A 57,671-nucleotide genomic window follows, 5' to 3' on the forward strand; every position below is an offset into this window, starting at 1 on the left:
TTTGCATCATAAGGAAAAGCCGGATAAACCACTTTTAAACCTGGTGTATGTGTAAACCAAGCTTCGTTGGTCTGACTGTGAAAAGGACCAGCTCCTACACCTGCTCCACAAGGCATTCTTACCACAACATCTGCATTCTGATTCCAGCGATAATGAGATTTTGCCAAGTAATTAACAATAGGATTAAAACCTGAAGTTGCAAAATCACTAAACTGCATTTCCATAATTGCCTTAAAACCAGAAATAGAAAGTCCCATAGCTGCTGAAACAATAGCCGACTCACAAATAGGAGTATTTCGCACTCGCTCTTTCCCAAAGGCATCTAGAAACCCCTCTGTAATTTTAAAAACACCGCCGTACTCGGCGATATCTTGTCCCATAATCACGGTATTATCATGACGCTCCATCGCTTGTTTTAATCCTTGAGAAATGGCATCGATTAATCGTAGATTTTCTGTTTCCTTATTTGGTTTAACTTCTTGATATATATGATTTTGAAATACATCATATAATTCAGTAGTTAAATCTGCTTTAATTACTTCTTCATTAAAAGCAAGATCTAAATTACCATCAATTTCAGCTTTAATTTCAACTTTTAAATCTTCAATAAAATCATCATTGATAATATTTTCTGAAATGAGATAATTTTCAAAATTTATGAGGGGATCCTTTGCTTCCCACTCATCCATTAAATCTTGTGGCACATATTTAGTACCACTCGCCTCTTCGTGCCCACGCATTCTAAAGGTTTGAAATTCCAACAATACAGGTCTTGGATTAACACGCATATCATCAACAAGCGATTTCACCTTTGTGTAAACTTCAAGAATGTTATTTCCTTCAATAATATGAGATTCCATGCCATATCCCTTTCCGCGGTCAGCGAGATGTTCACAATTATATTGCTCGCTCGTAGGTGTAGAAAGTCCGTAGCCGTTATTTTCAATACAAAACAAAACGGGCAATTGCCAAACACTTGCTACGTTCAACGCTTCGTGAATATCGCCTTCACTGGTACCACCTTCCCCTGTAAATACAGCACATACTTGGTTATTACCTTTTAATTTATTAGCTAAACCGATACCGGCAGCAACTCCAAATTGTGGTCCTAAATGGCTAATCATCCCAACAATATTAAATTCCTGAGTTCCGAAGTGAAAACTACGGTCACGACCTTTTGTGAAACCATTCGCTTTTCCTTGCCATTGAGAAAACAAGCGATACAATGGGATTTCGCGCGATGTAAAAACTCCCAAGTTGCGATGCATGGGTAAAATGTATTCTTCTTTGTCTAAAATGGAAGTAATACCAACAGAAATTGCTTCCTGTCCAATACCGCTAAACCATTTTGAAATCTTTCCCTGTCTTAGTAAAATCAACATCTTCTCCTCAATCATTCGAGGTTTTAGCATTGATTTGTAAAGGTGTATTAATGTTTCTTCTTGAATATTACCACGTTGATAATCAAAGTGGATTTTTTTTGTAGTTTCTGTAGTCATTTGGAAGCTATATAAGATGCCAAATTTAGGAAAAATAGGGTACTGAATGCTAAATTATCTCCTTTTTTTCAATGCTGAAATAAGAGCCTATTTTGGTATCTTTGTATCCTAAAAAATAAAACTATGAATAATATCCCGAGTGTAGATTTAGCCGATTTTCTCAGTGATGACCCCAAACGAAAGCAAAAATTTGTGGATGCCATTGGTAGTGCTTACGAAGAAATTGGTTTTGTTTCATTAAAAAATCATTTTTTAGATGACAGTTTGGTTTCAGAATTATACAAAGAAATCAAAGCATTTTTTGCGATGGATGTTGAGGATAAAAAGAAATATGAAATTGAAGGGCTTGGCGGGCAACGTGGTTATGTAAGTTTTGGAAAGGAACACGCAAAAGGAAAAAAAGAAGGAGATTTAAAAGAGTTTTGGCATTTTGGGCAAGAACCCACTGAAGACGCAAATCTTTCAGAAGAATATCCTAAAAATGTAATCGTCGAGGAACTTCCAGATTTCAATAAAACTGGAATGGAAGCATACAGAATGCTAGAAAAAACTGGGATTTATGTATTGAGAGCCTTGGCTTTATACATAGGTGTTGATGAGTATTATTTTGACCATTGGGCAGCAAATGGGAATAGTATTCTACGCCCAATCCACTACCCTCCTATTACAGAAGAACCCAAAGGAGCGGTGCGCGCAGGAGCACATGGCGATATTAATTTAATTACTTTATTGATGGGTGCATCTACAGGCGGATTGCAGGTGTTGCGCAAGGATGGTGAGTGGATTGATGCCATTCCGCAGGAGGATGAATTGGTAATCAACGTAGGTGATATGCTGGAAAGACATACCAATAACAAATTGCGTTCAACGATTCACAGAGTGGTAAATCCTCCAAAAGAAGAATGGGGAAATCCTAGATATTCCATTCCGTTTTTTATGCATCCGCGTGGTAATATGAAGTTGAATTGTATGCCAGAATGTGTAGACAAAGACCACCCAAAAGCTTTTGAAGATATCACGGCAGGCGAGTTCTTGCACCAAAGATTGGTTGAAATAGGATTGATTAAAAAGTAATTATTGTTGATTTTCTTCGGAAATGTGCTACAACTGGAATAATTGTTTTATTTAAAGCATTAAGCACTTTACATTTTACAGCCAAAATCCTACATCTTAAATAAATTATATGGACCTAAAAGACCAACTCAAAAACTTATTTCCCGACCACGAAGAAAAAGAACTTCCCAAAGAGGAAGAAAGCACAGTTTGGTTACAAGACGAGCCTCTTCTATGTAAATATGAAAAACGAAAAGGAAAACCTATTACCATTATTGCTGGATATAACGGAGCGCAAAGTGACTTTAAACAACTCGCAAAAGAGATAAAACAATTATTGAGCGTTGGAGGAAGTTTTAAAAACGAAGAGATTGTCATCCAAGGAGACTACCGAGACAGAATAATGCAATTCCTTCAAGAAAAAGGTTTTAAAACAAAACGCGTTGGTGGTTAATAAATAGATTGAAACAATGTAATGTCTAACATCCCAAATTTATCAAATAGCGAACTAATCCTAAATCCGGATGGAAGCATTTATCACCTTAATCTTAAACCAGGTGAGATTGCAAGCACTATAATTACGGTGGGTGACCCTGACCGTGTAGAGCACGTTACAAAATATTTTGACACCATTGAAGTTAGCATGCACCGCAGAGAGTTTAAAACTCAAACTGGTACTTACAAAGGCAAAAGACTCACGGTTATTTCAACAGGAATAGGGACTGACAACATTGACATCGTTTTCAATGAGCTTGACGCTTTAGCTAATATCGATTTCACAACGAGAGTTGTAAAGTCTCAATTTCAGCAATTAGATTTTATCAGGATTGGAACCAGCGGAGCAATCCAACCAGAAATTAAAATAGATAGTTTTTTAGCTTCGGAAATTGCTATTGGGTTTGATAATTTGCTTCATTTTTATGGAAACGTAGATTTTTTAGACAGTCAATTTTCCGAAGCTTTTATGGAGTTTTCAAATTGGAATCCCCATAAATCCACACCGTATGTTGTTAAAGCTGATGAAGATTTATTAAAAAAATTCATTTCCGAAGAAAAAATTATCCCAGGAATTACGGCTACTAACGTGGGGTTTTATGGTCCGCAGGGACGCATTCTAAGGCTGCAAACTCAAGATGCTATGTTGAATGACAAACTGCAATCGTTCGAATTAAATCATAGAAAAATTACCAATCTCGAGATGGAAACTTCTGGCATTTATGGACTTTCAAAATTGCTGGGACATCGTGCGGTTTCACTAAATGCAATTTTAGCAAACCGAGCTACCGGAGATTTTAGTAAAAATCCTGACACGACTGTGGATAAATTAATAAAAAAGACCCTAGATTTGTTATTACAATGAAGCAATTTAAAATTGGCGGTGTGCCAGAACATTTCAATTTACCTTGGTATTTAACGCTACGCGACAAGGAATACCATGAGTTTGATATCAACTTACGTTGGAAAGATTATTACGGTGGAACCGGTCAAATGTGCAATGCGTTGCGAGATGGAGAAATTGACATGGCAGTCATTCTAACCGAAGGTATTATTAGAGATATCATCAATGGAAATGACAGCAAAATCGTGCAAGTATTTGTCAAATCTCCATTAATCTGGGGGATTCATGTTGCAAAAAATAGCGATTACGAGGAAGTTTCAGATTTAAAAGGAACCAAAGTTGCGATTAGCAGATATGGTTCTGGTTCGCATTTGATGGCGTATGTCAATGCCGAAAATCAAGGCTGGGATACCGAAAAGGATTTGAAATTTGAAGTCATAAAAGACCTTGATGGAGCCTTAAATGGACTTCCCGAAGGCATTGGCGACTATTTTATGTGGGAAAAATTTACCACAAAACCTTATGTAGATGATGGTCCTTTTGACATTGTGGGCGAATGCCCTACTCCGTGGCCTTGTTTTGTTATTGCTGTAAGAAATGAGGTTTTGGAAAATGACGCTGAGGCCATTAAAAACATACTACAAGTTATAAATAGGACAACACGAGAGTTCAAGGAAATACCCGCTATCGATACCATGATTGCTAAGCGCTATGGACAAAAAGTTGAAGATGTAAAAGAATGGTTGTCGCTAACCGAGTGGAGCCAAGAAAATCTTACCGAAAAGCAGGTTGAAAAAGTACAAGAAAAATTAATGCAGTTGGAATTAATTGATAAAACTGTGGATGCTTCGGAAATAATAGCTTCATTATAAATTATTTTTAAAATATCAAAATTCTGAAATTGAGCATATTAACTAAATAATTAAGATAAGATTGAGAAATAATTAACTTTTTTGCCAACTTTTACGCAACCCGTAAAACAATTTTGCATCTTAGTTATATAATCTCATAATTATGACTACATTTTTAATAATACTCGGTTCACTTTTAGTTACTAACTTTCTTTTATTGCAGTTTAGCTGTAACGACGCAACCGAGCCGAACATCCCTGAAGACGAGTAATTTTTTTTATATTTTAATTTAAGTTTAGAAAGTCACCATGCTATTGGTGACTTTTTTTGTGCCTTTAAAAAATCGTTTGTTTGACTGAAATGCTTATTCCCAAACCAATACCCCCTATTCGCACTCAATGGAGAGGGATGCCCACTGGTTAAAACAAGGTGTTTTGAAGTATCAATCTTAGCTCCTTTTTTCTTTGCATATCCACCCCAAAGTAAAAATACAACTCCTTCTCTTTTTTCTGAAATTTCACGAATCACTGCGTCTGTAAATTCTTCCCATCCCTTTTTTTGATGACTTCCCGCTTGGTGTGCTCTTACTGTTAATGTTGCATTCAGTAACAAAACACCTTGAGAAGCCCATCTTTCTAAGTTTCCAGAAATAGGAGTTTCAATGTTCAAATCGCTATAGATTTCTTTATACATATTTTGCAATGATGGCGGTATCGCAACCACATCTGCCACGGAAAAGCAAAGTCCATTGGCTTGTCCTGGCCCGTGATACGGATCTTGACCAATAATAACTACTTTAACATCATTAAATGGTGTATGGTCAAATGTGGCAAAAATGGATTTACCAGGTGGAAAACAGGTGTATTTTTTGTATTCAGATTTTACAAACTCGATGAGATTTTTAAAATACTCTTTTTCAAATTCTGCTTCTAAAACTCGCTTCCAACTTGGTTCAATTTTTATATCCATTATGCGTATTTTTGTAGTGCAAAATTAGACTTTGAGGTTTGGTTTTACAATGAAAATGAAAAATTATGTAATCTGAAATGAATAACAAAAGATTACTTTGAATAAGATTCCCAGCACGTTGGGACGCCCATGATAAAAATTGACAAAAAGACATTAGAAGATTTAGAATTTCACGCTGTTTTAGAACAGGTGTCACAATATAGTATTACCGCCCCGGGAAAGCAACGTGTTATTGAAACACAACCTTTTAGCGACCAAAGTGATATTGAACCAGAATTGCATAGAGTAAAAGAGTTTACGGCATCTTTTGGCAGTGACTCCCCTATTCCCAATCACGGTTTTGAACCAATTTTTAAAGAACTCCAATTACTGGATATTGAAAATAGCATTTTAGAAACTTCGGGATTTCGGAAGATTTTGACAATCACCGAAACTACTAGAATTCTTTTAAAGTTTTTTTCAAAATTTAATGAGTTTTATGTATACCTCAATAGTCATGCATCGCTCATAGATTACGTTTCTAATATTTCCGAAGAAATTCAAAGTATTTTTGATAAATATGGCGAGGTTAAAGATGATGCATCGCAAGAGTTGGCTATTATCCGCAGGCGATTAAATGTTGTCAAAGGGCAAATTAATTCTTCTTTTAGCAAGGCTTTGAGTCGTTATTCTGGAGCGGATTATCTTGATGAAATTAAAGAGTCTGTAGTGGATAATCGTCGCGTACTAGCCGTAAAAGCAATGCACCGTCGTAAAGTAAAAGGTACTGTTCACGGTACTTCAAAGACGGGAAGCATTGTTTATATAGAACCTTTAGAAACCTACGAATTTACTACTGAGCTTAGCAATTTATACTATGAAGAGCGCGAAGAAATAAAGCGAATTCTCAAAATGCTCACCGAATATGTACGCCCTTACAAAGAACTTTTAGTGTCGTATCAAAACTACTTGATTGACATTGATTGCATGTTTTCAAAAGCGAGATATGCAAATGATATCAACGGTGTTTTACCCATAATTTCAAAAGAGCGGTCGCTTTCATTACTGAATGCGTATCACCCATTATTATTGGTTGCAAACAAAAAGCGTAAGGAAAAAACATTTCCACAGAGTATTTCATTGAAACACGAAGAGCGCATTATAGTAATTTCGGGACCCAATGCCGGAGGGAAAAGTATCACGTTGAAAACCGTGGGATTATTGCAATTAATGTTTCAGAGCGGTATGTTGATTCCCGTGGAACCGCAAAGCGAAATGTGCTATTTTGATAGGGTTTTGACAGATATTGGAGACAATCAATCTATTGAAAATCATTTGAGTACGTACAGTTACAGATTGAAAAAGATGAATCATTTTCTTCGGAAATGTAACAACAAAACACTATTTTTAATTGATGAATTTGGAACCGGAAGTGACCCAGAACTAGGAGGAGCACTTGCTGAAACCTTTCTCGAAGTTTTCTACGAACGAGAAGCCTTTGGAATCATTACGACGCATTACGCCAATTTAAAGTTATTAGCAAACGAATTACCCCATGCCATCAATGCCAATATGCTTTTTGATAGCAAGACGCTTGAGCCATTGTACAAATTGTTTTTAGGTGAAGCTGGAAGTTCATTTACGTTTGAAGTAGCTCAAAAAAATGGGATTCCGTATAGCTTAATCAATAAGTCAAAAAAGAAAGTGGAACGTGGTAAGATTAGGTTTGATAAGTCCATTGCAAATCTTCAAAAGGAACGGTCTAAATTGCGCAAGACCTCAGAATCGTTGGAAACTTCAGCAGAAAAGGCACGTAAAGAAGAACGGGATTTAAAAGCTATCAATGCAAAAGTTCAGGAAAAATTAGAAAATTATCAAGAGCTGTACGATGCCAATCAAAAATTGATAAGTATTGGAAAAAAATTCGACTCATTGGCAGAGCGATTCCATAATAATAAAAAAAAGAAAATACTTTTTGATGAACTTTTTAAAATGGTGCTCGTTGAAAATACAAAACGAAAAAAGATAGCTCCAAGAAAGAAAAAAGAAGTAAAAGCAAAAGAACGAATTACGTTAGAAGAAGTTGAAAAAAAAGTAGAGGTAATCAGGGAACGTAAAAAACAAGAAAAAGCTGAGGCTAAAAAAGCACCACCACCGAAGCCAAAAATAACATTAAAAGAAGGTGATAGAGTACGAATGATAGATGGAAAAGCGATAGGCACTATTGATAAAATTGAAAAGAAAAAAGCAACAGTAAATTACGGGATATTCACGACAAATGTGAGTGTAGAGGAATTGGAAAAGGTTTGAAAAATATGAATAAAGAACAACATCTTATTATCTTATTTGACGGCGTTTGCAATCTTTGCAATAGCTCAATTAATTTTGTTATTAAAAGAGATAAGAATGATGTTTTCCGTTTTGGTGCATTGCAAGAAGAACCTGGGAAATCTATTTTGGAAAAATACAGTATTGACACTAAGGAGACAGACTCAATTGTGCTCATAAAAAATGGTAAGGCTTTTACAAAATCATCAGCGGCCTTATATGCTGCAAGGCACTTATCTGGTGGCTGGCCTTTATTATATGCTTTTATAATTGTGCCCAAGTTTATCAGAAATGCGGTTTACGACTACATAGCTAAAAACCGCTATAAATGGTATGGTAAAAAAGATAGTTGTATGATTCCAACGCCTGATTTGAGGGCTAAATTTCTGTAGAAATATTAAATAATTACTACTTCAAATTCTTCAAAATAAAATCTAGCTTTTGATTTTTATTTTCATTGCTTTCAAAAGCAAAATTGCAAAACTGATTTTCCTCAGCAAGACCCTGTTCTTGCCATTTAGTAACCATTCCTTGATACTCTAACGAAACTTTTCCTGACATTAACGAATCTAATTTTGAACCACCGTTATAAGCATCATATACCTTTTTAAGTCCCGTGAGGTACATATAATCTTTTGTAAATCCTCCACCCCGATGCGCTCGTAAAGAAATGTTATAAGCTTCTTCCCTATTTAATTTGTATTGATTGTGTAATACATCAAACGTATCACAAAAATCAAATCCACGGCGAAGTCCATCTGCAGCAATGACGCGGTACGACAATTCTTTTAATCGATGTAGTGTTAAACATCCACTCATGTATTCACTAAAAACAGCAAGGCCTTCTTGAGTTTCCACATTTTTCGGAAATCCATTATAGAAAATTTTTAATGGCTGGTTGATACCGTTAAATGTGGTTACCAAGTGAACTCCTATTTCATGATTTGCAAGTACTTTGAGTTGGTTGGGGCTATACCTATGATTCTTTTTAAGAATTAATGTTTTGGTATTGTTCTGAACCATGGCTGCCGCCGAAATTTTATTCGAAAATTTAATATTCAAATCAAAATCGTACTGCTTAACAAATTCCTTAAAATATTCTGCCGCTTCATGGGCATAGAAAACGGGAATCATTTCAGTATCATATTCTTCATCGATAAAATGAAGGATAAATTTTGCATTTTCAACGTCTTTATCTGTGGGAGTTCCAAAGCCCTTCAAGGCATTGTAGTAAAACTTACTTCCTTGCCCAATGGTTTCAATACACTGAATTAAACTAGAATAATCATAAATGACATCTCTAAAAAAAGCTTGAGATTGTTCATCTTTAATGCTATCAATATCCTGAGAGAACAACTGTTGCTGCAATTTGTAAGCGTCAAAATCTATCCTGCGGTATTTGAAATTTGGAGTAACATTATATTTTGAGCTGAAAAAATTTCTCTTCTCCTGCTCAATATTAATTGGATTGATATAGTTGAGCAACTCAATCTTTTGAACAAGTAAATGAAGATTATTGTCAATTTTGGTAAGATTGGGATGTATTGTTTTTTGAGAAGTTATCATTATCGATTTCATTGATGGCAAAAATAGCAATTATTAGAGCCCTATTTGTGTGCTTTGACAAATTCTTCGGCGTGTTCTTTGATTTTAGATTGTAATTGTTGTTCAATTGCGTGGACGACTTCGGGGAATATGATTTGTTCCAATTCATCACAATATATTTTTTTGAATTCGGTTGCGAGGACTAATGTGTTAGTAAAGTTTGACGTAATATATTTCAGAAAATATCCATTCCCCTGAAACGTGTCATTTATTTTTGATGTTGATTCAATTGCGTGTGGTAATTTTAAGTTTGATAGTGATTCCCTCCATGTTTCGACAAAATGACCAAAACGCTGATTATCAATATTTGATGTGCCTAAATTAATCACCGGCACTTCCCTATCCCAGCGTTTCCAATTATAACTGTGCATGTCGTAAACTATTACATGCTCAAATTTTTCTTCCAATTTTTTTATCAATGCGTGGACCACAGTGTAGAATGCATCATGCTTGCTCAAACTTTTCCGCTTATTTTTTTCATCCAACGGAGTTTTCCAAAGTTTTTTCCCCCAAGCATCCTCATAAATAGCGTTTGATGGGTCGCGATTTAAATCATACTCAAAACGACTATCACAACCAGCGATTACAATGGGATGTGTTTTTACAAACTCCTTTGTGCAAGGGTCTTCTTCAAACCATCTATCGTATTCAGTATGCAAACAATTGTTCCAAAGTTCTCTTCGGAATTGATGCCCATGGTGCACAGCACCACAGGCATACGGAACATATTTATCAATTTTTATAGTGAAGGAATAATCTTCGGAAACGGCTTCAAAAATTATTTCCTTTTTAATATTTTTTATGATTTCTGAAATGGGTAATCTTGTCATTAATGCTGTTGTTTTAAAATTTCAGAAGTAAATATACTATGCATCTTTTACGTGCTTTCTCAATTTGGTTCGACGTTCAAAAGCCGTAACGCGTTCTTCGACCTTATCTTCTACAAAATCGATTATTTTTTCTTGTAGTCTTGTTTTATAGACCTTATTAATGTAAGTAATTCCACCCGGTGACATAACATTCACCTCTACGAGCATGCCTCCGATAACGTCGATACCACAAAAATAAAGACCGTCTTTGACGAGTTTGGGACCAATGCGACGGCACAATTCTTTTTCCTGTTTTGTAAGACTATGTTTTTGAACACTACCACCTGCACTTACGTTACTGCGATGATCTTCTTCGCCCGGAACTCGTCGCATGGCACCTATGGGCTGCCCATTTAACAATAAGACTCTTACGTCTCCTTGGTCCGCTCCTTCTATGTAATTCTGTAATATTACATAGTTTGAAGTACCATCTTTGTTATCGATGTAGAAATCCAACAAAGAATTAATACTCTTCATGGCTCGTTTTTCTATCAAAATAACCCCAGAACCTCCAAACCCATTTAATGGTTTTAATATCATCTTATCTGGTCCTTCTTTAATGATTTTCTTTAGGTATTCCTTGTTTTTTGTGACATGTGTTCTAGGGATAAAATCGTTTTTATCGTCCTCAAAAACAGCTGTGTACAATTTATTGTTAGCGCGTCTTATTCCGTCGAGGTCATTCATGATAAATACATCATCTTTCACACTATCGAGGAAGTTGAGCATGATCATATCTAGTGGTGGATTGCTGCGAAGGATAATTACGTCAAAGCCTGCAAGAGGAAGCATTTCATCATAAAACTCAGCTTTTGAATGAAATGATTTTAGATTGTTTGAAATTTTATCTGCACGTTTTAAACACCGCGAAAAGGCAAAAGCAACACTATCTCTAATCGTTAAATTTGCTGGGGTTGTATTTGCCACACCGTGACCACGTTTTGCAAACTCATTGATCATTGCGAGTGTAGAATCATTTTCGGGGTCCATTTCGTCCCATGGATACATTATAAAGCAAACATTCATACTAGTTGGTTTTTTTCTGAAATTTTAAAATTTACTAATTATCATATACTTCTTACTCCATACTTTATAAAAAGCCTTTTATATTATAAATCATAGATGCATTTTTAAGAGTCCTTATAAAGAGAACTGGCATCTAAAATAAATACTTTATTTCTTATAATTATCATCCCAATCCTTAACATGTGGCTCTCCTAATTTTCCTTGAGATTTTGCAACAAGCATAGAAACAGTAGCGTCACCAGTTACATTGATTACTGTACGGCACATATCAAGGGGTCTATCTATAGCAAAAATTAAAGCCAAACCAGCCTCTGGAATTCCAGCTTGAGCAAGCACAATGACTAACATTACCATTCCTGCGCCAGGCACTGCAGCTGATCCAATAGATGCCAATGTAGCAGTAACTATAATACCTAGTTGCGTACTAAAATCTAAATCCATCCCAAAAGCCTGCGCAATAAAAACTGCTGCAACGGCTTGGTACAAACTGGTACCATCCATATTGATGGTTGCGCCAATGGGTAAAACAAAACTAGTCACCTCTTTTTTAACACCAAGATGTTCTTCAACACGCTCCATAGTCACTGGCAATGTTGCCGCACTACTACTGGTTGAAAAGGCAAGTAATTGTGCAGGAGCAATTCCGTTTAAGAAAAATGAGGGAGATTTTTTAGTGAACACCCAAACCATTAAAACATAAACACCAACCATAAGCGCCAAACCGCCAACAACACAAAGCGCATACATGCCAAGTGCCGCGAACAAGTCTGCACTTGGTGCTTCGACCACTAAAGCTGCCAATAAAGCAAACACTCCATAAGGCGCGGCGAGCATAATCAAATCAATCATTTTTAAGATAACTTCATTAAAACCATCAAAGAATTTTTTAACCGGTTTTGAATCTTTCTCTGGTATTAAAATCAACCCAATAGCAAAGAAAATCGCAAAGAAAATAACCTGTAACATATTACCATTGTTAGATGCAGCACCAACAATATTATCGGGAACTAAATCTACTAAGGCTTGCAATGGCCCAGCTTCTTTTTGGTTTTTTGCAGCATCCTGTCTCAGTTGTGCTTCGCCGCCGTAAGCTTCTACGAGTTCGCTTCTGGTATCTTCTGAAATTGTTTTTCCTGGACCTACTAGATTTACAACTGCAAGTCCAATTGACACAGCAATTACCGTTGTAATCACATAAGTAATGATAGTTCTAAGTCCCATTTTTGAGAGACTCGAAATATCTTTTAAATCTGAAACTCCTTTTACCAAAGAAGCAAAAATTAAAGGAACTGCAATCAATTTTAATGAATTGATAAAGATGGTTCCAAAAGGTTTTATCCAGTCTGAAATTAAATCATTCCCCCAAGCAAAATTGCTCAATAACAATGCGAAAACAACTCCCAGAGCCATTCCTAATAATATTTGCCAGTGTAATGCTAGTTTTTTCATACGTTATTTTCTTGCCTTTAAATCTATATTATTTTTAAGTTTCGGTCAAAATCAAAAACTACTTTTCTTCGTTTCAATTACTTCGGAAATATTAAACAAATAAAACATTTTTAGTCTCTTTAAAATTTTCGCGTAAGCTTACAATTTAGACATTTTATTCAGTAACCAAAAATCGGCCAGAACAAGTGCTGCCATCGCCTCCACAATGGGAACAGCTCGAGGAACTACGCAGGGATCATGCCTTCCTTTTCCTTGCATTTCGGTCATTTCGCCTTTGCTATTAATCGTTTCTTGTTTTTGCATAATGGTTGCAACGGGTTTAAAAGCGACTCTAAAGTAGATGTCCATTCCATTGCTAATTCCACCTTGAATTCCACCAGAAAGATTGCTCCTGGTAGTGCCATCTTCGTTAAATAAATCATTGTGTTCGCTTCCTTTCATCCTAGCACCACAGAAGCCGCTACCAAACTCAAATCCCTTTACCGCATTGATGGACAACATTGCTTTGCCCAGTTGCGCATGCAGCTTATCAAATACCGGCTCACCAAGCCCAACGGGCACATTTTGCAAAACACAGGTAATTGTTCCACCAACTGTGTCTCCCTGTTTTTTGATTTTATTGATACGGGTAATCATTTTTTTTGCAGTTGCCTCATCCGGGCATCGTATGTCGTTGCTTTCAATTTTACTGAAATCCAATTCTTGATACGGTTTGTCAATAAAAATATCCCCAACCGATGACACAAAAGCATTGATTTTAATATTCGAAAGCAGCTGCTTCGCAATAGCTCCAGCCGCTACCCTACTTGCCGTTTCGCGCGCTGAAGACCTTCCACCTCCGCGATAATCACGAACTCCATATTTTTTGTCATAGGTATAATCTGCATGACTCGGGCGATAGGTATCCTTAATATGTGAGTAGTCTTTAGATTTTTGATTGGTATTTTCAATCACAAATCCAATAGGAGTTCCCGTTGTTTTGCCTTCAAAGATTCCGCTTAAAAATTTTACGGCGTCTGGCTCTTTTCGTTGTGTTACTATTTTTGATTGGCCGGGTTTTCTTCGTTGCATTTCGGTTTCAATGGCATCAAAATCGAGGTCAAGTCCTGCGGGACATCCATCAATGATTCCGCCAAGTGCCTCACCGTGAGATTCGCCAAACGTGGTCACTTTAAATAGAGAACCAAATGTATTTCCAGCCATAAAAGGTGTTTTCAACAAATGTAAATTATAGCCTGCACTTTTAAAAATAATAGTTGCGTTGATTGCTAAGTTGTATGCTGATTTTAAAACTTCGTAACACCTCCAATTTCATTTTGCTATATTTGGCAAAATTTTATAATACTAATCAAACAAACTCCCTTTTAAATGGGAAATACATATGAAAAAAATATATCTTTTCCTTTTCGCCACGGCTTTAATTAGTTGTAATAGTGACGATGATAGTTCCACAGAAAATTCAAATATGTCGGACTATTTTCCTTTGACCGCTGGTTCTTCTTGGAATTATAGCAACGAAAGTGAAATGGGCACAACTCAAGATACTTTATTCGAAATGGGAACGCAACAAGCCAATGGTCAAACTTACACAAACTTAGATGCGACACAGCCTAGTAACGGGTTGATGGTTTCTGTACTTGCTGATAACTTGGTTAGAAAGTCCAATGGACAACTTATCATAAATGGTTCTCTAGGAACTCCTGTTGAAGGTTTTCCTGAAATTTCAATACCGTTAAACGACGTTATTTTATTTGACGCTAATGCAACAAATCCAGAATTAAGTATTCTGTCTGATACTTTAAATGAAGATATCATGCTCGATACTGGAGAAACATTGCCCCTAATCATTAATTATACTTCAACGACATTTCAAGATGCCATTTTAGCGAGTTACACCGTTGGTTCTCAAACATTCAATGACGTGATTGAGTCTAGAATTGTTTTAAATTTAGAAATACTTGCTGAAATCAATATTGCTGGGACTATTATAGAATTGCCATTATTAGCACCACAAAATGCTTTAGTTATTAAGAATTATTATGCCGCAAACACAGGACTCATTCTTTCTGAAGTGACTGTTGATTATCGATTATCAGATTTAGGGATGGCAGGAATTGAATTGCCAATACCCTCGCAAAGCACACAAGTAACTACAAGTTCTATCACTTCTTTTACTGTTAATTAAAAAAATATCGGATTTTAAAGTCTAAAATCTAAACAAGCGCTTGCTTTAAAACACTAATGGGATGTAACGCTTGGCGTTGCGTCCCATCTTTTATTTGATGCCTACAGCTCGTTCCGTTCGCTGCAATAATAGTAGTCGCTGGAGCCTTTCTAACTGAAGGAAACAGCTTTAACTCACCTATTTTCATACTCACTTGGTAATGTTCTTTTTCGTAACCGAAACTACCCGCCATCCCACAACAACCAGAAGTGATAATCGTAGGTTTATAATTTTCGGGAATATTTAATATATCAAAAGTTACTTTTTGGTTGCTCATCGCTTTTTGGTGGCAATGAATATGAATTTTAATATTTTTTGCTTCGGAAGTAAATTGAGCAGCTGTAATGTTACCTTTTCCAATTTCCGAAGAAAGAAATTCTTCCATCAAAAATGTGTTTTCTGAAATTTGCTGCGCCGAAACCGCATCGTCAACCATCCTTAAATATTCATCCCGAAACCCTAAAATAGCCGAAGGTTCAATCCCTAATAAAGGCACATCCGCCGAAACCTTATTTTTTAAATAGAGCACATTTTTAGTCGCCTCCACTTTTGCTTCCTCTAAAAAACCCTTTGAAATCATAGCGCGAGCGCTGTCCAAAAAGTCAACGACTTCAACATTATAGTTTAAGGCTTGCAACAAATCCACAGCGTCTCTAGCAATAGTTCCGTCCAAATATTTTGAAAATTCATCGACGAACAAAATTACGTTTCGGTAACTTTTTACCTCGGAAATTTTATGATTCTTGAAAATATCCAAAGTTGGTAACGAGCGTTCCTTCGCGACGCCGCTTATTTTTTTTAATAAATTTGATGTAATTCCATTCGTAAAAAAAGCATTTGCTAACCTAGGAAATTTTGCTCCCAACCTATTATTTTGGGTGCTTTTGGCAAATAACCTAGTTGCGAAACTCGTACCGTTTTCTTTTTGATATTGGTATAAAAACTCTGCCTTTGTCGTTGCAATATCAACGTTACTTGGGCATTCGCTGCTGCACGCTTTACAACTCAAACAAAGGTCAAAGACTTGTTTTAAATCGGTAGAGTTAAATTTGTTTTTCGCTTCGTTATTTGTCAACACTTCTCTCAGCACATTAGCTCTTGCTCGCGTGGTGTCTTTTTCATCTTTCGTCGCGTGATAACTTGGGCACATGGCACCACCAGCATCTGCCGATTTACGGCAATCCCCACTCCCATTGCACTTTTCGGCTAATCTTAAAATACCTTCAGAATCTATAAAATTTAGCAGCGTGTTAATTTCTGGTTCAATTCGGTTTACCTCGTAACGGAGCGACTTGTCCATTTTATAGGCATCGACAATTTTACCCGGATTAAAAATGTTATGAGGGTCAAACGTAGTTTTGATGTGTTTGAGCAACTCATAATTTTTCTCGCCAATCATTAACGGAATAAACTCAGCGCGCACAATCCCATCGCCATGCTCACCCGAAAATGAACCTCGGTATTTTTTGACAAGATGCGCAACATCGGTCGTTATTTTCCTGAAATAATCAACGCCTTCACCAGTCTTCAAATCAAGAATGGGCCGTAAGTGCAACTCTCCCGCGCCGGCATGTGCATAATACACAGCGTCTTGATTATATTTTTTCATTATTTGGGAGAACTCCCCAATATATGCGGGCAAATCTTCGAGCGCAACGGCAGTGTCCTCAATACATGCCACAGCTTTTTTGTCGCCAATCATATTTCCTAACAAGCCCAAACCAGCCTTTCTTAAATGGAGCGCTTTGTTAATATCCTCGCCTTTTAAAACAACATTATAGTAGTTTAAGTTAGACTCGAAAAGTGTTTTTTGCAATGCTGAAATTTGCTCCGCCAAATCCATTTCAGTATTTGCCTTAACTTCCAATAGCAACATCGCTTTTGGTTCACCTTTAACAAAGAAGCGCAAGGGTCGATACATTGCGTTTTCTTTGGTGCGCTCTAAAATAATGTTGTCCATCATTTCGCAGGTATGCAACTCGTGCTGCATGGCATTGACTACATCCAACAAGCAATATTCCAACGAATTATAATGTGTTACAACCATTGCTGTATGTGCTGGAGGCAAGTCGTCTAATTGTAATGTAATTCTGGTTGTAAATGCCAACGTCCCTTCGCTTCCTGCTAATAATTTACAAAGATTTAATTGATCCGTTCCACCAAATATTTCGGCATTCAAAAGTTCATCTATGGCGTATCCGGTGTTTCGTCTATGGATATTTTTCTTCGGAAATTTAGAAATAATTTCTTCCTTTATTTCTCTGTAATTAAGCGAATTAATTAAGTTTTTATAAACTGAAGCTTCAAGGGTATTCTCATTTGATTTAATGGCTAATATTTCCGAAGAAAGCCCAGAAAACGTAACTACTTCTCCGTTTGAAAGCACTGTTTCCAACGCCACAACTTTATCCCTCGTTACACCATATTGAATTGAAGTTGTTCCGCTAGAATTATTACCCACCATTCCTCCAATCATGCATCTATTTGAAGTAGATGTATTGGGGCCAAAGAATAGGCCGTGCGGTTTGAGATATTCATTCAATTCGTCTCTAATAACTCCCGGTTGGACTGTGACTTGTTTTTTATTTAAGTCCAACGAAATGATTTCCGTAAAATGTTTTGAAACATCAACAACGATGCCCTCACCCACACATTGTCCAGCCAAGGAAGTCCCCGCTGTTCTTGGAATCAATGAAGTTTTGTTCTCTGTAGCAAAATGAACAAGTTTTTGAATATCCTCAATATTTTTAGGATACGCTACAGCAAGCGGAGTTTTACTATATACCGAGGCATCTGTTGCATAGATTTTTTTATGTAAAGAATCATAGTGCAACTCTCCTTTTAGGTCCTGAGATAATTTGTGTAAGTGGTCTTTCATTATTACCGTAAAATTAATGAAAGTTAGTAGGAATTTGTTGTCTGTTTTGTTGAATACTGTAAAATTTTAATTTAATGACAGAACAATCTCACGCTTAACATATTACAAAAAATCTGTATTTTTATGATGCTCAACTAACACCACTATGAAAACTAACTATATTGACATTCATTGTCATCCATCGCTAAAGCCCTACAGCAAAAGTTTTAAATACGAACCTACTAAGCAAAATTTACTCAATGCAGGAAGAAAAAATTCTATTTGGCACTACAGTCCGCCCACAGTGCTTGAAAAATTTTTAAACCGAATTGTCACACTCACCAAATTTTCACAAACAGATTTGACAACTATGGCAAAAGCCGGGTCAAAGATTATTGTGGTGAGTTTGTATCCTTTTGAAAAGCATTTTTTGACAAAACCAGTAATAGGCTGGAAAGGTTTGACAGAAGTTCTCGTAAATCTCGCTGCGAGCATTAGTCAAAAACGAATTGATTATGTCAACAATCACGAAGATTATTTTCAGGATTTGGTAGATGAATATGATTTTTATAAGCAACTTCATAATCAGATACAACATATTGATGGAGTGATTTATACCTATCGAATAGTCAATAATTATGCTGAAATTTTAGACAATCAAGATTTAGAAACTGACACAAAAAAAATAATCAATATCGTCCTCTCTATTGAAGGTGGACATGCCTTAAATACGGGCATTGATTTACATAGAGACACTGGAAATGCTGAAGAAGTGCTAGCAAACGTACAACGAATAAAAGACTGGAAAAATCCACCTCTATTTATGACATTCGCGCATCACTTTTATAATGAACTCTGCGGGCATTGCCGAAGTATTAGCATAGGCATGCTCAAAGACAACCAAAACCGTGGGATGAACTCTGATATTACCGAACTTGGGCATAGGGTTTTGGGCAGTTTACTGGATGATAAAAATGGGAAACCTATTTATATTGATGTAAAACACCTTAATACTAGGTCTCGAAAAACCTATTATAGATTACTTGAAACTACCTATAAAGAAATACCAATTCCAATTATAGCTAGCCACGGCGCTGTAAATGGAATGCGTTCTATCATACAATGGAATGAAACCGATTATCCCGAAGCTACCACATATTTAAATAATATTGACATCAATTTCTATGATGAAGAAATCATACTAATTGCAAAAAGCAATGGCGTGTTGGGAATACAATTGGACGAACGACGTATAGGAAGTAAAAAAGCAATCAATGAATCGAAAATTTGGATTCCGAACAAACGAAAACAATTAAGAAAAAAAAGTTTACTCGTATGGAGGCAAATTGAACATTGTGCCAAAGTTTTGGACAATGAAGGGTTATTTTGCTGGGGCATCCAAACCATTGGTAGTGATTTTGATGGCATCGTAAATCCTATCAAAGGTATTTGGACCGCAGAAAACATTAAAGATTTAGGGGAAGAATTAGTCCACCACGCTACGTCATTTATGTCTAGTTATGGAGAACAATTACAATCATTCAACCGTATTTCTGGCGAGGCAATCGTAGAGCGGGTATTGAATGATAATGCAGTTGTTTTTTTAGAGCGGTGGTTTGAGTGAAGAGAATTTTTTAATTTAATTTTCTCAAAGGAGGTTTCGACTGCATTCAACCTGACAGAGTTATTATTTTTATAATTAGCTTATCGAAATCAAGAGAAAAAAAAGAAAATTTCACTGCCATACAATTACAACACATAAATCCTGACCTTTTTCTTTTTCAATCTGCTATTATTCAATTTGTCTGCAATACTTTCTGCAATACTGGCTGGGACGGCTACGTAAGTGCCATTTTGTTTAAGTTCGATGACTCCTAATTGGTCTTTTTTAAGTCCGCCCTCTTTAAAAAATAATCCAGCAACGTCGCCTTTTGAGATTTTATCTTTTCGGCCTCCGGTGATGAAAAGGGTTTCCCAATAAGGTTTGCTCCTCGTATTTCCTGGACCTCCGCTAACGAGCGGGGCTGGAATTTCTGCTGTTGGAATATTGGGAATAAATTCTTTCAGTTCTTCCTCTTTAAAATGAAGCACATACGCCGTTCCTTTTGCATTGACACGAGCTGTTCTTCCATTTCTGTGGGTAAATTCTTCTAAGCTATGTGGGAGTTGGTAATGGATGATAAAATTCATTTCGGGGATATCGATTCCTCTGGCAGCAAGGTCTGTGGCTAGAAGGATATCCACTGTTCCGTTTCTAAACATAATGAGGGCCTCTTCCCTATCTCGCTGCTCCATTCCGCCATGAAAGATTCCGTGGTCAATGTCATTTTCATATAGAAAATCACTAACAAATTGAATGGTATCTTTAAAATTACAAAAGATAATTCCTTGCTCATTTCCTAAATGGTTCAACAAACCTTTTAAGGCTTCCAATTTATCTTTTGTTTCTGAAAGTACTTTTTTGATGGTCAGTTTTGTTTCCGAAGCATCTTTTAAAAACTCCAAACGCTTAGCGTCAACCATACCAATAAACTTGGGGATGGCCAAATTTTGAGTGGCCGATGTCAAAATGCGTTTTTCAATGTTAGGCAAAAGGGATAAAATTTCTTTCATTTCGACTTCAAAACCCACTTGCAGCGATTTATCAAATTCGTCGAGCACAATCGTTTTAATCTGCTCTGTATTGAGGCGTTCTTGCCTAAAGTGATCTGCAATCCTTCCCGGAGTTCCAATCAAAATCGCTGGTACGTGGGAAAGCTCGGCTTTATCTTTTTGAATGGAGCGTCCGCCATAAGCAGCGTTTACCTTAAAACCAGAACCCATTGTACGCGCTACGGTTTCAATTTGGATAGCAAGTTCGCGCGTGGGCACAAGAATCAATGCTTGTACTTCATCAATATCTTCGTTGAGACTTTCAATCAAAGGTAGTAAAAACGTCAACGTTTTACCCGAACCCGTTGGTGCGAGTAAAACGGTATTTGCATTCGCTTTAATTTGAGGAATGGAGATTTCCTGCATTTCGTTCAATGCTGAAATATTAAGTTTCTGAAGGATTTCAGAAATAGTTTTATAGGTATTGCTCATACGTGCAAAGCTACTGTAAATAAGAAAGTTTACACCCATGAAATTTCGGAAGTCGTAAAACTATTAAAGTTTTCATAAATCCAACTGCCATTGTAACTATTGGAACATATTTTGACTCTAGTATATCATTAACCGTTAAACTAAATTAACTTTAAAACAACATAACATGGAAAAGAACAAAAAAGGATTATTGGCATTACTAGGATTAGGAGCAGGAGTTTTTGCTTGGTGGAAATATAAAAATATGTCACAGGACCAAAAAGATGCTTTGAAAGCTAAAGTGACTAAAACTGGAGACAAAATCAAAGATACAGTGGCTGATGTTGAAGGAACCATCACTGAAAAATATGATGAGCTAAAAAAAGCAGCAAAAAAACAAGCTGACACCTATACAAACTAGTCAAGCTAAAATTTAAAAGAAATCCCGCCATAAGCGGGATTTTTGTTTTTTACCAAAGTCCCATTTGACTAACTTGCAGAAAATATAAAACCGTGCACCCAAAAAATCCACACAACGCTCCATATAATTTTTTAAAATTAACCGAAAAACATTCTGCGCTTTCCCCTTTTGTTTTTGAAAACGATCACAACACTACGACTATTGATTTTTCAAATCCTGAAGCGGTGCTGCACTTGAATAAAGCCATTTTAAAAACAGATTATAACGTTGTAGATTGGAACATCCCTCCACACTATCTATGCCCTCCCATCCCCGGGCGGATGGACTATTTATGTTACTTGAGTGAGTTGCTGGAAGATGAAAGTTTAAAACTAAAACAATCTAAAAACAAAGTTGTCAAAGGGCTTGATATTGGTGTGGGCGCTAATTGTATTTATCCCATTTTAGGATCACAGTTTTTTGGCTGGCAAATGGTGGGAGCTGACATCAATCCTACTGCAATTGAGCATGCAAAGGCAAATGTTGCAATGATTTCGGAAATTTCTAAAAATATAGAAATACGTCATCAAAAAAACAATGCCGATATTTTTAAAGGGGTTATAAACGACAGCGAATATTTTAATTTTACGGTATGCAATCCTCCCTTCCATCCTTCTGAAGAAGCCGCGACAAAAGGAACGTTGCGCAAGATTAAAAACCTAGATGGTACAGGTGAAGCCAGATTGACAAAGGAAGAAATCACACGCAATTTTGGCGGTCAAGCCAATGAGCTTTGGGTAAACGGAGGCGAGGCACTTTTCATCAAACGCATGATTAAGCAAAGTGTTTCGTTCAAAGGCCAAGTGGGTGTTTTCACGACGCTGGTCTCTAACAAAGAGAATCTAAACAAGCTCTACAAACAGCTTGACAAATTGAAAGCTACGCATCGAACTATAAATATGGATATCGGCAACAAACGCACTAGAATGCTGGCGTGGTGGTTTGTTTGAAATGATTCAAAACTAAAATAGAATGAAGAAACAGGACAAATATTTAATTTCATTGTGCACTTTCTTCGGAAATTAGATGATTTGAAAATTTTGTGCGGAGCAACTCTAATTTTGGATGAATGTATCTTTCACAAAAAGGTTTGGAAGGGTTTTTTAAATAATAGTTCTGAATTTCTTCCCTAGAAGCTTTGAAGCCTTTAAAATTTAAAACTTTGGTGATGATTTTTTCCTTGAAATCTTTTTGAAATTCTTGAATGGCTTTAATTGCTTGCTTTTGTTGTATTTCAGAAAACACATATACCGCAGAAACATAACTTTCACGCATGGAATGCTGCGACGTACTTTTGTGGGTGTGCAAATGGATTTCAATCAAATCCTGTAACGTTATAATTGAAGGATCAAACTCTATAATTATTGCTTCTGAAAATATATTTGGTGCTTCAACAAGTGCATATCCTTGCACTACATTTTCAACACCTTTTAAGCATTGAAAAACAGCTTCGGTACACCAATGACAGCCACCGCCCATTGCAATTTTTTTGGATATTATTGTTTATTTTCAATGTGTGAAATTTCAAAATTTAACATTGTTAAGACGTAGAAAAAGTTAAACCTTACACGTTATTATAAAAATTGTTAAAAAAATGCTAATTTTATCGCACTAACAAAAATTTTGAAAATGAAAAAACAATTACAATTAATTGGCTTATTGCTCTTTAGCAGCATGTGCCTTTTTGCTCAAGAAAATAGGGATTATAATGGTTCTGAAAATAATCTGGATAATCCATCTTGGGGTGCAGCTCAATCAAATTTTAGAACATTGATTACCGTAGATTATTCTGACGGAATTAGTGAGCCGGGTGCTCTGGACCGAGCAAATCCGCGTGCAGTAAGTAACGCCATAGGAAGTCAAAATACATTTATTCCTAATGAATTGGGTTTAAGTGATTTTGTTTGGGGTTGGGGTCAATTTATCGATCATGATGTTAATCTCAATGATGATGAGACGACCGAAACACACAACATACCTGTCCCTCAATGCGACCCTATGTTTGACCCTGCGTGCACGGGAACAAAAGAGATACGTATGTTTCGTTCTATAAGCGATGCCACTACAGGAACTTCAATTACAAATCCGCGTCGTCATGTAAACGAAATTACAAGTTATATCGATGGATCTGGAGTTTATGGCGTTGATGTTGATAGAGCTAATTGGCTTCGCAGTAATGTGGATGGAAAATTAAAAGTTTCAACAGGAAATCTATTACCATGGAATACTGTTGATGGTGAGTTTGGTAGTGCCATTGACCCAACAGCTCCTTTTATGGTGCTTGACGGAATGCCATTACCAGAAAAATTCTTTGTGGGTGGTGATGTGAGAGTAAACGAACAACCGGGATTGATGTGTTTTCACACCTTAATGGTGCGTGAACACAATAGACTTGCCGATGAAATTAAAGCAGAAAATCCTAATTGGACAGACGAACAGATTTTCCAACGTGCTCGTAAAGTTGTCGGAGCTTTAATTCAAGCGGTAACCTATGAGGAATTTTTGACTAACATAGGGGTAACCATGTCAGACTATTCTGGATATGACGCAACTGTACAACCCGATATTTTGAATACATTTTCAGCAGCTGGATATCGTTTTGGACACACCATGGTAAATGGGCGTTTAATGCGCTTCGAGGAAAATGGTGACGATTGGTCATTTGGTGCTATCGACTTGAGAAACGGTTTCTTCAAGCCTACAATTCTTTTAGAAGAAGGTGGTGTTGAACCATTCTTTAGAGGTCTCGCTGCGCAAGAACATCAAATAGTAGATCCTTTGATAATGAATGATATTCGTAATTTTCTATTCGGTCCTCCAGGTGCAGGTGGCTTGGATTTACTATCAATTAATATTGCTCGTGCGAGAGAGCGCGGTGTGCCAGACTATAATACCATTAGAGTAGATTTAGGTTTGAGTGAGCTCACTAGTTTTGCAGATTTAACATCAGATGCTTCTTTACAGGGAACGCTAGAAGGGGTTTACACAACTATTGATAATGTGGATCCTTGGATTGGATTTATGAGCGAAGACCATTTACCTAACGCTTTGATGGGCGAAGGAATGAACGCTATATTAAAGTTTCAGTTTGAGGCTTTAAGAGATGGTGATCGCTATTATTATGAAAATGATCCTGCTTTTTCTGCAGATGAAATTTCAGAAATAAAAAACACCAAACTTTCTGAAATTCTATTAAGGAATACCTCAATCGAAACATTACAAGAAAATGTTTTTGAAGCGGTACCAAGAGACCAATTGTCTGTTGAATTATTCCCTTTTGCAGGAGTGCAAAATATAAATATAAAAGCTTATCCAAATCCCGTACAAAAGTATTTTAATATTCAGATTGAAGCGCGACGTCCTTCAATGGCTACGTTAAGCATTTATGATGTTAATGGGATTACTGTACTACAAAAACAAATAGCAATCATGCCTGGGAAAACCGAACATAAGTTTGAGTTAAATGACGCCCTTGCTAATGGCTTGTACGTAATTTCACTCGATAGTGATGCAGGAAAAGGACAGCTTAAGATTATCAAAGGAAGATAATTTTAAATATGTAATTTATAAATGCTGCAATCAATTTGGTTGCAGCATTTATTTTTTAAAATTCATTATCCATCAATTTTATGAGAATTATCTTAGAGAATATTCATTGATTTAATCGTTAATACTCATATTTTTACAAAAAACTATATTATGTTTAAAAAAGGAATCATTTTGTTTTGTGCTATTTTTATCTCCACAGTAATGCAAGGACAAGAAAAGGAAATCAAAATTGAAGAAGAAAGAAGAGGCAACCGATTAATGCTTTATGCCTTAAATGAAAACTTTGAAGATGTTGAAGCTACCATAGTTGTAGAAGGAACTGGTTTTCGTCAAAGTGCCCGCGCACCAAGGGCTATGAAAATACCTAAATTATCAAAAGTACATGTCGTTAACTTAATGGTCAATAAAGGCGAAACACCTAAATACACAACTGATATTACAGTTTCAGATAGTATTTCTCGCCGTGCATTGCGTAAAGAAGCAACAGCTATTCGCATCGACCCAATGAATCCTATTGATATGTATATTGCTGAAAACTGCGTAGGTTGTGATAGCATTGTTGCAAAGCTCGAGCGCAGTCCGTACAAGTATAGAAGCACGGTGCTTAATGAAAATGAGGAAATCAAAAGACAGATTGCAATGGCAAACGCAAGATTAGATACTGTAGTTACTCCTTTATTTAATGTAAAAGGAGGAATCGTTTCAGATATTGAAACATTTGAAGAGTTAATGGAAAAATTGAATGATGGAGAAAAAGGGATAGTTGAAAATTAGAAAGAAGTAGAAAGTTAATTCCTAAAATAAACTAGATAAAAAAGTCCCTTTTCGAATTGAAAAGGGACTTTTTAGTATATTATTTATTCATCATCCTCTGGAGGAGGGAAACCGTGAATATCTTCAAAAATTTCATCAAAATTTAATCTTAGATGGCTTCTTAATTTTAAACGATAATCATCTTTCAACCAATTTAAAAAATTATGTGTGCTCTTACTTATACATTTTGAATAGCGCATAATTCTAAAGTCAATATCATCACCCAACTGCTTAGCCAACTCCAACGCATCATACACATCCTCACTATTTTCAACACAAATACGCGCATGCTGGTCAATAGAGCGTTCAAGGATAACTTTTGAGCTCTCTCCTGCCCTAACCGATTCGGTATAGGCTTTCTTTATGTCAAAAGATACATCTTCAGATTTCGAAAATTGCTCACGGAGTGCCTCAGGCATATCATACGAAAAGTGACTTTCTAATTCCTCATCGTCCAACAAATTATCAAGATAATAATTAGGAGATCTAAAAATCTTCTGCCAATCTAAATCTGCTCCCCAAGGTCCAAAACGATGAAAATTATTTCCTAAATCAATAATATCAAACGTTGTTTTATTTTTAAAAATCCTTGAACCACGACCAATCATCTGGTAGTACAATGTCAAAGACTTTGTCGCTCTATTTAAAATAATAGATTCAACCGATGGTTCATCAAATCCAGTCGTCAAAATACTAACCGATGTCAAAATAGCATCGGGAGTTTCATGAAACCATTTCAAAATGGCTCTACGTTGTTTTTTTGTGGCCGTGTTATCCAAGTGCATAATAGGATAACCCGCGTAAGAAAATGCATCATAAACGTGTAAAGATGTATTAATCCCGTTATTGAATATCAATGTCTTCTTTCCTTTCGAGCGCTCTTCGTAAGCCTGCATCAACTTGCTCAACATGTCGCCCGTAGTATATAAATCCTCAGATGATTTTACCGTATAATCACCATTTGCTCCAACTTCCAGCGAGGTCAATCCCACATTATAACTATAGGTATTACCGCTTGCCAAAAATTCATTTTCAATCAGCGCATCAATGGTTTCACCAGTAATGAGCTCATCATAGTTTTCGTTCATCGGTAATTTGATATTCGATGAAAGTGGCGTTGCCGTTACTCCCAATAAAAAAGAATTTTCAAAATACTTAAACAATTTTGTAAACGAGTTATAATGCGCCTCATCCACAATCACTAATCCCACATCACTAATATCCAGCTTATCATCCTGCAAACGATTGTTCAGGGTTTCTACCATCGCAACATAACACACATACTCATCTTGGTCATCAAGATTTGCAGTACTATTAATCACTTTATTGACAACACCAAACTCCGTCAACATATTACTTGTCTGCTTTGAAAGCTCCACACGGTGCGTCATTATCAATACCTTCTTATTGTGGTTTGACAAATATTGGCGAACGATTTCCGAAAAAATAACCGTTTTACCACCTCCCGTAGGGAGTTGATATAAGAGACGGTAGTTTTCTTTGGCTTCATCAAATGCCGCAAAAATCTTATCAATAGCACCCTTTTGGTAGCTATAGAGTTTTTTACCTTCTTTAGTTTCGTCGAGAAAATCTTCGTGTGTAAGTTTCAATGGAATTTCAGTTTTAGCAAGTTGCAAATTTACGTCCTTTTGTAGGTTTATCAATACCTTAGTAGCATAAATTTTATTTTTTCTTCGGAAATTTTAAATAATTGAACCAAATAAGTTTTTCATTGAACAATATGAGTGCCGATTTTAAAATTTCCGAAGATTTAAATTTTATTTTTACACCAAATGAAAATCGAATCACATCAATATTTCGCATTGTATAAACCAGATGGCTATCTCAGCCAGTTCATGACCAATGACAAACACGCAAAGCGGAAGAAATTTCTAAGCGATTTACACGATTTCCCCGAAGGTACCATGGCAGTCGGGCGACTAGACGAACCTAGCGAAGGCTTATTGTTACTAACAACAAACGGAAAATACAGCACTTACATAAATAAAAGCGGTGTTGAAAAAGAATACTTCGCTCAAGTGGACGGTATCATTATAGAAGAGGCAATCCAAGCATTAGAAAATGGAGTCGAAATTACCGTTAAAGACCAACCTTATATTACAAAAAAGTCTGTGGTAAAGAAAATTGAAATTCCGCTTCTCCCCGCTCGTAACAAAAAAATTAGAGATGAACGTCACGGTCCCACAAGTTGGATTTCCATCACAGTAACCGAAGGCAAGTTTAGGCAAATTCGTAAAATGACCTCTGCTGTTGGTTTTCCCACGTTACGATTGGTTCGTTACCGTATTGGCGATTTTACTATTGACGGAATGGATAAGGGAGATGTTAGGGAAATATTTGTTAAATGGTAAATAGTTGATTAGTTAAATTAAAAAAATTCATCAGCTACTAGCTATCGCTAATTTTGATACACAACAATAGTCGCTTTTCTCCCTGTCAACAAATTCCATTCATTTTTAGAAATAAGTGTTCCTTTATCGTCATAGACGTGTAATTCTGCGGTATTTGGGCCACTGTCGCCTTGGTTGAGTGCTTGAAATTCAATCACATTTTCTCCCGGTTCTAGCGTTAAATCAAAGCCTCTAAATGTTCCGTCCAGCGAAATATCACTCTGTACGATATCATCATTGACATATACTCTTATACGATCTCCGTCCACGCTTTGATGATCGCGATACACAACGTTTACATAAGAACCACCCGTTTTAATTTCTCCTAGCACTTGGTCTCTGTCATACTCGCTTGTGGCAGGTTTGTCTTTTACAAAAGACTTGGGAGTCATATCTGTCTTCGTGCTCAAAAAACCGTCATCGCTTTTAATATCTAGAGGTTTTGGATCATCTTTACCCAATGGATTGTTATCCATATTGGCATCAAAACGATATTCATTATTACTCAATCCGGGAACTTTTGTTGCAGGAAGTTCAAGTCCCGTAGGTTCTGGGACTGCGGTATCTACTCTTTCAAATTGTACCGAATTTGAAATAGGGTTATCAAATTGTGCACTCATAACAAAGGTTGCCAAGAGTAACGATATTGACAAAAATAATTTCATAGCTACTTAATTTTCTATTTGATAAACAATAATTGCACCAAAAATGTTTTATTTCTTAATCAATTTAAGAGACGTTGATGGGCCCGCCTCTGTTACAACAGTTGCAAAATAAATACCAATGGTCAATGTGTCAAGGTTTTTGATTTCAATAGTACCATTTTTGGTTTTTAAAGTTTCAGAAACCTTTCGACCTTGCATATCAAATAACGTTATTTCAAAGTTAGAAGTTTCTGAAGTCGAAATTGTTATTTGATTTATAAAAGGATTTGGCAATGCCGAAATATTAAATTCACTATAAATTTCAGAAATATTTAAAATTTCTTCTTCATAATCTGTGATATTGAAATCATCAAAATAAAATCCATCGCCCGGTATACTTTCATTTGATTGCATTTTAAATCTAAAACGAACATCACTTTGACCGTTGAATTGTGCTAGACTATAATTTTTCATGTTCCAAGATTCGTTCGCTGTGTAGATTTCAAATACCTCCCAGTTCGTACCGCCATCAATGGAGGTTTCTAATGATGTAAAATCTCCGGCCGCTAAAGCAAATTTTGCCATAAAACTCAGTAAAGGACCTGTCGTTGTTGAAAAATCGAACGATTGATTCAACTCAAAAAAGTTTAATGTGTTATTCAGTTGGTTCCCACCAGCCGAATCTGTAAAGCAAGTGGTCCCGCTATACGAATCGTCATTTGTAACTCCCCATTGCAAATTATTACCCGAGGAAATCCAGTTGGCAGCACCGTTCTCCGAAGTATCATTAAATAAAGTGGTTCGTTCCCCAATAAAAATGGGAATGGTTATCGACTCATTGCGAACACCATCTTGAAATGGAATGATTTCAACATTGAAAAATTGCTGGTCGAATGCAGGTGAAATTTCAATTAAAAAGGGAGTGGCTGTATTTTCCTTACGCGCTCTCGCGTTTATTATTCCATAATCAATACTGCTCTGTGAGGAAATCAATTGACTGTCAATAGATAATTGAACATTTACATTTCCGCTCGTGTTTTCAAGTCCAACATTTTTGAGTTCCACGAGCAATTCCATGGTTTCGCCAGGAATGGCATCATCTAATTGCGTGTGACTTTGAACATCTAAATAGGGCCCCGAAATAAAAGATTGATAGAACATAGGGCGTACATTTTCTCCTACCAAAGCGAAGATAGTACTTGGCATAGGCCAAAATCCTGAGCCATCAATTTCTGGAGTCCAACCATAAATTCCCTCGCTATGTAAGTAATCACGGGTTGTACCACAAGATGTGTAGTTTAAAATCTGAAATGTAACTCCATACGTATAATCGTTTTCATCCAAAAACGCAGATGCCCATTCTGAATAGATTTCGAAATCTGGTGGTGAAGTGTCATAACCATAAGGCATTAAATACGTTCCCGCGGTAGAATGTGTTGAAAAAGCTGTTTTGGGTTGGATCTGTGATAATAAATTTGAAACAGCCTGAGTTTCTAATTCTGAAAACGGCCCCGTTCCACGATACACCCCAGAACAAGGGTCGCCACTTGAGCAATCTGCATTATTGTTAAATCCAAAACCATAGTTTCTATTCAAATCAACACCAACGCAACCACCAGCATCTACATTTCTATTTTTACGCCACAATCCGCCACCATTGGGGTCTGTAGTTTCATTATACACATATCCATCCGGATTTACAACGGGAACAAAATAGAGTTCTCTATTGTTTACTAAATATTGCACCTCCAAATCTGAGTTGTAATTTTCTAAAAGATAAAACATAAAATTAATGCTAGTTGCCATTGAAAGTGGCTCACGAGCATGGTGCAGCGCATCAAAATAAGCTGCTGGTTCTGGCTCGTCGATTTCTGGGTTGTCTGAAATTTTTACCATCCAAATATCCCTTCCTTCTATAGTTGTGCCTATGCTGGTCTTTGCCGTGATGAGATTTGGGAAATCTGTTTTCATCTCATCGAGCTTGGCAACAACTTCATCAAAAGTGTAAAAGCCTCCCATGCTACCCAAATCAAATCCTTCGGCTACGTTGGAGTTTCGAATGATTTGGTTTTGTTGGTCTTGAACTCTTTGCTGGAGATAATGGTTTTTATAATTTTGAATTGTAACGGTATATTGAATTCCTAATTGGTTTAATCGTTGTAGTTCGGTTTCAGAAAACAGCAGTTTTATATTGTTGTTTTCGTCAATGTTTGGGTGGTCCACTGTAAAACCTTCAGCAGCTAATTGAGAAATGTCTGTGGGGTTATTTAATTGAATTTCTGAAAATATTTCTTGTGCAGATACGCTAAGCGATAGTAGCGCAAATAGAATACATAAAACTTTTTTTAAAGACTTCATAAACTTTTCTTTTTCAGAATCAAATATAGGTATTATATAGGTCGTGGGGTATTTTGAAAACGTACAACTGAATCCTTTTATAAATTATTTTAAAACTTTTTTTAAATTCTCTGTAACTTTAATTGATGTTGTTACGTATTAGTAATTGTAGCCCTATTATGGGTTTTACAAAAAACACATTTCTTTGACAACGCCCCTATTTAAGCCCTTCTTTTTTAAAGACAGTTTTATAGAAATTTAAACGTTCCAATTTATAGTTTATTAATTGGATTACTTTTTATGTGGTTAAGTTGAAAAAAATGTTTTTGAATGTTTGAAATACACACTTTTAGTTTCGGTATTCGTGTGTTTGAATTTAAGTTTTGAAATTTTGGTTTCCCTTTAATTGGACTTCTATGTAAAACGAGCAATGATATCACAGCTCTTTTAATGGATAGCAGTTATAGCAATTCCTTTAAATTTCAGAAATAAATATCAAGAGCATTTGAGAGTAAAAATTCCGAAAAATTAGTTTTAATTTAAAAATAAGAGAAATAATATGAGACAGCTCAAGATTACCAAGCAGGTTACCAACAGAGAAACAAAATCTTTGAACAGCTACTTACAAGATGTAAGTAAGATTGATATGATAACCGCGGAGGAAGAAGTTGAGTTAGCACAACGTATTCGTGAGGGTGACCAAAGCGCACTCGACAAATTGACAAAAGCGAATTTACGTTTTGTGATTTCTGTGGCAAAACAATATCAAAATCAAGGGTTAACACTTAGTGATTTGATCAATGAAGGTAACGTAGGGCTTGTAAAAGCGGCACAACGTTTTGACGAAACAAGAGGTTTTAAATTTATCTCGTATGCTGTATGGTGGATTAGACAATCTATCTTGCAAGCAATCGCAGAGCAATCTCGTGTGGTTCGTTTGCCTTTGAACAAAATTGGTGATATCAACAAAATTAGAAAAGCATCTATTCACTTAGAGCAAGTTCACCAACGTGTACCTAGTGCTAGCGAAATTGCGAAAGAGCTTGATATGACTGTGAGCAGTGTAAAACAATCATTGAAAAATTCTTCTAGAAGTTTATCGATGGATGCGCCGTTTCAAGAAGGTGAAAATGACAATAACTTGTACGATGTAATTAGTAGTGGTGAAACTCCTAATCCAGATAAAGCGTTAATCCACGAATCTTTAAAGATTGAGATTGACAGAGCACTTGACACGCTTGCGCCTAGAGAGGCAGACGTTGTGAAGTTAAACTTTGGATTGAGCGGGCAACCTGCGATGACATTACAGGAGATTGGCGATACTTTTGAGTTGAGCCGCGAGCGTGTGCGTCAAATTCGTGAGAAAGCAATTAGACGTTTACGTCAAGAATCAAAAAGTCATATCTTAAAGAAGTATTTAGGATAATAACTTCGGAAATATTAACTAACAGAATGCAGATGAATTTTTCATCTGCATTTTTTTTTAGGATTTTGTTAAAACAATTGCTGAAACCTAACACGTATATTTGAACAAAATAAACAACCAATGCAAGAAACTACTACAGAGCAAGTAAAAGAAACATCAAAAGAAGTCGCCGAAACCTTTAACGTGGATGACGCTATTTCTGGACTTTGGGACAAATTGGGCGGATGGCTTGATTCTCTCATTCTAAAGTTGCCAAATTTTATCATCGCCGTTTTAGTAATTGTACTTTTCTATTTTATAGCAAAAGGATTACGTAAAGTTATAAAAAGAGTTCTTTTAAGTAAAGTAAAAGAAGAATCGGTTAAGCAGATGATTGGGCAGATTGTATTTGCTGTTGTATTACTTCTAGGCTTTTTTGTAGCGCTTGGCGTAATGGATCTAGATAAAGTATTGACATCGGTTCTTGCAGGTGCGGGAGTTGTGGGTCTTGCTATAGGTCTTGCGTTGCAGGGTACTTTAAGTAATACGGTTTCAGGATTTATACTTTCATTTTTACCTAAAATAAGTATAGGTGATTGGATTGAAACCAATGGAGAAAAAGGGTTTGTAACCGAAATCAATCTTCGTAACGTAACAATCAAAAGACCTGATAACGAATTTACCATCATCCCCAACTCTACTTTTATAGACAATCCTTTTACTAATTATTCCATCTCTCCTCGTTCAAGAACGATTGTTGCTTGTGGTGTAGGCTATGAAAGTGATTTACAAATGGTAGAAGATTTAACTGTAAAAACTATAGGCGAAGCCTTCGAACAAAGAGACGGTGAGGAAATTGAATTCTTTTATCAAGAGTTTGGTGATAGCTCAATAAATTTTGTTGTTCGTTTTTGGGCAGATTGCGTAAATGGAAAACAAGGGAATCAAAATATGCATAAAGCTATCAAAGCAATAAAGAAAGCATTTGATGCAAACGATGTAAATATTCCATTCCCAATACGTACACTTGACTTTGGTAAAAACAATTTGACAATCCATAATCAAAATAAAGAATAATTAAATTTAAAAATCAAATAAACTAAATAGCTACCCGTCTTCACGGTCATTGAAAATGAAAAATATACTTAGAACAATAATTGCAGCCTGGGGCGCAAAAAAAATTGGTGGTGGTCGTTGCGGCTGTGTTGGAACTGTAATTGTTTTTATAATAATCTTTATTGTATTAGGTTGGCTGGGATTAAGTTAATCTCAACTGAAATTTTATAAAACATTGACAATTAGCCATTCATAAAATTGAATGGCTTTTTTGTTGGGTTACTTTTAACAAAACAATAGCAACCCGTTAAGGAATATAATTTAACTCTGACGGTTATATAATGACAAACCATTAAAAATTTTAACAATGAAAAAATTATTTGCAGTATCCCTATTTTCAGTTGCAATTTTAACGACATCTTGTGTGTCTAAAAAGAAGTATGTTGCCTTAGAAGGCGAATACAATGCAACAAAGTCAACACTGGCTAAGACCGAATTAGAAAAAGAACAACTCAGTGCAAAACTTTCAAGTATTGAAGAACGAGTTGCTGAGTACAATTCTAAAATTCAATCTTTATCAACTTCAAATACTACGTTGAAAGAATTAAGCGATTCTAGATACCAAAAGTATGATAAGGTAATGATGAGCAATAAAGATAAGGCACAAATGAAAGCTGCTTTAGCAAATGTGGACCAAAATGAACTTGCAAACGCAAGAACTTTAGAAGACTCCATGAATTTAATTGTCTCTTACAATTTAAAGAAGAATCTTTCTAACGAATTTATGACTGAGGACAGTGATGACATTCAAGTTTCAATAGACGAGACTGTAGTTATGATTACTATTTCAGACAAAATGCTATTTAACTCTGGAAGTTACAGAGTCAACTCAAAAGCAGATAATCTATTAAAGCGTCTAGCTGATGTAATTAATAGTGAGCCAGCTATGGAGGTTATGGTAGAAGGACACACAGATGCACAAACCGTTAAGGATGGTGCAGCTGTTAAAGATAATTGGGATTTGAGCGTTGAACGTTCAACAGCAGTTATTAGAAAACTACAAGAAGATTTCAATGTGGACCCTTCAAAATTAATCGCTGCTGGAAGAAGTAGCTATCACCCACTTACCGAAAACGATACCAAGGAAGGACGTGCAACAAATAGAAGAACACGTATAGTAATCCTTCCAAACTTAGATAAATTTCTGGCACTGCTTTCTGCCAACTAATTGAAAGTAAATAACTATGACAGAAAAGCAGCTTCAAATTGAAGCTGCTTTTCTTTTTTTTTAGAATGTTCTTTAACGAAAATTTGAGTTGAAACATTGCCAATCTCAAATACTTCTTTAAATTTAAGCCATTATTTTTTACAAAATGAGAATAGAAGACGGCAAATATCGCCTTATAGTAAAGAAAAAAATCACTATTGAAGAAGGTAACTTTTACATATTTGATGATTTTGTTGTAAGTGAAATTAAAGAAGGTGCTATTTTTAATTGGGAATGTGCTGAAGGACTTATAGAACAAATTTATGAGTATTTTGGAAGTAGAGACATTAGGGTCGCTTATATATCCAATCGTATAAACTCTTATTCCATCTATCCACAGGATTGGTTAAAGTTCTTTAAGAGCCGTCAAAATCTTACTTCCATTGCAGTAGTAACAAAAAACCGAACGGGATTGAGTAACTTTATTTTTGAAATGTTATTCGTCAAAACTAAACTTCAAAAATTTACGTCACTTGATGAGGCCATTATTTGGTCAAAAAAGCAAAATAAAAAAGCGCTCGAAAGCGCTTGAATATTAAAGATAAAAATCTTATTTATTTGGAGGTGTTGTTGGTCTCACCTCTATTTTGCTCGGTAAAGTACGCGGATGCATTTTTAATAAATCAATTACCAGATCTCCAATATCTTCAGATTGTATTTTCCAATCACCTTTTTCGCTTGGTTCATTCCCGTTAAAGTGTGTAGAAACACTGCCTGGCATAATGGTGCTTACTTTTATACCATATTGTCTTAAATCTAGCATAGCAGCTTGTGTAAATCCAGTAACTCCAAATTTACTCGCATTATACGCCGTTCCACCAGCAAAAAAATTAGTCCCCGCTAAACTTGAGATTGAAATATAATATCCTTTAGATTTTTTGAGCGAATCAACGGTAGATTTTAAAGTGAAAAATGCTCCAGATAGATTGGTGTCTATCACCTCATTCCATTGCTCAACTGTCATTTCTTCAATACTGCCAAAATGCCCCAAACCTGCATTCGCAATAACAATATCAATAGCACCCAATTCTTTCAAAGCCCTATTTACAGCTGCTTCCTGTTCTCCATAACTCCTAACATCTGCTTCCAAAGCAAGTATTTTTGAATCATGAATCGCATATTTTTTCAACTCATCAGCTGCTTCTCGAGCACTTTCCAAGCTCCTACTTGTTATGGCAACATGAATACCGTTTGCCAATAATTTTTTTGCAATTCCAAAACCTATTCCTTTGCTCCCGCCAGTTACTAAGGCTACTTTATTTTTTAATTCTGTCATAATTCAATTTTTTTTTGTGAATATTTCAAAGCTACAAATACTTAAATCCCTTTTATATTAAGGGAAACTTAAAATTTGAATTGTTATTTTTACTTCGGAAATTTTTTGCGCCGTGTCTATGATTACATATTTTAAACTCTTACTACTACCTCTTTTATTGTTATCAAATTTCAGCTATGGACTACAGCAGGATTCCCTTGTTGATATGAAAATTTACGGTGAAGAATTTGAATATGAAATTAGATATGCCACCACGAACAATTTTATAGGCGAAGTTTTATACGATTGTCCTAAATGCCTCCTTCAACCCGAAGTTGCACAAGCCATTTTTGAGGCTAACCAATTTTTTTGCGAAAAAGGATACAAAATAAAATTTTACGACTGCTATCGACCTTTAGATGTTCAAAAGTTTATTTGGTCAAAAGTACCTCGACCCACCTATGTAGCAAACCCTTATGGCAAAGGCAGCATCCATAACAAAGGAGCTGCAGTTGATGTTACGCTGGTTACTTTGGATGGCTGTTTTGTAGATATGGGTAGCGATTACGACTTTTTCGGTCGTGCCTCACATATTGATAATTATAATTTAAGTAAAGAAATCCTAGACAACCGAAAGCTGTTACAAGACGGCTTACTAGCCGTTGGCTTTAAAACCGTACGTACCGAATGGTGGCATTTTAGTTTCGAAAAAAGCTGGCGCTTTAAAACAATGAATGATAAGTTGCCGTGTGATTAGTTATTTTAACTTTTATTTTCGGCTCTCTCAATTTTGTCCAATTCTCTATCCGCTGGGTCTTTCTTCAGTTTTAATGGTAAATCTTCTTGTCCACCGTAGAGTTTGATTTCGGTAATATTTCCTGGCAGGATAAACTTAGCTTCAATAAGCGCTTCAATTACCTTTTTAATGACGATGCCACGCAACACTCGCGAAGCCACCCGATAATCCAGCGTATTGACCCAAAAGAATACTTTTAAATTAATGGTGCTTGCACTCAACTCTTCTTCAATAACAAAGTTTTTATGTTCCTCGTCCTGCACAATACCCTCGTGATTATCAAGAATATTATAAATTATTTCCTTTACTTCTGAAATATTATCCTCATAACCAATTCCAACCACAAAATCATTTCTGAAAAATCCATCCGCTGTATAATTTTGAACCGGCTTTGTTAAAACATCGCTATTGGGAATAAATATGTCACGTCCGTCACTTGTTTTTATATGTGTATAACGAAAATTGAGCGCTCGCACTTTTCCAAAATGAGTATCAATCATAATTGTATCATTGATGTCAAAAGGTCTATTGAATGCAAGTATAATTCCAGCAAGAAAATTCTTCCCAATGTCTTGAAATGCAAATCCTAAAACAATGGCCCCGCCTCCCACTGCGGTCAAAAGTCCCGTAGCAACACCATCCAATCCGGCAGCTTTTAAACCAAGCATTATCGCGATTGAAATGAGCGTGAATTTTATGGCTTGGGCGAGAAAACGCGCCATTAAAGGATCACTCGCTTTTTGTAGAATACGCTTCTTATAAATATTTGTAATAAGCTGCGCAATCAAAATTCCAGCAACAATGATAAATATTGCCAAAGCTATTCGAGGCAATGAAGAAAGGAATTCGTTATAATAACGATCCAAAGAATTTGTAATCGTTTCGGTAGTGGTTTGTGTTTGAAATAAAAGCATTAGTAAGTTTTGATTCATAATTTTTTGTTGAAAAAATAGGATTTTACTTTTTCAAATTTCCGTAGATATCGAGCTCAATTACTGGTTTTCCTAATTTTTTAACTTCGGAAAATTGTGTCTCTTTATCCCCTACCACTAGATAAACCATCTCTTTTTCATCCATATACATACCGATTGTATTTTTGAAATCTTCAAGATTCATTTGCATTAATAATTTTTGCTCTTTATCTACATAGTCCAATGACTTCCCGTATTTACTAATGTTCTCAAGCAATCCTAATTTTGCTCCAAAAGATTCAAAAGCCAACGTATTTGATTTTATAACTTTATTTTTAGTCAATTCAACATCTTCTTGAGTGAATCCGTTTCCGTAGTCAGCAACCATTTGTTCTATAATTTCTAAAGAAGGTAAAGTGGCATTTGCACGCACGCTCGTTGAAATCGTAAAAGGTGCGATTTCCATGCGATTGGGCACTCTAGAGTATGCGCCATAAGTGTATCCTCTGCCTATTCTGAGTGTTTGAAATAAACGCCCGCTGGAACCACCGCCAAGAATTTCATTGGCAAAATCTAGTTTTTTTGCATTTTCATCGTTTGCGGAAACTGCCAATTTACCAATGTACAGTACCGATTGTTTAGACCCCGGAACATCAATAAAATAGAGATTTCCAGCCTTATCCTGCGCAGGTAATTTCTGTGTGCTCAAAGCGATATCATCACCTTTCCATTTTTTTGAAAGACCACTCAAGGCGCTTTTAACTCTAGCTTTTTCAATATTCCCCACCACATGAAAACTTGCCACTTTTGGTGAAAGTTTCTTGTAAAATTGCTTTACATCTTCTAAGGTTATATTATCTATAGTTTCTAGAGTTCCGTTTGTGGGAATTCCGTAGCTATGGTTTTCGCCGTATAATAATTTATTAAAATTTATGGCCGCAATAGCTGTTGGATTTGCTTCTCTACCTTTCAACGAAGTTTCAAGTTCTTGCTTTAATCTATCAAATTCTGTAGCGTCCCAACGAGGTTGCAATAGCATTTCTTCAACATACGCCATTGTCTTTTCAAAATTACGAGAGAGACAGCTTCCACTAATGTAAATATCCTCTGTGCCAGAACCTATATAAATACTAGAACCCAAAAGCCCGATAGCTTCTTCAAGTTCTGCCGCGGTCTTTGTAGCTGTGCCTTCGTTCATCAAATCGGCCGTCAAGGATGCTAATCCAGCTTTTCCCTCAGGGTCTAAGGAATGTCCACCTTTTATGGTTATATTAAATTCTACTAATGGAAGTTCGTTGTTTTCAATTCCGAAAATATTCATTCCATTATCCAATGTTCCGGTCCAAACATCTGGCATTTCCAGTAATGGAGCGTCTCTAAATGCAGGTTCTGAGCGGTCAAATTTTGAAGGTGTTTTGTCATATACTGCTTCTTCTCCTTGTCCCACTTCTTCATTTTCAGCCATCGCTCCCACTTCCTCAATCCACACGGTAGCTTCTTCTGCTCCACTTACAGCAAGTTCTGGTGTTTCTTGCGGAATAACACTTGTCATAATATAATTTTGACCTTTTATATATTTATTATAAACTCGCATCACATCTTCGCGCGTCATGTTTTTAATATACTCAGTATCTTTAATAGAACGTTCTGGGTCTCCAGCAAATTCGTTGTCCTGTACAAGTTGGAAAGCTTTATTCAACACTGTGGCAACACCACGATATACTTGAGTTTCTAATTCAGCTTTGATGCGTTCTAGTTCATTATCAGTAAAACCATTAGTTTCAAATTTTTTCAATCCGCTATCAATTGCACTTTTCACCTTATCGAGAGCTACACCTTCATTTGCACGCACTCTAATTATAAATTCTCCCGCTATCTCATTACTACTTTGATAGGAGTTTATTCCAGGAGCTAATTTTTTCTCTTCAACGATTTCTTTATATAAGGCCGATTTTTTACTTCCGCTCAATAATTGTCCTAATACTTGAAGGGCATACGAATCTTCATTATAATTTTCCACTGTTGGAAATACCATTCGCAATTCTGGTAGCTTTGCAAAATTATCTTTGAAGTAAAGTGATTTGGTTTCGGTAAGATTTACCGGCATTGGCTTCAACGCTTCCACCTTGGGACCGCTTGGAATCTCGCCAAACCATTTTTTTACTAATTTTTTTGTTTCAGGAATATCAATATCACCAGCAATGACTAATGATGCATTTGATGCTCCATAATATTGGTTATAAAATTCGGTTACATCTTCAAGGGTTGCTGCTTGTAAATCTGGCAATGCTCCAATTACAGTCCAGCTGTATGGATGACCTTCGGGATAGAGGTTTTTTCTTATAATTTCATCTGTATAGCCATACGGTGCGTTATCCACTCGTTGGCGTTTTTCATTCTTAACTACTTGCTTTTCACGCTCAAGAGCGTCTTTGGTAACCGTATTAATCATATATCCAAAACGGTCACTATCAATCCAAAGAATTTTCTCGAACGCATCTTTGGGTACAACTTCATAATAAATGGTACCATCACTCCAAGTTCCTCCATTTCGGCTTCCGCCCCATTCTGGAATCATTTTTCGGTTTGCACCTACAGGTACATTTTCACTATCATTGAACGACATGTGCTCAAAGAAATGAGCAAATCCAGTTTTTCCGGGCTTTTCACGATTTGAACCTACGTGCATTACTGTTGCAACCGCGACAATGGGGTCGCTTTTGTCAACATGCAAAATTACTTCGAGTCCATTGTCTAAAGTAAATTTTTCATATTCAAGTTTGAATTGGGTATTCATTTTCTTTTCTTCGGAAAGAGAATTTTGGGCATTGGTGGAGAATTTTGAAAATAGCAAAGGAAGTACGAGTAAGGTTGTTAGTAATGAGCGTTTCATAGGGTTTGGTTTAATTTTATATGTTGAAATTTTATAGCCGAAATATTAGATTGAAAAGATAAGTACTTTATAAAGAACCATATTGTAAATAAATCTTAAAAAAACGCGCAGTCGAAAGGACAATAGTATCTTTGTCGAAAATTTACATTTCCGTGGAAAAAACGATTAAAACATTTAAAATTATAAGTATTCTTGAAGGTATTTCGTTCCTTATATTATTGGGGATTGCGATGCCATTAAAATATATTTGGGAAATGCCACAAATGGTGCAAATTGTAGGAATGGCGCACGGTGTGCTGTTTTTGTTATATATTGCTGGAGCTGTTTACGTATCACAACTTTTAAATTGGAGCATCAAGACACTCGCAATCGTAGTGCTATGTTCTATCTTGCCTTTTGGTCCTTTTTACGCCGAGAAAAAATACCTATAATGACTGAAGAAAAAATTATTGAGTATAGTTGTCTTTTGCAGGAATACATGATTAATTCTGGAGCGAATGAAACATTTGCAATCGTTGTAAACATCCTTGTAAATTGTATTATACTCACGGTAGTTGTTACGTTGCTCGATATTATTTTCAGAAAAATAATTGTTCAATCTTTTAAAGCATTCAGCGATAAGACAAAGAGTACTTTTGATGATTTTTTAGTTGAGAGCAACTTTCCCAGATATATTGCTCATTTTGTTCCCATTATTATCTTGTGGCATTCGTTACCAGTAATATTTGTGGAGTTTCCCAGTATTGATAAATTTTTGAATATAGTGCTTCAAATATACATAGTACTATTATGCATTTTAGTTTTTAGAAGTATTCTAAGAAGTTCAAAAAACTATGCTGAAGGCATAGAAAAATATCAAGATAAACCATTGCAGAGTTATATTCAGGTAATGATGATTTTTGCTTGGGGAATTGGGATATTTTTTGCGTTTAACCTGTTGACAGGATTTGACTTAGGTAGCGTTGCCGCACTTGGAGCTTTATCTGCCGTAATCCTATTAATTTTTAAAGATACCATCCTTGGTTTTGTTGCTTCCATACAAGTTTCAGTGAACGATATTGTGCGTATTGGAGATTGGATTACGTTCAGTAAATTTGGTGCAGATGGTTATGTGACCGAAATAAACTTAGCCACCGTAAGAGTACAAAATTTTGATAATACGTTTACCACCATCCCAACGTATAGTTTGATTGCTGATTCATTTCAGAATTGGCGCGGAATGCAAGAAAGCAAAGGCCGACGAATAAAACGGTCTATTTATATTAAGCAAAATACCATTAAATTTTTAACACAAGAAGATTTAGATGAGTTGAAAAAAATTCAATTGATCGCGCCATACATTGAACATCGAGAAAAGGAAGTCTCTAGTTTTAATCGAACTGTAGCTGCAGATAAATCAATACCAATAAACGGTAGAAATCAAACAAACCTTGGTATCTTTAGAAATTATGCGGAGGCGTTTATTACCGAAAACGAACTTATCAATCCAGATTTATTTTTAATGGTGCGGCATTTAGCACCTACAGATAAAGGGATTCCTATTGAAATTTTCTGTTTTACTTACGACAAGGCTTGGGAGAATTATGAACGTATACAAGCAAACATTTTTGATCACTTAATTGCGGCAGTCCCCTATTTTGATTTAGAAGTTTTTGAAAGTCCTTCGGGTACCGATTTTGATAAAATTTCTTTAATGAACAAAACAGAACAATAGTATTAATTTTAAGATAATTGTTCCCAATGAGCATTCTTAAAAAACTTAGAAAAACATCTTTGAAAACCTTTCTTCAAATTTTTGGTGCTATTACGGTAGTATTAACATTATTCCGTTTTGTAGCAATGGATTATTGGTGGATACGGGTTTTTGATTTTCCACATGTTCAATTAACCATTTTGAGCATAGTGGCTTTCCTTGCGTATTTTTTACGTTTCGATTTCAAGGATAAGATTGATTATCTTTTTGCAGGACTCATGCTCATCTGCATGACCTATCAAATTTATAAAATTTACATCTATACTCCTTTAGCCTCTTTTGAAATGCACGATGCGCAGAAAGATGACCCCAAAAAACAATTGAGCTTCTTTACGGCGAACGTGCTTCAAAAAAATACATCTTACGATAAATTAAATCAAGAGATAAAAAAATATGATGCAGATATAATGGTCTTTACGGAAACGGATGTAACTTGGAAAAATGAAATTACTGATTCTTTAGACCCTGCTTATATTTATAAAGTTGAAGTTCCTTTAAATAATACCTACGGAATGCTATTGTATTCTAAACTTGAACTCATTGAACCACAAATAAAATATCAAGTGGATGATAGTATTCCATCCATTCATACCAAAATAAAATTACGCTCAGGTGATTTAGTACAGTTATATTCTATCCATCCCACACCACCTATGCCACAGCACAATCCTATGTCAACAGATAGGGATAAAGAAATGATGTTAACGGCTAAACTTGCTTTAGAAAATAAATTGCCCACAATGGTCGTGGGCGACTTTAATGATGTTGCGTGGTCTCAAACTTCGCAATTGTTTCAGAGAGTAAGCAAATTACTTGACCCAAGGAAAGGTCGCGGATTGTACAATACATTTAATGCCAAAAATTTTTTAATGCGCTGGCCTTTGGACCATGTATTTGCTTCAAAAGAATTTAGAGTAGTGTCTATGGAAAAGGGAGAGAAAATAGATTCTGATCATTTCCCAGTGTTTATTAAATTTAGTCTTGAACCTGAAGGGGCTTCTATTCAGGAACCAGATGCTGTTACTACGAAAGATTTAGAGAGAGCCAATGAGCAAATAAAAGGCACTGAAAAAATGCCAGACGATATGTATTAATTCCTAGCAGGATTAATCATCAGAAAATCTATCTTTCACATATTCTATTTCGGTTTTACCGTGTGCTTTAGGTTTTCCATTTTCGCCCAGACTTACCATAATAATAGTATCGATAGTAATAATGACCTCACGCGTCATTTTATTTCGTACTTCGCAAGCTAATGTCAATGAAGAATTGCCATATTTTGTAGGCTCCAATCCTATTTCAATAATATCTCCTTTTTTTGCAGAACTTCGGAAATTTATCTCACTCATATATTTAGTTACTGTTCGAGGATTCTCCAACTGAATAATCGAGTAAAGCGCGGCCTCCTCATCAATCCATTCGAGCAATCGCCCACCAAATAAAGTGCCGTTGGGATTTAAATCTTCTGGTTTGATCCATTTACGTGTGTGGAAATTCATAGTGATATTTTTTAAAATAGTGTGTCAGGTTTATCCATATTTGGGATGTGAAGATCAGTGCCAAATCGTTCATTCGCTTTCTCAATAAAATGTGCAGATAACAATGGCGACGCTTTTTCAATATTCTGGTGAACGAAGAAATATATATTCTGCAATCCTTGCAAAAACCATACTTCTAATCTGTCGAGCCAATCATCGAGTCTGTCATAATCACTTTCATGATTTGCGCCATTATATCTTATAAATGCCGTATCGCTTGTCATTCGCATATGTAATAAATCTCTCCGCCCAGCGCTATCCACAATCACATTTGTAGCATTATATTTTTCCAAAATGTCATAGAGTTCATCGGCAACCACTTCATCATTAAACCAATCTGTATGTCTAAATTCGACCGCTACTTGCATATCTTTCGGTATAGCTTCAAAAAATGGAACTAAGCGGTCTATATTCTTTGGTCCAAATGTACCGTGCATTTGCACAAAAGGCATTTGAAGTTTCTCTTTTAAATTTGAAGCGTTTAACAAATATTCATTTAAATAACCTTCAAAATCATTTAACCGTTTCCAGTGGGTTACCCCTTGAAACATTTTAGGGAAAAACCTAAAATGAGGTGGAGTTTTATCATACCAACCGGCAAAAACATCGGCCGAAAATATGCGATAAAATGTAGCATTCAATTCAATACTGTTAAATTGAGTACTGTAATAGGTAAGTTCATCTTTAGTTCCTCGCGGATAAAAACCTTTGAGGTCTGCCCTATTCCACTTTGCGCAACCTACATAGAGGTTAGGTTTGTCGCTTACTTTATATTTTGACAGCTGCTTTTTTGTATCCGGATGGTCTGGCGGTAACGCAAAATCTATTTTGGCTGGGTTATCTACACTTCCAAATTTCATTTTAAAATGGTTTTACGTAAAGATACTTTACAATTAAATTTTTGGCAAGGCTTTTGAAATACTAAACAAGTGGTGGATGTTTAAAATTTCCGAAGAAAATATTTTATGAAATTGTAACAATCCAAAAACCATTTAGACTTATATTTATAATAACGTAAAAAACACTAAAACTAAAACACATGAAAACAATAAAAACGCTTATAGCTGCTTTAGTAATTATGGTCGTAGCACCAGCAATGACGGCTCAAACAGCAGACGAAATTTTAGATCAATATTTTGAAAACACTGGCGGTGTTGAAGCTTGGAACAAACTTGAAGGAGTTAAAATGTCTGGTTCAGTAAGTCAAGGAATGGAAATTCCTGTTGATATGTATCAATTGACCGATGGTAGACAAGTTGTCAAAATTAATATTCAAGGACAAGAATTAACACAAGGTGCTTTTGATGGTGACACGATGTGGGGAACAAATTTTATGACCATGATGCCTGAAAAAAGTGATGCAGAAGCAGCTGAAAACATGAAACGCAACGCTGGTAGTTTTCCTACTCCGTTTCTAAATTATAAGGAAAAAGGATTTGACGTTGAGTATTTAGGAAAAGAAACTCAAGAAGGAACTGAAGTTTTTAAAATGAAACTTACAATGAAGCCAATTTTAGTTGACGGAAAAGAAGAACCAAATGTTTCTTTCTTCTATTTCGACACTGAAAATTATGTGCCAATTATGATGGAGGCGGCTATTCCTTCAGGAGAAATGAAAGGACAAATGAGCAAATCTACTTTTAGTGACTATCAAGAAGTTGATGGTCTTTACTTCCCTTTTTCAATGGGAATGGGTGGTGTAGGAACTTTTACAATTAAAGAGATTACCCTTAATCCAGAAGTTGACCCAGCATTATTTGCATTTCCAGAAGATAAAAAATAATCAAATCTTCATAAATCAAAAAAAATCCCCGACTATCGGGGATTTTTTTTATGTCTAGTTTTTCTGAAATTTTCTTCGGAAATTGTAACAGTTTGTATATTTAGTCAACTAATACACAAATCAAAAAAATAGCACATTTCAGGAATACACATCCTATGTTTTCTGAAATTTGGTATTTCAACTAACTAACGACGCATCTATTCTTTCATTTGAATGTATGCTTTTGTCTAAACTAAAAAACATTGAAAATGAAAAAAATCTTTATTCCAATACTTACGGTATTGATGGCAATTCCCTTTGCAGGTAATGCGCAAGAAGAAATTTCGTTAAAAGGAAAAGAACTGTTTGGTGACATGAAAGCCCGCCACATAGGACCTGCTTTAATGAGTGGTCGTATCAACGATCTTGAACTGCACCCAACAAATCCTCGAATTATTTATACGGGTACCGCTGGTGGTGGTGTTTGGAAATCAAACGATGGAGGAGCGACCTTCGCTCCTATTTTTGATGAACACGTGCAATCCATTGGTGTCGTTACACTTGACCCAAAAGACCCAGACAATATCATCTGGGTTGGAACTGGAGAAACTTGGACGCGTAATTCAGTTTCAATTGGTGATGGTCTATTTAAATCAACTGATGGAGGCTCTAACTTTAAGGAAGTTCCAGGGTTCGAAAATAGTGAACGAATTACATCGATTGTCATCAATCCAAAAAACACGAACGAAATGTTCGTAGGCGTACTTGGAGCTTTGTGGAGCGATAGTACAGACCGCGGGGTTTACAAATCTAACGACGGTGGAAAATCTTGGAATAAAATTTTATATGTGGGCCCTTCCACAGGAGCAAGTGATGTAATTATGGATCCAAACAATCCGAACGTGCTTTATGCTTCTATGTGGCAGTTTCGTCGCACAGGTTGGGGGTTTAATTCTGGAGGCTTAAATAGCGCACTTTACAAATCCACCGATAGCGGTGCAACTTGGAACAAAATCCATTCAGGGTTTCCAAGTGGACAATTGGGACGTATTGCAATAGCAGTAGCTCCGAGTGATTCTAATATTCTATATTCGGTATTAGAAACAGAGGACAAAAGCAAAAACGGACTTTGGAAATCGACAGATGCCGGAAAAAGTTGGGAACATTTAAATAATGATTTTGGTTTGGTCGTGCGTCCGTTCTACTTTTCTAGAATTGTCATCGATCCTAAAAATCCAGATATCGTTTTAAAAGGAGGTTTGAGCGGTTCTATAAGTAGAGATGGGGGAAAGACCTTTAAAGACCTCGGAAATATGCACAGTGATATCCATGATTTGGCATTTCATATCAATGATAGTGACATGATTTTTTCTGGAACTGATGGTGGTATCTACCGCTCTTGGAATGGAGGAACTACGTTTGAAATTGTTGAAAATTTACCTCTATCCCAATTTTACCATATTAGCGTTGACGATGCAGAACCCTACAATGTATATGGCGGTTTACAGGATAATGGAGCATGGTATGGTCCATCATCATCGCCAGGTGGCGTAAATGCACGTGACTGGAACAGTGTGGGCTACGGTGATGGTTTTAGAGTTTTAAAACACCCTACAAAAAATATTGTGTATTCTGAAATGCAAGGTGCCGAAAACGTTTGGCGCTACGACATAGATAGAAACAGAACAAAAACAATCCAACCACTTCCAAAAAAGGGAGATGCTGAATTGAGATTTAATTGGAATGCTCCAATGGCAGTTAGCGCACACCAGCCTGATCGCTTTTATATGGGAAGTCAATTTGTGCATGTTTCCGATGATATGGGAGATACTTGGAAAATTATTTCTCCAGATTTAACTACCAATGACAAGAGCAAGCAGGACCAATCTAGTAGTGGTGGATTATCTGTAGATAATAGTGGTGCTGAAAATCACACTACCATTTTTACTATTGCAGAATCTCCTCTTGATCAGAACATTCTTTGGGTAGGAACCGATGACGGAAACGTACAAGTAACGCAAGATGGCGGAAAATCGTGGAATAATGTAACCAAAAATCTAACTGGAATTCCTGCAAATACATGGGTGTATCATATTGAAGCAAGTGTACACGGAAAAGGAACTGCATACGCTGTTTTTGAAGGACATACAACGGGAGATATGAAACCCTATGCAATGAAAACCACCGATTTTGGAAAAACTTGGAAATCGATAATTTCTGCAGACATTCAAGAAAATGCTTTTGTGCGCAACATTCAAGAGGACTTTGTAAATGAAGATTTACTTTTTCTTGGTACCGAAATGGGACTCTATGTTACTATAGACGGTGGAAAAAACTGGTCACATTTTACCAACAACATGCCTCCGGTTGCCGTTCATTTTATTGATATGCAAAAGCAAACAAACGATATTGTGATGGGAACGCACGGTCGTGGTGTAATCATCATTGATGATATTAGTCCATTGAGAGAACTAAACCAAGATGTCCTTGCAGAAGATGTTCATTTCTTTAAAACAGAACCTTTTGTTATGACTGAAGATAGTGGGTTTTCGGGAAGTTTTGGAGCAGAAACACAATTTGTAGGAGCAAACAAATCAACTTCAGCGAGAATCATTTATTATTTACAGAAGCGTCACACCTTTGGTAAAATGACAATGGAAATTCAAGATATGCAGGGAAATAAAATCACAACTCTTTCTCCTGGAAAATCTAAAGGAATCAATGTCGTAGAATGGGATTTCAACACGACGAATCCTAAAATGGCTGCTGCAAAAACAATGGCATATGGAGGTTTCACTTCTCCACGTGCCCCTGCTGGGAAATATAAAGTAGTATTGACCAAAGGGAAAGACACCTACGAACATACGATTGAAACGAAATATGATGAAAAATCTATTACTACTGTTGCCGACCGCAAAAAACAAGAAGCTTTGACGCAAGAAATGTTTGAGATGGTGGAAGATTTAGCATATATGGTTTATGAAATTGGTCAAACCCAGTCTAAAGCAAAAGAAGTAATTGACGCTGGAGGAAAAGGTGTAAAAGAAGCTCAAACTTTATGGGATGCTTTGGAAAATTTGAGAACAGACTTAGTAGTTACAACTGGTGATAATTATGTAGCAAGTGCAGAGCCAGAACTCCGCGAGCGTATGGGCGAACTTTATAGCAATATTGCAACCAACTACGACAATGTTTCGGGAAGATTGATGCAGAATTATGAATTGATTAAAGACGAGTTTGCAACAGAGCAGGCACGTTATGCAACCATCATGGATAAAGAAGGGAAAAAATTCATGAAAGCTTTAGACAAAGCAGGAATGGAGGCTCCAGAAATCAAATCAAAAGAAGAGTTTTTAAAGAAAGATTAAAATTATAATTATTCCAATAAAAATCCCCTCAACATTCTTGAGGGGATTTTACTTTATATATATAATTGAATGTACTATTTAGCAATATAAATAGTTTTTCTATTTAAAAACTCTCTAATACCGTGTTTGCTAAGTTCTCTTCCATATCCACTTTCTTTAACGCCACCAAACGGTAAACGTGGATCGCTTTTAACCAAGCTATTTATAAACACGGCACCTTCATCAAATTTATACGCCATTTCTTCAGCTGCTTTAATGTCTTTTGTAAAAATTGAAACGCCCAAACCAAATCGAGAATTATTACTCAGTGCAATCGCTTCTTCAATATCTTTAAATGTTGTTATTGATAATGCTGGACCAAAAGTTTCTTGGTTAAACATATCCATTTTTTGGGTGACTCCGCTCACAACTGTAGGTTCAAAATAGGCACCTTGTCGCTTACCTCCTATTTCTAGTTTTCCACCTGCTTTAATCGTGTTTTTAACTTGTTCTTCAAGTTCCTTGGCTAAATCTTCGCGAGCCATGGTTCCAATATAGGTGTGTTCATCCATTGGGTCACCGCTTTTTAACTCCCTCACTTTTACTAATAATTTTTCTATAAATGCTTCGGAAATTTGACTATCAATCAAAAGTCGTTTACCAGCGATACAACTCTGTCCCGTATTTTGAAATCTTGCCTGGACACAAATATCAACCGTTGTATCGATATCGCAATCTTTTAAAACCACCAATGCATTATTTCCACCCAATTCTAAAACCGTTTTTTTAATATTCTTTCCAGCAGTTGCAGCTATTGCACTACCCGCTGGGCCACTTCCCGTAAGTGTTACAGCTTTTACGATTGGATTTTCAATGATATTTTCAACAGCATCACTATTGGCAAGTAGTGTTGTAAAACAATTATCTGGGAATCCTGCTCGCTTAAATACTTTTTCAATGTTTAGTGCACTGCCAAAAACATTACTCGCGTGTTTTAAAACCCCAATATTTCCCGCCATCAAAGCAGGAGCGGCAAATCTGAATACCTGCCAAAATGGATAATTCCAAGGCATCACGGCAAGTACAACTCCCATGGGTTCGTAGCTTGTGTAGCTTTTTTTAGCATCTGTTTTAATGATTTCATTTGCCATATGACTTTCTGCTTCTTCTGCGTAATACTCACATACCCAAGCACATTTTTCAATTTCTGCAATTGATTGTGTAATGGGTTTTCCAATTTCAGCAGTCATTATTTCGGCATATTCACGCGTGTTCTTTTTTAATTCGGCGGCTGCGGCTAGCATTAGTTTTTTTCGGTGGTCGAATGTAGTTTCTCTCCAACTAAAAAAACGTTTGTTTGCTTTTTCTAAAATTTCAGAAATTTCAGACTTTGTATGCGTTTTAAAAGTTTTGATTTCATTACCGTTATACGGGTTTATTGAAGTTGTTGTTCCCATTTTTTTGTTTTTCCTTAAAGGTAAAAACTAACTGATACATTAACATTTTGATTAAGACGACTTTAACGAAATTAGTAGTTTATACTGTTGATAGCCCTGTTTATAACTATCTATTGAAAATCATGGTATAAGTATTGTAACCTGTATATTTAATAAAAATCAAATACCATGGAAACAAGAGATGCAGCTTTACTCGCAATAAGACCCGAACTACCTACTGCGAAAATTATTGAAGGGATGTCTAGCGAAGAGAAATTTCAGAACAAAACAATACGGCCTATTGCAAAATTGCAAAATGATTTAATGGTTTTGGTGTTTAAAAATTATATAAGAAAGCATAAAAATGTTTTCTATAATCTTACCATTGACCAGCGTTTAGAGTATATCGATAATGCCATACAAAAAGACATTAAATTTAGAAATGCGTTGAAGGGAATGGTCATCGGTCAATTTACTTCCAGTGAATACTTATTGTACATTGAAAATTCTTCAGCATTGAACAAGAGGATGATGAATATTGTTAAAGAAAGACTAAAAAACAATATGTTGGAGTTTGAAATTGTTTTAGGATAAAATTATAAAATAGGTGTTCAAAATTTATATAAATTACTGATTTTTAATATTTTACATAAATTTTGAAAATTTTAAATCTATAAGGTTTGAATCTAGAATGTTAATGTATTAATAAACTTTTATAAACGGCTTCTTCAATTCATTTAGTGGGTTACTTTTGTCCAATAAAACAAACAAATCAAAACCCAAATAAAATGAAAAAATTATTATGTGTGCTAGCTGTAGCACTTATTTCCTCAGCAACTTTTGCTCAAGATTCTGCTTCTGCATTCAACAAATGGTCTGTTGAATTAGGTGGTGGTTTAACCAAGCCCTCTTCTCCTTTGGCACCAGGATATCGTGTAAAAGGAATGGCTCCTTATCAAGCTTCTTTAGGTGTTCGTTATATGATGAACGAAAAAGTAGGTTTAAGAGCTACTTTTGGTTATAATGATATTTCAGGAGATGATGAAGGTGGATTTTTACCTTTTGAAACTAAGTATTACAGAGCTTCTCTTGAAGGAGTTGTAAATCTACGTAACGTATTAGGATTTAATGATTTTTCTAATTCTTTTGGATTATTATTCCATGGTGGTGGAGGTTATTCATCAATTGATTACCAAGAGCCTGTTGACCTTGACGAAAATGATTCTGCTTTTAATTTAGTTGCTGGTATTACGCCACAAATTAAATTAGGAAATCGTGTAGCATTTTTTGCTGATGTTTCGTTAATTTCAAACGTAGGAATGGAGCGTTCATGGGAAGGTACACAGTTGATTACAAGCAACAATAGAAGAATCGATGACGGTTTATTATATAATGTATCTGCAGGTTTCAATATCTACTTAGGTAAAAATGATGTGCATGCTGACTGGTATAGCAAAGAAGACGCTATGATGAGCGAAATTGAAGAACTTCAAGAGCGTTTGTCTAAAGTTGAAACGGATATGATCGATACTGATCAAGATGGTGTTCCAGATTACTTAGACAGAGAAAAGAATACTATGAGTGGTGTTGCTGTCAATACTAAAGGTATTGCTGTTGACAAAAACAATAATGGAATCCCTGACGAGATTGAGCCTTCTTTAGATGCTCGTTACTTGAATAAAAATGACTATAATCCTAATTCAAATTCAACTTCTGGTTCATCTACTGTTAAGGATCTATTAGATAAAGGATATGTAAACGTTTATTTCGAATTCAATAGTACTAGACCACAAACATATTCTTTGGAAGCTATTAACTACCTTAAAGTTTACATGAACGAGAACCCAAGTGCTACTGCACAGTTAATTGGATATGCTGACGAACTTGGAGATGCTACTTATAATACTAATCTTTCTGAAAAGAGAGCGAAAAAAGTTTATGACATCTTAGTTGCATCAGGAGTAAGCGAAAGCAGACTTTCTCATACAGGTAGTGGTGAAGATACAAGTGTAGATAAAGGTTCTTCTGAAGCTAGACAACTTGTAAGAAGAGTAACTTTTAAATTGAACTAATTATTAGATAGTTTCAATTATAAAATTGATAAAGCCGTTCTCATTTTGGGAACGGCTTTTTTAATTTACTTCGGAAATATTAATTGATTACTATAATTGTATTGTTTTACAAAATTGACTCACCATTTAAATCTGTCGTAAGCACATCGCTCATGTAATCATAGAATGGGCGTAATAGTGAGTAATGATATAAAAGCTTCTCTCTAAAGTCAGCAGCAAAGACTTCTTCATCTGTAAATGTGTGCTGGACAAAGTAACTTTTTAATCGTATCAAATCAATATTCGGGTCTTCTTTACTAAACCCTTTTGGGGCTGTCTTTACTCGATATGCTTGGTTGAAACCTGAAAATGCTTTTTTGAAATCTTTTTGGTTTAATATTTTTCTAATTTCCGAAGCATCCATTTCAAACTCTTTTCGAATTCTTAGCAAGTCTGCTGGTTCAGGTACAAAAAAACCACCAGCCATTAAAGAATTGCCGGGCTCGAGTCTTAAATAATAGCCACCTCTGCGTTGCGCTCCTGCTCTACTCCAACTAACACTGCGATGTACATTATACGGAGTTTTGTCTTTGCTGAAACGTATATCACGATTGATTCTGAAAATTTTTTGCTTGGCAATTTCGTCTGTTTTGTTTAATCCTTTTAAAATTTCAGCGTAAAAAAGTTTTAAAGATTTTTCACTGTCTAGATATTCTTTTTTATGTTCATCCATCCAATCTTTATGATTGTTTTGTTTGAGTTTGTTTAAAAATTGAAACGATTCTTTTTTAATCTGTGCGCTCTTTGTCATTGGATATAAATTGATACGTGATTAAAATTACTATATTTATAAGGAATAACCTTAAACCAACTAATTATGAACAACAAACCAAATAAGGCATTCTGGATCATAGCCGTCGCCGCACTCTTATGGAATTTAATGGGATTATATCAATTTGGATTAGCAACAATTTTAATAGACTCCACAGAGTCAATGGTCACTCCAGAAGTCTTTGAAATGATGAAAAATGTACCTACTTGGTATTTAATAGCTTTTGGAATTTCTGTATTTACAGGAGTTTTAGCGTGTATTTTATTATTAGCTAAAAAGAAAATTTCTGTGTTACTTTTTCTAATTTCATTAATAATGGTGCTTATATCTCAAGGTTACTGGGTGTTAGGTACAGATGCTATTAAATTAATGGGAATGCAATCAATGATAATGCCCATTGTAGTTATTGTTATTTCAATATTTCTATACTATTACAGCAAGGGCGCTGCAAGGAATGGATGGCTAACATAGTAGAACAAAAAAGTCCCGAAACTCATTTTGAATTTCGGGACCTTTATTTGGTGAGAAAATCTCACTCTATACTGTTGGTTATCAAACTAGAATTTGTAACCAACAGATAATGATAAGTTAGAATTTGTGAAGTCATCACCAAAAACACCTTCGTTGTCATCATCATTTACGTTAGATAGTCCAATGATATATCTAGCTTGAAAAAACACACCCATTGGTAATTGATAAGCAAGTCCACCACCAACACCTAAATCGATAGTAGAAATATTGTCGCTTACATCTAGAGTTTCGTCTGTTTCAGAATCGCCACCTGTTTGTATAGTTTGTGCTTCGGCTTTTACATTGATTCCAATTTGTGGTCCAGCTTCAACACTAAAACCTTCAACAAAATAATATTTCGCCATAATAGGTACGTTGATGTAATCTAATTTAAGTTTCGATTCTATAGTTCGTGTAAACCCAAATATAGAAACTTCATCTTTTTGTTGTAATCCTTGTTGAGAGTAAATTAATTCTGGTTGCACTGCAAACTTTTCGCTTAATGGAATTTCGGCTACAAAACCTATATGAAATCCTGTTCTTCCATCTGCATCTTCAAGGTCGTCTCCAGTAAGTTTAGCAAAATTGACACCTGCTTTTGCTCCCAGTTTTAATTCCTGTGCAATGATTGAACTTGTTCCAAACACGGCTACTGCTACTACTAATAAAATTTTTTTCATGATTTAGTTTTTATTGTTTGCACAAATCTAACTTACCTTATATATAAAATTTCATAAGAAGATATTAAAACTGTCTTAAAGGAATTTTTAAATATTTTACAAAAAAAAGTCCCAGCATCACTGGAACTTTTTCACTTTTAATGAATTATCAAAAAAATATCCTACAACCATTTCTTCTTCTTGAAATAATATAACAACCCAAAGAACACTAAAATCATAGCACCCCATAAAACAAAGTATCCATATTTATATTTTAGCTCTGGAATATATTCAAAGTTCATCCCATAAATACCCGCCATAAATGTCAAAGGAATAAAGATTGAAGCCATAATGGTCAAAACTTTCATTACTTCGTTCATCTTATTGCTAATTGTGGTCATGTACATATCCATCAATCCCCAAATCATCTCACGATAGATATCAACACTTTCACTCACTTGAATAATGTGATCGTATAAATCTCTAATGTAGTTTTGTGTGCGCGCTTCAATCAATTCACTATCTATTTTTTCGAGTCTGTTTATTACTTCGCGCAATGGTACTACAGCTCTCCGAATACGAAGAATTTCTTTTTTTAATATTTGAATATCCTGCGTAATATCTTCATCTATGTCGTCGTCAAAAAGTTGGTCTTCGATAAATTCAATTTTAGAACTCAGTGTTTCGATAACGCTAAAATAATTATCAACGATAGCGTCCAACAAAGCAAACATTAAGTAATCAGCTCCTGCGTTGCGCACGCGTCCCTTAGAGTTTTCAAGCCTATCTCTCAATCCATCCCAAACATCGCCATCTGCCTCTTGAAATGTTGTCACATAATCTTTACCCACGACCATACTTATATGCTCGTTTATAAATTCGCCTTCATCACTATAATGAAGCATTTTAAAAACGATGTATAAATATTCGGGATATTCATCCATTTTAGGACGTTGATTAGTGCTTACAATATCTTCTTGAATTAATGGGTGAAGATTATAATACTCACCGAGCCGTTCAATTTCCTTAGTGTTATTAAGACCATTGATGTTAATCCAAGTAATATGCTCTGAAGTCTCAAAACCAAAAGCATCTTCAATACTCTCTGTATCTACTCGTCTATAATGATCTTTTGAATAATCTATAATTTCTAACTTAGTAGATTGGTTCGCTTTTTTTCCAGTATATGTAACCGTTCCTGGCGCTTCATTATGAATCACAGGTTTTTTAATATGGGGGATTTTAAAATGCCTTTTCTTTCTTTTCTTAGTTGCCATAGATAACAGTTGAATTTTAAAGATAGAAAACTAAAGTATTTATTTAATTTTAAATCTTAATCAATTCATAATTATTTAAAAAATTCAATGCTTAAAATTAAGGTACCATTTGACCCCGAATTAAAACACCACCTCATTATAGCATTGAGTTTATCGCTCTGGATATTTATTTTTTTATTTTTTACCGAACCTCTAGATGTAAATCAGTTGAGTACTTCGGAAAAGTTACTATTCCTTCCCATTTACGGTATTGTTGGAGCTATTGCGTATTTAGCACTTATGCCACTTCAACATTGGCTCTTTAACCGAAACAATGAAAATTGGTACTTACAAACCGAAATAATAATATTCATCATCTTTATCCTCGGGGGATTAATAGTTACAAGACTTGTCTATTTGTATATCATCGTCCCCAATGAACCAAACCCATACTCATTGCGCTATTTTACGTTGAGCATATATTTACCTGCGATGGTCACAATACTTCCTATTGTGATTGCTGGAAGATGGGCTTTTGGGAAGTATAAAGACAAAAAGCTAGCGGATGAAAAAATCGAAATTCAAGGAGAAGGCACGTATGAGGGATTAAAATTACTTTATAATGACTTGATCGTTATAAAAGCAGATGATAATTATATAGACGTCCAATATTTAGACAATTCCATTTTAAAAAAGCAATTAATACGTAATAAATTGTCTAAAATTTCCGAAGACTTCCCGCAACTTTTAAGAACACATCGCTCCTATCTCATCAATCCATACCATTTCAAAAAATGGGAAATGATAAAAGGTAAATTACACATTAATCTGAGCAATGAAATTATAATTCCTATTTCAAAAACGTATAGTGAAAACGTAAAAGAAACTCTAAATAATTAATTGCTGAAGATTAAATTAAAACTTAAAAAAAATAATCTTCAAATTTCACCACAGGTAACTGTAATTTCGCCCCAAAGACTTATTATTACTAGTAGCAGTTTCAAAAATAAAATAAGTTTGTTCCATATTAATCACAAACAATTATATCATGAAAACGCTATTTACAATCATTTTTGCACTACTTATTTCAATCACAACCCAAGCGCAATTGCAAACTTGTGACTGCAAAAAAGACTTAGATTACACTGTAGAAATTTTAAAGAAAACAGCATCGTATAAAGACCAAATCAAAGGTAAAAAGGAAACACTTTTTAATGAAACATATCAAAATTTAAGTTCCCAAATGTCAAATCCGTTGCCGTTAGAAGCATGCTTCAAATTACTATTAAAGCAAAAGCAACTCATTCTTGACCTTCACCAAGGCATTTTTTTTAAAACTGAAATGCTATCTGCTGAAATATTAAAAGATTCAACAAGTTTAAAAGATTTTAAAAATCAATCTTATTACAAAAGTCTTCCAAGGTTTTCAAAGAATTTAGAAGAACTTGAAAAAGTGCTAGCACAAAAACCTGAATCATCCCTAGAAGGAATCTATAAGTATGGTGAAATACAAAAAATAGGAATTTATGAAACTGAAAACCCCAACGTTTATGCAGGCGTTATTATTGAAAATACACTGCCACAATGGGAAATAGGTATGATAAAATTTTATGCGACAA

51 protein-coding genes (2 of these 51 only partly in view) are annotated in these 57,671 nt (G+C 35.6%); 29 read left to right on the plus strand and 22 right to left on the minus strand.

Annotated features, from left to right (window positions below):
- Positions 1-1,499, minus strand: partial view of an alpha-ketoacid dehydrogenase subunit alpha/beta gene (locus tag ACSHW7_RS06650; RefSeq protein ID WP_435678550.1) — the 5' portion only. It extends 508 nt beyond the left edge of the window; 1,499 of the gene's 2,007 nt are visible here — the first part of the coding sequence; it begins with the start codon at positions 1,497-1,499; the stop codon falls past the left edge of the window.
- A 123-nt stretch (positions 1,500-1,622) separates the two neighbouring features.
- On the opposite strand from ACSHW7_RS06650, the gene ACSHW7_RS06655 reads away from it, so the two are divergent.
- The 4 genes from ACSHW7_RS06655 (at position 1,623) to ACSHW7_RS06670 (ending at position 4,763) form a co-directional block, all read left to right on the plus strand.
- The gene (locus ACSHW7_RS06655) at positions 1,623-2,573 is read left to right on the plus strand and encodes an isopenicillin N synthase family dioxygenase (protein ID WP_435678551.1); all 951 of its coding nucleotides are present in this window, start codon (positions 1,623-1,625) and stop codon (positions 2,571-2,573) included.
- A 109-nt stretch (positions 2,574-2,682) separates the two neighbouring features.
- Positions 2,683-3,006: a translation initiation factor gene (locus ACSHW7_RS06660; RefSeq protein ID WP_435678552.1), complete on the plus strand. Its 324-nt coding sequence runs from the start codon at positions 2,683-2,685 to the stop codon at positions 3,004-3,006.
- 21 nt (positions 3,007-3,027) lie between these two features.
- Complete coding sequence (locus ACSHW7_RS06665; RefSeq protein ID WP_435678553.1) at positions 3,028-3,912, plus strand: nucleoside phosphorylase; 885 nt, start codon at positions 3,028-3,030, stop codon at positions 3,910-3,912.
- On the plus strand, positions 3,909-4,763 hold the full coding sequence (locus tag ACSHW7_RS06670; protein ID WP_435678554.1) for a substrate-binding domain-containing protein: 855 nt from the start codon (positions 3,909-3,911) through the stop codon (positions 4,761-4,763). The genes ACSHW7_RS06665 and ACSHW7_RS06670 overlap by 4 nt, the downstream gene beginning before the upstream one ends.
- 282 nt (positions 4,764-5,045) lie before the next feature.
- On the opposite strand, the gene ung is transcribed toward ACSHW7_RS06670, so the two are convergent.
- On the minus strand, positions 5,046-5,711 hold the full coding sequence (gene ung / locus ACSHW7_RS06675) for a uracil-DNA glycosylase (protein WP_435678555.1): 666 nt from the start codon (positions 5,709-5,711) through the stop codon (positions 5,046-5,048).
- Positions 5,712-5,840: 129 nt separating this feature from the next.
- Between ung and ACSHW7_RS06680 the strand changes: the two genes are divergently transcribed.
- Positions 5,841-8,000 (plus strand): endonuclease MutS2, encoded by a 2,160-nt coding sequence (locus ACSHW7_RS06680; protein ID WP_435678556.1) that lies wholly within the window; start codon positions 5,841-5,843, stop codon positions 7,998-8,000.
- Positions 8,001-8,005: 5 nt separating this feature from the next.
- A complete protein-coding gene (locus tag ACSHW7_RS06685) occupies positions 8,006-8,410 on the plus strand; it encodes a thiol-disulfide oxidoreductase DCC family protein (protein WP_435678557.1) in 405 nt (134 codons plus the stop codon).
- A 16-nt stretch (positions 8,411-8,426) separates the two neighbouring features.
- Here ACSHW7_RS06685 and ACSHW7_RS06690 read toward each other — a convergent pair whose 3' ends face one another.
- From ACSHW7_RS06690 to aroC, 5 genes are all read right to left on the minus strand, one after another.
- Positions 8,427-9,584, minus strand: a complete 1,158-nt coding sequence (locus ACSHW7_RS06690; protein WP_435678558.1) for a flavohemoglobin expression-modulating QEGLA motif protein — start codon at positions 9,582-9,584, stop codon at positions 8,427-8,429.
- Positions 9,585-9,625: 41 nt separating this feature from the next.
- The gene (locus ACSHW7_RS06695) at positions 9,626-10,453 is read right to left on the minus strand and encodes an N-formylglutamate amidohydrolase (protein ID WP_435678559.1); all 828 of its coding nucleotides are present in this window, start codon (positions 10,451-10,453) and stop codon (positions 9,626-9,628) included.
- Positions 10,454-10,489: 36 nt separating this feature from the next.
- Positions 10,490-11,518: a glutathione synthase gene (gene gshB / locus ACSHW7_RS06700; protein WP_435678560.1), complete on the minus strand. Its 1,029-nt coding sequence runs from the start codon at positions 11,516-11,518 to the stop codon at positions 10,490-10,492.
- Between the two features lie 147 nt (positions 11,519-11,665).
- Positions 11,666-12,967 (minus strand): dicarboxylate/amino acid:cation symporter, encoded by a 1,302-nt coding sequence (locus ACSHW7_RS06705; RefSeq protein ID WP_435678561.1) that lies wholly within the window; start codon positions 12,965-12,967, stop codon positions 11,666-11,668.
- Positions 12,968-13,105: 138 nt separating this feature from the next.
- A complete protein-coding gene (aroC, locus tag ACSHW7_RS06710; RefSeq protein ID WP_435678562.1) occupies positions 13,106-14,170 on the minus strand; it encodes a chorismate synthase in 1,065 nt (354 codons plus the stop codon).
- A 178-nt stretch (positions 14,171-14,348) separates the two neighbouring features.
- Here aroC and ACSHW7_RS06715 point away from each other — a divergent pair, with 178 nt between their 5' ends.
- Complete coding sequence (locus tag ACSHW7_RS06715; RefSeq protein WP_435678563.1) at positions 14,349-15,152, plus strand: hypothetical protein; 804 nt, start codon at positions 14,349-14,351, stop codon at positions 15,150-15,152.
- A gap of 28 nt (positions 15,153-15,180) precedes the next feature.
- Here ACSHW7_RS06715 and ACSHW7_RS06720 read toward each other — a convergent pair whose 3' ends face one another.
- Positions 15,181-18,069 carry an FAD-binding and (Fe-S)-binding domain-containing protein gene (locus ACSHW7_RS06720; protein ID WP_435678564.1) on the minus strand — a complete coding sequence of 963 codons (2,889 nt, stop codon included), beginning with the start codon at positions 18,067-18,069 and terminating at the stop codon, positions 15,181-15,183.
- Positions 18,070-18,214: 145 nt separating this feature from the next.
- Here ACSHW7_RS06720 and ACSHW7_RS06725 point away from each other — a divergent pair, with 145 nt between their 5' ends.
- Positions 18,215-19,672, plus strand: coding sequence for a membrane dipeptidase (locus tag ACSHW7_RS06725; RefSeq protein WP_435678565.1), 1,458 nt, complete (start codon positions 18,215-18,217; stop codon positions 19,670-19,672).
- A gap of 125 nt (positions 19,673-19,797) precedes the next feature.
- On the opposite strand, the gene ACSHW7_RS06730 is transcribed toward ACSHW7_RS06725, so the two are convergent.
- Positions 19,798-21,132, minus strand: coding sequence for a DEAD/DEAH box helicase (locus tag ACSHW7_RS06730; RefSeq protein ID WP_435678711.1), 1,335 nt, complete (start codon positions 21,130-21,132; stop codon positions 19,798-19,800).
- 166 nt (positions 21,133-21,298) lie between these two features.
- On the opposite strand from ACSHW7_RS06730, the gene ACSHW7_RS06735 reads away from it, so the two are divergent.
- The gene (locus ACSHW7_RS06735) at positions 21,299-21,532 is read left to right on the plus strand and encodes a YtxH domain-containing protein (protein ID WP_435678566.1); all 234 of its coding nucleotides are present in this window, start codon (positions 21,299-21,301) and stop codon (positions 21,530-21,532) included.
- A gap of 92 nt (positions 21,533-21,624) precedes the next feature.
- A complete protein-coding gene (gene rlmF / locus ACSHW7_RS06740) occupies positions 21,625-22,521 on the plus strand; it encodes a 23S rRNA (adenine(1618)-N(6))-methyltransferase RlmF (RefSeq protein ID WP_435678567.1) in 897 nt (298 codons plus the stop codon).
- A 49-nt stretch (positions 22,522-22,570) separates the two neighbouring features.
- On the opposite strand, the gene ACSHW7_RS06745 is transcribed toward rlmF, so the two are convergent.
- Positions 22,571-23,050 (minus strand): peptide-methionine (S)-S-oxide reductase, encoded by a 480-nt coding sequence (locus tag ACSHW7_RS06745; RefSeq protein ID WP_435678568.1) that lies wholly within the window; start codon positions 23,048-23,050, stop codon positions 22,571-22,573.
- Between the two features lie 150 nt (positions 23,051-23,200).
- On the opposite strand from ACSHW7_RS06745, the gene ACSHW7_RS06750 reads away from it, so the two are divergent.
- Together ACSHW7_RS06750 and ACSHW7_RS06755 are read left to right on the plus strand one after the other, a co-directional pair.
- Complete coding sequence (locus tag ACSHW7_RS06750; protein WP_435678569.1) at positions 23,201-25,120, plus strand: peroxidase family protein; 1,920 nt, start codon at positions 23,201-23,203, stop codon at positions 25,118-25,120.
- A gap of 150 nt (positions 25,121-25,270) precedes the next feature.
- A complete protein-coding gene (locus tag ACSHW7_RS06755) occupies positions 25,271-25,894 on the plus strand; it encodes a hypothetical protein (RefSeq protein ID WP_435678570.1) in 624 nt (207 codons plus the stop codon).
- A gap of 83 nt (positions 25,895-25,977) precedes the next feature.
- Here the strand turns inward: ACSHW7_RS06755 and ACSHW7_RS06760 are convergent, their stop codons facing one another.
- Positions 25,978-27,543, minus strand: a complete 1,566-nt coding sequence (locus tag ACSHW7_RS06760) for a DEAD/DEAH box helicase (protein ID WP_435678571.1) — start codon at positions 27,541-27,543, stop codon at positions 25,978-25,980.
- 183 nt (positions 27,544-27,726) lie between these two features.
- Here ACSHW7_RS06760 and ACSHW7_RS06765 point away from each other — a divergent pair, with 183 nt between their 5' ends.
- Positions 27,727-28,305, plus strand: a complete 579-nt coding sequence (locus ACSHW7_RS06765; protein WP_435678572.1) for a pseudouridine synthase — start codon at positions 27,727-27,729, stop codon at positions 28,303-28,305.
- A gap of 47 nt (positions 28,306-28,352) precedes the next feature.
- Here the strand turns inward: ACSHW7_RS06765 and ACSHW7_RS06770 are convergent, their stop codons facing one another.
- Positions 28,353-29,009 carry a hypothetical protein gene (locus ACSHW7_RS06770; protein WP_435678573.1) on the minus strand — a complete coding sequence of 219 codons (657 nt, stop codon included), beginning with the start codon at positions 29,007-29,009 and terminating at the stop codon, positions 28,353-28,355.
- Between the two features lie 48 nt (positions 29,010-29,057).
- Positions 29,058-31,346: a M14 family zinc carboxypeptidase gene (locus tag ACSHW7_RS06775; protein WP_435678574.1), complete on the minus strand. Its 2,289-nt coding sequence runs from the start codon at positions 31,344-31,346 to the stop codon at positions 29,058-29,060.
- 538 nt (positions 31,347-31,884) lie between these two features.
- Here ACSHW7_RS06775 and ACSHW7_RS06780 point away from each other — a divergent pair.
- The 5 genes from ACSHW7_RS06780 to ACSHW7_RS06800 all read left to right on the plus strand — a co-directional run bounded on the left by ACSHW7_RS06780 (position 31,885) and on the right by ACSHW7_RS06800 (position 35,585).
- Complete coding sequence (locus tag ACSHW7_RS06780) at positions 31,885-32,751, plus strand: sigma-70 family RNA polymerase sigma factor (protein WP_435678575.1); 867 nt, start codon at positions 31,885-31,887, stop codon at positions 32,749-32,751.
- A gap of 120 nt (positions 32,752-32,871) precedes the next feature.
- On the plus strand, positions 32,872-33,807 hold the full coding sequence (locus ACSHW7_RS06785) for a mechanosensitive ion channel family protein (protein ID WP_435678576.1): 936 nt from the start codon (positions 32,872-32,874) through the stop codon (positions 33,805-33,807).
- Positions 33,808-33,862: 55 nt separating this feature from the next.
- On the plus strand, positions 33,863-33,997 hold the full coding sequence (locus ACSHW7_RS06790) for a hypothetical protein (protein ID WP_435678577.1): 135 nt from the start codon (positions 33,863-33,865) through the stop codon (positions 33,995-33,997).
- Between the two features lie 156 nt (positions 33,998-34,153).
- The gene (locus ACSHW7_RS06795) at positions 34,154-35,014 is read left to right on the plus strand and encodes an OmpA family protein (RefSeq protein WP_435678578.1); all 861 of its coding nucleotides are present in this window, start codon (positions 34,154-34,156) and stop codon (positions 35,012-35,014) included.
- Positions 35,015-35,159: 145 nt separating this feature from the next.
- Complete coding sequence (locus ACSHW7_RS06800) at positions 35,160-35,585, plus strand: hypothetical protein (RefSeq protein ID WP_435678579.1); 426 nt, start codon at positions 35,160-35,162, stop codon at positions 35,583-35,585.
- An 18-nt stretch (positions 35,586-35,603) separates the two neighbouring features.
- On the opposite strand, the gene ACSHW7_RS06805 is transcribed toward ACSHW7_RS06800, so the two are convergent.
- Positions 35,604-36,329, minus strand: a complete 726-nt coding sequence (locus ACSHW7_RS06805) for an SDR family oxidoreductase (protein ID WP_435678580.1) — start codon at positions 36,327-36,329, stop codon at positions 35,604-35,606.
- Between the two features lie 118 nt (positions 36,330-36,447).
- On the opposite strand from ACSHW7_RS06805, the gene ACSHW7_RS06810 reads away from it, so the two are divergent.
- Positions 36,448-37,065, plus strand: a complete 618-nt coding sequence (locus ACSHW7_RS06810; RefSeq protein WP_435678581.1) for a M15 family metallopeptidase — start codon at positions 36,448-36,450, stop codon at positions 37,063-37,065.
- Between the two features lie 5 nt (positions 37,066-37,070).
- Here ACSHW7_RS06810 and ACSHW7_RS06815 read toward each other — a convergent pair whose 3' ends face one another.
- Both ACSHW7_RS06815 and ACSHW7_RS06820 read right to left on the minus strand, forming a co-directional pair.
- Positions 37,071-38,036 (minus strand): mechanosensitive ion channel family protein, encoded by a 966-nt coding sequence (locus ACSHW7_RS06815; RefSeq protein ID WP_435678582.1) that lies wholly within the window; start codon positions 38,034-38,036, stop codon positions 37,071-37,073.
- A 25-nt stretch (positions 38,037-38,061) separates the two neighbouring features.
- Positions 38,062-40,908, minus strand: coding sequence for a M16 family metallopeptidase (locus ACSHW7_RS06820; protein ID WP_435678583.1), 2,847 nt, complete (start codon positions 40,906-40,908; stop codon positions 38,062-38,064).
- Between the two features lie 140 nt (positions 40,909-41,048).
- Here ACSHW7_RS06820 and ACSHW7_RS06825 point away from each other — a divergent pair, with 140 nt between their 5' ends.
- The 3 genes from ACSHW7_RS06825 to ACSHW7_RS06835 are packed head-to-tail and all read left to right on the plus strand — an operon-like array spanning position 41,049 to position 43,755.
- Positions 41,049-41,339, plus strand: a complete 291-nt coding sequence (locus ACSHW7_RS06825) for a DUF3817 domain-containing protein (RefSeq protein WP_435678712.1) — start codon at positions 41,049-41,051, stop codon at positions 41,337-41,339.
- Positions 41,339-42,622 (plus strand): mechanosensitive ion channel family protein, encoded by a 1,284-nt coding sequence (locus tag ACSHW7_RS06830; RefSeq protein ID WP_435678584.1) that lies wholly within the window; start codon positions 41,339-41,341, stop codon positions 42,620-42,622. Before ACSHW7_RS06825 ends, ACSHW7_RS06830 begins: the two co-directional genes overlap by 1 nt.
- 59 nt (positions 42,623-42,681) lie before the next feature.
- Positions 42,682-43,755, plus strand: a complete 1,074-nt coding sequence (locus tag ACSHW7_RS06835; RefSeq protein WP_435678585.1) for an endonuclease/exonuclease/phosphatase family protein — start codon at positions 42,682-42,684, stop codon at positions 43,753-43,755.
- A gap of 12 nt (positions 43,756-43,767) precedes the next feature.
- Here the strand turns inward: ACSHW7_RS06835 and ACSHW7_RS06840 are convergent, their stop codons facing one another.
- Complete coding sequence (locus ACSHW7_RS06840) at positions 43,768-44,160, minus strand: acyl-CoA thioesterase (protein WP_435678586.1); 393 nt, start codon at positions 44,158-44,160, stop codon at positions 43,768-43,770.
- Between the two features lie 11 nt (positions 44,161-44,171).
- Positions 44,172-45,059, minus strand: coding sequence for a DUF72 domain-containing protein (locus tag ACSHW7_RS06845; protein ID WP_435678587.1), 888 nt, complete (start codon positions 45,057-45,059; stop codon positions 44,172-44,174).
- Positions 45,060-45,238: 179 nt separating this feature from the next.
- On the opposite strand from ACSHW7_RS06845, the gene ACSHW7_RS06850 reads away from it, so the two are divergent.
- Both ACSHW7_RS06850 and ACSHW7_RS06855 read left to right on the plus strand, forming a co-directional pair.
- Positions 45,239-45,982 carry an outer membrane lipoprotein-sorting protein gene (locus ACSHW7_RS06850; protein ID WP_435678588.1) on the plus strand — a complete coding sequence of 248 codons (744 nt, stop codon included), beginning with the start codon at positions 45,239-45,241 and terminating at the stop codon, positions 45,980-45,982.
- A gap of 248 nt (positions 45,983-46,230) precedes the next feature.
- Positions 46,231-49,329, plus strand: coding sequence for a WD40/YVTN/BNR-like repeat-containing protein (locus ACSHW7_RS06855; RefSeq protein WP_435678589.1), 3,099 nt, complete (start codon positions 46,231-46,233; stop codon positions 49,327-49,329).
- 74 nt (positions 49,330-49,403) lie between these two features.
- On the opposite strand, the gene ACSHW7_RS06860 is transcribed toward ACSHW7_RS06855, so the two are convergent.
- Positions 49,404-50,765 carry an NAD-dependent succinate-semialdehyde dehydrogenase gene (locus ACSHW7_RS06860; RefSeq protein ID WP_435678590.1) on the minus strand — a complete coding sequence of 454 codons (1,362 nt, stop codon included), beginning with the start codon at positions 50,763-50,765 and terminating at the stop codon, positions 49,404-49,406.
- Between the two features lie 168 nt (positions 50,766-50,933).
- On the opposite strand from ACSHW7_RS06860, the gene ACSHW7_RS06865 reads away from it, so the two are divergent.
- Together ACSHW7_RS06865 and ACSHW7_RS06870 are read left to right on the plus strand one after the other, a co-directional pair.
- Positions 50,934-51,338, plus strand: coding sequence for a glyoxalase (locus ACSHW7_RS06865; protein WP_435678591.1), 405 nt, complete (start codon positions 50,934-50,936; stop codon positions 51,336-51,338).
- Positions 51,339-51,550: 212 nt separating this feature from the next.
- Positions 51,551-52,816: an OmpA family protein gene (locus ACSHW7_RS06870; protein ID WP_435678592.1), complete on the plus strand. Its 1,266-nt coding sequence runs from the start codon at positions 51,551-51,553 to the stop codon at positions 52,814-52,816.
- Positions 52,817-52,922: 106 nt separating this feature from the next.
- Here the strand turns inward: ACSHW7_RS06870 and ACSHW7_RS06875 are convergent, their stop codons facing one another.
- Entirely contained in the window at positions 52,923-53,606 is a 684-nt protein-coding gene (locus ACSHW7_RS06875; protein WP_435678593.1) for a DUF2461 domain-containing protein, read from the minus strand.
- 66 nt (positions 53,607-53,672) lie between these two features.
- On the opposite strand from ACSHW7_RS06875, the gene ACSHW7_RS06880 reads away from it, so the two are divergent.
- Positions 53,673-54,098, plus strand: coding sequence for a hypothetical protein (locus ACSHW7_RS06880; RefSeq protein WP_435678594.1), 426 nt, complete (start codon positions 53,673-53,675; stop codon positions 54,096-54,098).
- An 86-nt stretch (positions 54,099-54,184) separates the two neighbouring features.
- Here ACSHW7_RS06880 and ACSHW7_RS06885 read toward each other — a convergent pair whose 3' ends face one another.
- Together ACSHW7_RS06885 and corA are read right to left on the minus strand one after the other, a co-directional pair.
- The gene (locus tag ACSHW7_RS06885; protein WP_435678595.1) at positions 54,185-54,817 is read right to left on the minus strand and encodes a porin family protein; all 633 of its coding nucleotides are present in this window, start codon (positions 54,815-54,817) and stop codon (positions 54,185-54,187) included.
- A 161-nt stretch (positions 54,818-54,978) separates the two neighbouring features.
- On the minus strand, positions 54,979-56,073 hold the full coding sequence (gene corA, locus ACSHW7_RS06890) for a magnesium/cobalt transporter CorA (RefSeq protein ID WP_435678596.1): 1,095 nt from the start codon (positions 56,071-56,073) through the stop codon (positions 54,979-54,981).
- Between the two features lie 87 nt (positions 56,074-56,160).
- Here corA and ACSHW7_RS06895 point away from each other — a divergent pair, with 87 nt between their 5' ends.
- Positions 56,161-56,952, plus strand: coding sequence for a LytTR family DNA-binding domain-containing protein (locus ACSHW7_RS06895; protein ID WP_435678597.1), 792 nt, complete (start codon positions 56,161-56,163; stop codon positions 56,950-56,952).
- Positions 56,953-57,100: 148 nt separating this feature from the next.
- Positions 57,101-57,671 carry the start of a hypothetical protein gene (locus ACSHW7_RS06900; RefSeq protein ID WP_435678598.1) on the plus strand. The gene runs 674 nt beyond the window's last position, so 571 of the gene's 1,245 nt are visible here — the first part of the coding sequence; it begins with the start codon at positions 57,101-57,103; its stop codon lies beyond the right edge, outside the window.

This window comes from Patiriisocius sp., from assembly GCF_051252435.1.
Lineage (GTDB): Bacteria > Bacteroidota > Bacteroidia > Flavobacteriales > Flavobacteriaceae > Patiriisocius.

What these genes read in the sequence shown, in the direction of transcription:
- ACSHW7_RS06735 (WP_435678566.1), top strand. Translation starts at nt 21,299, where the DNA reads ATGGAAAAGAACAAAAAAGGATTATTGGCATTACTAGGATTAGGAGCA.
- ACSHW7_RS06845 (WP_435678587.1), bottom strand. Translation starts at nt 45,059, where the DNA reads ATGAAATTTGGAAGTGTAGATAACCCAGCCAAAATAGATTTTGCGTTA.
- ACSHW7_RS06660 (WP_435678552.1), top strand. Translation starts at nt 2,683, where the DNA reads ATGGACCTAAAAGACCAACTCAAAAACTTATTTCCCGACCACGAAGAA.
- ACSHW7_RS06750 (WP_435678569.1), top strand. Translation starts at nt 23,201, where the DNA reads ATGAAAAAACAATTACAATTAATTGGCTTATTGCTCTTTAGCAGCATG.
- ACSHW7_RS06665 (WP_435678553.1), top strand. Translation starts at nt 3,028, where the DNA reads ATGTCTAACATCCCAAATTTATCAAATAGCGAACTAATCCTAAATCCG.
- ACSHW7_RS06850 (WP_435678588.1), top strand. Translation starts at nt 45,239, where the DNA reads ATGAAAACAATAAAAACGCTTATAGCTGCTTTAGTAATTATGGTCGTA.
- ACSHW7_RS06800 (WP_435678579.1), top strand. Translation starts at nt 35,160, where the DNA reads ATGAGAATAGAAGACGGCAAATATCGCCTTATAGTAAAGAAAAAAATC.
- ACSHW7_RS06765 (WP_435678572.1), top strand. Translation starts at nt 27,727, where the DNA reads ATGAAAATCGAATCACATCAATATTTCGCATTGTATAAACCAGATGGC.
- ACSHW7_RS06770 (WP_435678573.1), bottom strand. Translation starts at nt 29,009, where the DNA reads ATGAAATTATTTTTGTCAATATCGTTACTCTTGGCAACCTTTGTTATG.
- ACSHW7_RS06790 (WP_435678577.1), top strand. Translation starts at nt 33,863, where the DNA reads ATGAAAAATATACTTAGAACAATAATTGCAGCCTGGGGCGCAAAAAAA.
- ACSHW7_RS06715 (WP_435678563.1), top strand. Translation starts at nt 14,349, where the DNA reads ATGAAAAAAATATATCTTTTCCTTTTCGCCACGGCTTTAATTAGTTGT.
- ACSHW7_RS06680 (WP_435678556.1), top strand. Translation starts at nt 5,841, where the DNA reads ATGATAAAAATTGACAAAAAGACATTAGAAGATTTAGAATTTCACGCT.
- ACSHW7_RS06810 (WP_435678581.1), top strand. Translation starts at nt 36,448, where the DNA reads ATGATTACATATTTTAAACTCTTACTACTACCTCTTTTATTGTTATCA.
- ACSHW7_RS06685 (WP_435678557.1), top strand. Translation starts at nt 8,006, where the DNA reads ATGAATAAAGAACAACATCTTATTATCTTATTTGACGGCGTTTGCAAT.
- ACSHW7_RS06670 (WP_435678554.1), top strand. Translation starts at nt 3,909, where the DNA reads ATGAAGCAATTTAAAATTGGCGGTGTGCCAGAACATTTCAATTTACCT.
- ACSHW7_RS06885 (WP_435678595.1), bottom strand. Translation starts at nt 54,817, where the DNA reads ATGAAAAAAATTTTATTAGTAGTAGCAGTAGCCGTGTTTGGAACAAGT.
- ACSHW7_RS06720 (WP_435678564.1), bottom strand. Translation starts at nt 18,069, where the DNA reads ATGAAAGACCACTTACACAAATTATCTCAGGACCTAAAAGGAGAGTTG.
- ACSHW7_RS06855 (WP_435678589.1), top strand. Translation starts at nt 46,231, where the DNA reads ATGAAAAAAATCTTTATTCCAATACTTACGGTATTGATGGCAATTCCC.
- ACSHW7_RS06775 (WP_435678574.1), bottom strand. Translation starts at nt 31,346, where the DNA reads ATGAAGTCTTTAAAAAAAGTTTTATGTATTCTATTTGCGCTACTATCG.
- ACSHW7_RS06755 (WP_435678570.1), top strand. Translation starts at nt 25,271, where the DNA reads ATGTTTAAAAAAGGAATCATTTTGTTTTGTGCTATTTTTATCTCCACA.
- ACSHW7_RS06745 (WP_435678568.1), bottom strand. Translation starts at nt 23,050, where the DNA reads ATGGGCGGTGGCTGTCATTGGTGTACCGAAGCTGTTTTTCAATGCTTA.
- ACSHW7_RS06820 (WP_435678583.1), bottom strand. Translation starts at nt 40,908, where the DNA reads ATGAAACGCTCATTACTAACAACCTTACTCGTACTTCCTTTGCTATTT.
- ACSHW7_RS06865 (WP_435678591.1), top strand. Translation starts at nt 50,934, where the DNA reads ATGGAAACAAGAGATGCAGCTTTACTCGCAATAAGACCCGAACTACCT.
- ACSHW7_RS06880 (WP_435678594.1), top strand. Translation starts at nt 53,673, where the DNA reads ATGAACAACAAACCAAATAAGGCATTCTGGATCATAGCCGTCGCCGCA.
- ACSHW7_RS06655 (WP_435678551.1), top strand. Translation starts at nt 1,623, where the DNA reads ATGAATAATATCCCGAGTGTAGATTTAGCCGATTTTCTCAGTGATGAC.
- ACSHW7_RS06830 (WP_435678584.1), top strand. Translation starts at nt 41,339, where the DNA reads ATGACTGAAGAAAAAATTATTGAGTATAGTTGTCTTTTGCAGGAATAC.
- corA (WP_435678596.1), bottom strand. Translation starts at nt 56,073, where the DNA reads ATGGCAACTAAGAAAAGAAAGAAAAGGCATTTTAAAATCCCCCATATT.
- ACSHW7_RS06875 (WP_435678593.1), bottom strand. Translation starts at nt 53,606, where the DNA reads ATGACAAAGAGCGCACAGATTAAAAAAGAATCGTTTCAATTTTTAAAC.
- gshB (WP_435678560.1), bottom strand. Translation starts at nt 11,518, where the DNA reads ATGAATGTTTGCTTTATAATGTATCCATGGGACGAAATGGACCCCGAA.
- ACSHW7_RS06840 (WP_435678586.1), bottom strand. Translation starts at nt 44,160, where the DNA reads ATGAATTTCCACACACGTAAATGGATCAAACCAGAAGATTTAAATCCC.
- aroC (WP_435678562.1), bottom strand. Translation starts at nt 14,170, where the DNA reads ATGGCTGGAAATACATTTGGTTCTCTATTTAAAGTGACCACGTTTGGC.
- ACSHW7_RS06725 (WP_435678565.1), top strand. Translation starts at nt 18,215, where the DNA reads ATGAAAACTAACTATATTGACATTCATTGTCATCCATCGCTAAAGCCC.
- ACSHW7_RS06895 (WP_435678597.1), top strand. Translation starts at nt 56,161, where the DNA reads ATGCTTAAAATTAAGGTACCATTTGACCCCGAATTAAAACACCACCTC.
- ACSHW7_RS06785 (WP_435678576.1), top strand. Translation starts at nt 32,872, where the DNA reads ATGCAAGAAACTACTACAGAGCAAGTAAAAGAAACATCAAAAGAAGTC.
- ACSHW7_RS06795 (WP_435678578.1), top strand. Translation starts at nt 34,154, where the DNA reads ATGAAAAAATTATTTGCAGTATCCCTATTTTCAGTTGCAATTTTAACG.
- ACSHW7_RS06695 (WP_435678559.1), bottom strand. Translation starts at nt 10,453, where the DNA reads ATGACAAGATTACCCATTTCAGAAATCATAAAAAATATTAAAAAGGAA.
- ACSHW7_RS06780 (WP_435678575.1), top strand. Translation starts at nt 31,885, where the DNA reads ATGAGACAGCTCAAGATTACCAAGCAGGTTACCAACAGAGAAACAAAA.
- ACSHW7_RS06805 (WP_435678580.1), bottom strand. Translation starts at nt 36,329, where the DNA reads ATGACAGAATTAAAAAATAAAGTAGCCTTAGTAACTGGCGGGAGCAAA.
- ACSHW7_RS06815 (WP_435678582.1), bottom strand. Translation starts at nt 38,036, where the DNA reads ATGAATCAAAACTTACTAATGCTTTTATTTCAAACACAAACCACTACC.
- ACSHW7_RS06705 (WP_435678561.1), bottom strand. Translation starts at nt 12,967, where the DNA reads ATGAAAAAACTAGCATTACACTGGCAAATATTATTAGGAATGGCTCTG.
- ACSHW7_RS06690 (WP_435678558.1), bottom strand. Translation starts at nt 9,584, where the DNA reads ATGATAACTTCTCAAAAAACAATACATCCCAATCTTACCAAAATTGAC.
- ACSHW7_RS06860 (WP_435678590.1), bottom strand. Translation starts at nt 50,765, where the DNA reads ATGGGAACAACAACTTCAATAAACCCGTATAACGGTAATGAAATCAAA.
- ACSHW7_RS06730 (WP_435678711.1), bottom strand. Translation starts at nt 21,132, where the DNA reads ATGAGCAATACCTATAAAACTATTTCTGAAATCCTTCAGAAACTTAAT.
- ung (WP_435678555.1), bottom strand. Translation starts at nt 5,711, where the DNA reads ATGGATATAAAAATTGAACCAAGTTGGAAGCGAGTTTTAGAAGCAGAA.